The organism is Neobacillus jeddahensis, from assembly GCF_000612625.1.
In the GTDB taxonomy this organism is placed as follows: Bacteria; Bacillota; Bacilli; order Bacillales; family Cytobacillaceae; genus Neobacillus; species Neobacillus jeddahensis.
The window spans coordinates 57672-115342 of the sequence record NZ_CCAS010000008.1 but is presented as its reverse complement, the minus strand read 5'-3'; the positions used below and the strand labels follow the sequence as shown (position 1 = coordinate 115342).

Annotated in this window: 52 protein-coding genes and 1 pseudogene (2 of these 53 cut by a window edge); 43 read left to right on the top strand and 10 right to left on the bottom strand. The window is 45.0% G+C overall.

Features of this window, described 5'->3' with window-relative positions; all coding sequences use genetic code 11:
* The 12 genes and pseudogenes from fdhD to TY15_RS05950 form a co-directional block, all read left to right on the top strand.
* On the top strand, positions 1–105 hold the 3' end of the coding sequence (gene fdhD, locus TY15_RS06005; protein ID WP_040206832.1) for a formate dehydrogenase accessory sulfurtransferase FdhD. Its footprint begins 651 nt before the window's first position; only the last 105 of its 756 coding nucleotides appear in the window; its start codon lies off the left edge, out of view; the stop codon is at positions 103–105.
* A 79-nt stretch (positions 106–184) separates the two neighbouring features.
* The gene (locus TY15_RS25430; RefSeq protein ID WP_040206834.1) at positions 185–757 is read left to right on the top strand and encodes a twin-arginine translocation signal domain-containing protein; all 573 of its coding nucleotides are present in this window, start codon (positions 185–187) and stop codon (positions 755–757) included.
* A 12-nt stretch (positions 758–769) separates the two neighbouring features.
* Positions 770–3169, top strand: a pseudogene (gene fdnG / locus TY15_RS05995) (formate dehydrogenase-N subunit alpha); the annotation flags it as partial.
* Complete coding sequence (locus TY15_RS05990) at positions 3169–3996, top strand: 4Fe-4S dicluster domain-containing protein (RefSeq protein ID WP_040206836.1); 828 nt, start codon at positions 3169–3171, stop codon at positions 3994–3996. The pseudogene fdnG and the gene TY15_RS05990, both read left to right, overlap by 1 nt.
* The gene (locus tag TY15_RS05985; protein ID WP_040206837.1) at positions 3989–4702 is read left to right on the top strand and encodes a formate dehydrogenase subunit gamma; all 714 of its coding nucleotides are present in this window, start codon (positions 3989–3991) and stop codon (positions 4700–4702) included. Before TY15_RS05990 ends, TY15_RS05985 begins: the two co-directional genes overlap by 8 nt.
* A gap of 256 nt (positions 4703–4958) precedes the next feature.
* Positions 4959–5768, top strand: coding sequence for a formate dehydrogenase accessory protein FdhE (locus TY15_RS05980; protein WP_040206838.1), 810 nt, complete (start codon positions 4959–4961; stop codon positions 5766–5768).
* Between the two features lie 13 nt (positions 5769–5781).
* The gene (gene mobA, locus TY15_RS05975) at positions 5782–6387 is read left to right on the top strand and encodes a molybdenum cofactor guanylyltransferase (RefSeq protein ID WP_040206905.1); all 606 of its coding nucleotides are present in this window, start codon (positions 5782–5784) and stop codon (positions 6385–6387) included.
* A 7-nt stretch (positions 6388–6394) separates the two neighbouring features.
* Positions 6395–7627, top strand: a complete 1233-nt coding sequence (locus tag TY15_RS05970; protein ID WP_040206839.1) for a molybdopterin molybdotransferase MoeA — start codon at positions 6395–6397, stop codon at positions 7625–7627.
* Positions 7628–7639: 12 nt separating this feature from the next.
* On the top strand, positions 7640–9577 hold the full coding sequence (locus TY15_RS05965) for a molybdopterin biosynthesis protein (protein WP_040206840.1): 1938 nt from the start codon (positions 7640–7642) through the stop codon (positions 9575–9577).
* Positions 9574–10041, top strand: a complete 468-nt coding sequence (locus TY15_RS05960; protein ID WP_040206841.1) for a molybdenum cofactor biosynthesis protein MoaE — start codon at positions 9574–9576, stop codon at positions 10039–10041. Before TY15_RS05965 ends, TY15_RS05960 begins: the two co-directional genes overlap by 4 nt.
* Entirely contained in the window at positions 10034–10267 is a 234-nt protein-coding gene (moaD, locus tag TY15_RS05955; protein ID WP_040206842.1) for a molybdopterin converting factor subunit 1, read from the top strand. The genes TY15_RS05960 and moaD overlap by 8 nt, the downstream gene beginning before the upstream one ends.
* Positions 10268–10273: 6 nt before the next feature.
* Positions 10274–11293 carry a MoeB/ThiF family adenylyltransferase gene (locus TY15_RS05950; RefSeq protein WP_040206843.1) on the top strand — a complete coding sequence of 340 codons (1020 nt, stop codon included), beginning with the start codon at positions 10274–10276 and terminating at the stop codon, positions 11291–11293.
* A gap of 158 nt (positions 11294–11451) precedes the next feature.
* On the opposite strand, the gene modB is transcribed toward TY15_RS05950, so the two are convergent.
* Entirely contained in the window at positions 11452–12114 is a 663-nt protein-coding gene (gene modB / locus TY15_RS05945) for a molybdate ABC transporter permease subunit (protein WP_040206844.1), read from the bottom strand.
* Between the two features lie 9 nt (positions 12115–12123).
* Positions 12124–12939 carry a molybdate ABC transporter substrate-binding protein gene (gene modA / locus TY15_RS05940; RefSeq protein ID WP_040206846.1) on the bottom strand — a complete coding sequence of 272 codons (816 nt, stop codon included), beginning with the start codon at positions 12937–12939 and terminating at the stop codon, positions 12124–12126.
* A gap of 153 nt (positions 12940–13092) precedes the next feature.
* Here modA and TY15_RS05935 point away from each other — a divergent pair, with 153 nt between their 5' ends.
* The 3 genes from TY15_RS05935 to TY15_RS05925 all read left to right on the top strand — a co-directional run bounded on the left by TY15_RS05935 (position 13093) and on the right by TY15_RS05925 (position 14875).
* Complete coding sequence (locus tag TY15_RS05935) at positions 13093–14028, top strand: substrate-binding domain-containing protein (protein WP_040206847.1); 936 nt, start codon at positions 13093–13095, stop codon at positions 14026–14028.
* A 108-nt stretch (positions 14029–14136) separates the two neighbouring features.
* Positions 14137–14457, top strand: a complete 321-nt coding sequence (locus TY15_RS05930; protein ID WP_040206849.1) for a YwdI family protein — start codon at positions 14137–14139, stop codon at positions 14455–14457.
* 46 nt (positions 14458–14503) lie between these two features.
* Entirely contained in the window at positions 14504–14875 is a 372-nt protein-coding gene (locus tag TY15_RS05925) for a DUF423 domain-containing protein (protein WP_040206851.1), read from the top strand.
* A gap of 971 nt (positions 14876–15846) precedes the next feature.
* Here TY15_RS05925 and gerQ read toward each other — a convergent pair.
* The 3 genes from gerQ to hemQ form a co-directional block, all read right to left on the bottom strand.
* Positions 15847–16323 (bottom strand): spore coat protein GerQ, encoded by a 477-nt coding sequence (gene gerQ, locus TY15_RS05920; protein WP_040206852.1) that lies wholly within the window; start codon positions 16321–16323, stop codon positions 15847–15849.
* A 373-nt stretch (positions 16324–16696) separates the two neighbouring features.
* Positions 16697–18163 (bottom strand): IS1182 family transposase, encoded by a 1467-nt coding sequence (locus tag TY15_RS05915; protein ID WP_040206907.1) that lies wholly within the window; start codon positions 18161–18163, stop codon positions 16697–16699.
* A gap of 369 nt (positions 18164–18532) precedes the next feature.
* Positions 18533–19276: a hydrogen peroxide-dependent heme synthase gene (gene hemQ, locus TY15_RS05910; RefSeq protein WP_040206853.1), complete on the bottom strand. Its 744-nt coding sequence runs from the start codon at positions 19274–19276 to the stop codon at positions 18533–18535.
* A 256-nt stretch (positions 19277–19532) separates the two neighbouring features.
* Here hemQ and pta point away from each other — a divergent pair, with 256 nt between their 5' ends.
* Both pta and lipL read left to right on the top strand, forming a co-directional pair.
* Positions 19533–20504: a phosphate acetyltransferase gene (gene pta, locus TY15_RS05905; protein ID WP_040206855.1), complete on the top strand. Its 972-nt coding sequence runs from the start codon at positions 19533–19535 to the stop codon at positions 20502–20504.
* A 114-nt stretch (positions 20505–20618) separates the two neighbouring features.
* Entirely contained in the window at positions 20619–21452 is an 834-nt protein-coding gene (gene lipL / locus TY15_RS05900; protein WP_040206856.1) for an octanoyl-[GcvH]:protein N-octanoyltransferase, read from the top strand.
* A gap of 129 nt (positions 21453–21581) precedes the next feature.
* On the opposite strand, the gene TY15_RS05895 is transcribed toward lipL, so the two are convergent.
* A complete protein-coding gene (locus TY15_RS05895) occupies positions 21582–22355 on the bottom strand; it encodes an RsfA family transcriptional regulator (RefSeq protein WP_040206857.1) in 774 nt (257 codons plus the stop codon).
* Between the two features lie 322 nt (positions 22356–22677).
* Here TY15_RS05895 and TY15_RS05890 point away from each other — a divergent pair, with 322 nt between their 5' ends.
* From TY15_RS05890 to TY15_RS05880, 3 genes are all read left to right on the top strand, one after another.
* Complete coding sequence (locus tag TY15_RS05890; RefSeq protein WP_040206858.1) at positions 22678–22899, top strand: YuzB family protein; 222 nt, start codon at positions 22678–22680, stop codon at positions 22897–22899.
* A gap of 262 nt (positions 22900–23161) precedes the next feature.
* Positions 23162–24457: an HD domain-containing protein gene (locus TY15_RS05885; RefSeq protein ID WP_040206909.1), complete on the top strand. Its 1296-nt coding sequence runs from the start codon at positions 23162–23164 to the stop codon at positions 24455–24457.
* A 67-nt stretch (positions 24458–24524) separates the two neighbouring features.
* Positions 24525–25028 carry a YwgA family protein gene (locus TY15_RS05880; RefSeq protein ID WP_040206912.1) on the top strand — a complete coding sequence of 168 codons (504 nt, stop codon included), beginning with the start codon at positions 24525–24527 and terminating at the stop codon, positions 25026–25028.
* Positions 25029–25115: 87 nt separating this feature from the next.
* Here the strand turns inward: TY15_RS05880 and TY15_RS05875 are convergent, their stop codons facing one another.
* Positions 25116–25301 carry a 2-hydroxymuconate tautomerase gene (locus TY15_RS05875; protein ID WP_040206859.1) on the bottom strand — a complete coding sequence of 62 codons (186 nt, stop codon included), beginning with the start codon at positions 25299–25301 and terminating at the stop codon, positions 25116–25118.
* 187 nt (positions 25302–25488) lie between these two features.
* Between TY15_RS05875 and TY15_RS05870 the strand changes: the two genes are divergently transcribed.
* On the top strand, positions 25489–26139 hold the full coding sequence (locus TY15_RS05870) for a site-2 protease family protein (RefSeq protein ID WP_040206860.1): 651 nt from the start codon (positions 25489–25491) through the stop codon (positions 26137–26139).
* 18 nt (positions 26140–26157) lie between these two features.
* Positions 26158–26667, top strand: coding sequence for a YwhD family protein (locus tag TY15_RS05865; RefSeq protein WP_040206861.1), 510 nt, complete (start codon positions 26158–26160; stop codon positions 26665–26667).
* Between the two features lie 291 nt (positions 26668–26958).
* On the opposite strand, the gene TY15_RS05860 is transcribed toward TY15_RS05865, so the two are convergent.
* The gene (locus TY15_RS05860) at positions 26959–29028 is read right to left on the bottom strand and encodes a transglycosylase domain-containing protein (protein ID WP_040206863.1); all 2070 of its coding nucleotides are present in this window, start codon (positions 29026–29028) and stop codon (positions 26959–26961) included.
* A 395-nt stretch (positions 29029–29423) separates the two neighbouring features.
* Between TY15_RS05860 and speE the strand changes: the two genes are divergently transcribed.
* The 5 genes from speE (at position 29424) to TY15_RS05835 (ending at position 33913) form a co-directional block, all read left to right on the top strand.
* On the top strand, positions 29424–30251 hold the full coding sequence (gene speE, locus TY15_RS05855; RefSeq protein WP_040206865.1) for a spermidine synthase: 828 nt from the start codon (positions 29424–29426) through the stop codon (positions 30249–30251).
* A gap of 190 nt (positions 30252–30441) precedes the next feature.
* The gene (gene speB, locus TY15_RS05850; RefSeq protein WP_040206868.1) at positions 30442–31314 is read left to right on the top strand and encodes an agmatinase; all 873 of its coding nucleotides are present in this window, start codon (positions 30442–30444) and stop codon (positions 31312–31314) included.
* A 186-nt stretch (positions 31315–31500) separates the two neighbouring features.
* Complete coding sequence (locus TY15_RS05845; RefSeq protein ID WP_244440886.1) at positions 31501–31908, top strand: YwiB family protein; 408 nt, start codon at positions 31501–31503, stop codon at positions 31906–31908.
* On the top strand, positions 31905–33575 hold the full coding sequence (gene argS / locus TY15_RS05840; protein ID WP_040206872.1) for an arginine--tRNA ligase: 1671 nt from the start codon (positions 31905–31907) through the stop codon (positions 33573–33575). Before TY15_RS05845 ends, argS begins: the two co-directional genes overlap by 4 nt.
* 158 nt (positions 33576–33733) lie before the next feature.
* On the top strand, positions 33734–33913 hold the full coding sequence (locus TY15_RS05835) for an H-type small acid-soluble spore protein (RefSeq protein ID WP_040206875.1): 180 nt from the start codon (positions 33734–33736) through the stop codon (positions 33911–33913).
* Positions 33914–34671: 758 nt separating this feature from the next.
* On the opposite strand, the gene cls is transcribed toward TY15_RS05835, so the two are convergent.
* On the bottom strand, positions 34672–35874 hold the full coding sequence (cls, locus tag TY15_RS05830) for a cardiolipin synthase (protein ID WP_040206920.1): 1203 nt from the start codon (positions 35872–35874) through the stop codon (positions 34672–34674).
* 196 nt (positions 35875–36070) lie between these two features.
* Between cls and TY15_RS05825 the strand changes: the two genes are divergently transcribed.
* From TY15_RS05825 to TY15_RS05775, 10 genes are all read left to right on the top strand, one after another.
* Complete coding sequence (locus TY15_RS05825) at positions 36071–38182, top strand: (Fe-S)-binding protein (RefSeq protein ID WP_040206921.1); 2112 nt, start codon at positions 36071–36073, stop codon at positions 38180–38182.
* A 367-nt stretch (positions 38183–38549) separates the two neighbouring features.
* On the top strand, positions 38550–39737 hold the full coding sequence (locus TY15_RS05820; RefSeq protein ID WP_040206923.1) for an acetyl-CoA C-acetyltransferase: 1188 nt from the start codon (positions 38550–38552) through the stop codon (positions 39735–39737).
* Between the two features lie 106 nt (positions 39738–39843).
* The gene (locus tag TY15_RS05815) at positions 39844–40695 is read left to right on the top strand and encodes a 3-hydroxybutyryl-CoA dehydrogenase (protein ID WP_040206925.1); all 852 of its coding nucleotides are present in this window, start codon (positions 39844–39846) and stop codon (positions 40693–40695) included.
* Positions 40696–40823: 128 nt separating this feature from the next.
* On the top strand, positions 40824–41954 hold the full coding sequence (locus TY15_RS05810) for an acyl-CoA dehydrogenase (RefSeq protein ID WP_040206928.1): 1131 nt from the start codon (positions 40824–40826) through the stop codon (positions 41952–41954).
* A 181-nt stretch (positions 41955–42135) separates the two neighbouring features.
* Positions 42136–43275, top strand: a complete 1140-nt coding sequence (locus TY15_RS05805; RefSeq protein ID WP_040206929.1) for an acyl-CoA dehydrogenase — start codon at positions 42136–42138, stop codon at positions 43273–43275.
* Positions 43276–43289: 14 nt separating this feature from the next.
* On the top strand, positions 43290–43937 hold the full coding sequence (locus TY15_RS05800) for a TetR/AcrR family transcriptional regulator (RefSeq protein ID WP_040206930.1): 648 nt from the start codon (positions 43290–43292) through the stop codon (positions 43935–43937).
* Positions 43938–44096: 159 nt separating this feature from the next.
* Positions 44097–47345 (top strand): fused isobutyryl-CoA mutase/GTPase IcmF, encoded by a 3249-nt coding sequence (gene icmF / locus TY15_RS05795; RefSeq protein ID WP_042374174.1) that lies wholly within the window; start codon positions 44097–44099, stop codon positions 47343–47345.
* A 166-nt stretch (positions 47346–47511) separates the two neighbouring features.
* Positions 47512–47709 carry a hypothetical protein gene (locus TY15_RS05790; protein WP_040206932.1) on the top strand — a complete coding sequence of 66 codons (198 nt, stop codon included), beginning with the start codon at positions 47512–47514 and terminating at the stop codon, positions 47707–47709.
* 191 nt (positions 47710–47900) lie between these two features.
* On the top strand, positions 47901–48476 hold the full coding sequence (rpoE, locus tag TY15_RS05785; protein WP_040206934.1) for a DNA-directed RNA polymerase subunit delta: 576 nt from the start codon (positions 47901–47903) through the stop codon (positions 48474–48476).
* A gap of 290 nt (positions 48477–48766) precedes the next feature.
* Complete coding sequence (locus TY15_RS05775) at positions 48767–50362, top strand: CTP synthase (RefSeq protein WP_040206935.1); 1596 nt, start codon at positions 48767–48769, stop codon at positions 50360–50362.
* Positions 50363–50594: 232 nt separating this feature from the next.
* Here TY15_RS05775 and TY15_RS05770 read toward each other — a convergent pair whose 3' ends face one another.
* The gene (locus TY15_RS05770; protein WP_040206940.1) at positions 50595–51125 is read right to left on the bottom strand and encodes a DUF2529 domain-containing protein; all 531 of its coding nucleotides are present in this window, start codon (positions 51123–51125) and stop codon (positions 50595–50597) included.
* A 188-nt stretch (positions 51126–51313) separates the two neighbouring features.
* On the opposite strand from TY15_RS05770, the gene TY15_RS05765 reads away from it, so the two are divergent.
* The 6 genes from TY15_RS05765 to rho form a co-directional block, all read left to right on the top strand.
* Positions 51314–51685, top strand: a complete 372-nt coding sequence (locus TY15_RS05765) for a response regulator (RefSeq protein WP_040206941.1) — start codon at positions 51314–51316, stop codon at positions 51683–51685.
* Between the two features lie 302 nt (positions 51686–51987).
* On the top strand, positions 51988–52842 hold the full coding sequence (locus TY15_RS05760; protein ID WP_040206943.1) for a class II fructose-bisphosphate aldolase: 855 nt from the start codon (positions 51988–51990) through the stop codon (positions 52840–52842).
* Positions 52843–53004: 162 nt separating this feature from the next.
* Positions 53005–53655 (top strand): fructose-6-phosphate aldolase, encoded by a 651-nt coding sequence (gene fsa, locus TY15_RS05755; RefSeq protein ID WP_040206945.1) that lies wholly within the window; start codon positions 53005–53007, stop codon positions 53653–53655.
* A 275-nt stretch (positions 53656–53930) separates the two neighbouring features.
* Positions 53931–55217 (top strand): UDP-N-acetylglucosamine 1-carboxyvinyltransferase, encoded by a 1287-nt coding sequence (locus TY15_RS05750; RefSeq protein WP_040206946.1) that lies wholly within the window; start codon positions 53931–53933, stop codon positions 55215–55217.
* 175 nt (positions 55218–55392) lie between these two features.
* A complete protein-coding gene (gene glpX, locus TY15_RS05745; protein ID WP_040206948.1) occupies positions 55393–56355 on the top strand; it encodes a class II fructose-bisphosphatase in 963 nt (320 codons plus the stop codon).
* A gap of 438 nt (positions 56356–56793) precedes the next feature.
* Positions 56794–57671 carry the 5' portion of a transcription termination factor Rho gene (gene rho / locus TY15_RS05740; RefSeq protein ID WP_040206950.1) on the top strand. The gene runs 385 nt beyond the window's last position, so 878 of the gene's 1263 nt are visible here — the first part of the coding sequence; it begins with the start codon at positions 56794–56796; its stop codon lies beyond the right edge, outside the window.

The following is a 57671-nucleotide window of genomic DNA, read 5'->3' as shown; positions in this document are numbered from 1 at the left end:
TTAAATATTGAGGTTGTTGGCTATTTAAGAGGGAAAATGGCTACCGTCTATACCTCGGCTGGTAGAGTCCAGAATGATCTCACTAATGAGCTAGTTTTAGAGTGAAGCATGGAAGGGGGGAAATAACAACAGGATAGAGAAAAAAGAGAAATGTGGAAATTACAATTGGGAAGGAGAATAAGTGATGGTTGAAATGAACCTTAATCGTCGGCAATTTTTAAAGCTGTCAGGCGCTGCAGCCGCAACTCTTGCGGTAGTAGAACTAGGCTTTAATGAGAAAAAGGCGTATGCCGCATCAAAAGAATTAAAAATTGCTAAAGCTACTGTAACACCAACCATTTGCTGCTTTTGCGGTGTAGGATGTGGAATTCTCGTCCACACCAAAAATAATACCGTGGTTTATACGGAGGGGGATCCGGATAACCCGATAAACGAAGGCAAGCTTTGCAGTAAAGGAACCACAATAAGACAGTTATATACTTCAGAAAAGCGTGTCTTGAAACCACGCTATCGTGCACCAGGCAGTGATAAGTGGGTAGAAAAAGATTGGGATTGGATGCTAGACACCATTGCCAAACGGGCAAAGGAAACGCGTGATAAATCATTTGTTGAAAAAGAAAATGGCATGATTGTTAATAAGACCGAGGCCATTGCCAGCCTTGGCGGAGCAGCTCTTGATAATGAAGAGTGTTACCTGCTTGCAAAAATGATGAGAGGGCTTGGCGTTACGTATTTAGAACACCAGGCACGAATATGACATAGTTCTACGGTTGCCGGTCTGGCACCTTCATTTGGTCGTGGAGCAATGACGAATCATTGGAATGATCTGCAGTATACCGATTGTGCTTTAATCATCGGTGGAAATCCTGCTGAAAACCATCCAATCAGCTTTAGATGGTTAACAAAAGCAAAGGAAAAAGGCGGAAAGATTGTCAGTGTTGACCCGCGTTTCACTAGAACGTCGGCAATGGCTGATCATTATGCTCCGCTTCGCTCTGGAACGGATATTCCGTTTATCGGCGGGATGATTAAATATGCTATTGAGAATAATCTCATTCACAAAGAGTATGTTGCTAAATATACGAATGCTAGCTTTATAGTAAAAGAAAGTTATAAGTTTGAAGATGGTTTATTTACAGGTTATGACGAAGCAAAACGTGCCTATGATAAAACACAATGGGCCTGGGAAACAACAGAAGACGGCAAGCCTGTAAAGGATGAGACTTTAGAGCATCCACGCTCAGTCTTCCAATTAATGAAAAAGCATTACTCACGTTACGATGTGGACACCGTTACTTCTGTAACAGGAACACCAAAAGAGGACTATTTAAAGGTTTGTGAAATGTTCTGTTCAACTGGTAAGGTTGGCAAATCGGGAACGATTATGTATGCAATGGGAGCTACTCAGCATACTGTTGGAACACAAAACGTCCGTTCTTACGCCATGCTGCAGCTTCTTTTAGGTAACATTGGATTACCAGGCGGAGGAATCAATGCCATGCGCGGCGAGTCAAACGTTCAAGGCTCAACAGACTTTGCGCTTCTTTTTGATAATCTTCCAGGCTATTTAGGTATGACCAAGGCGATTCCAGAGCATGCCACATTGAAGGCACATCTGGAAAAAGAAACACCGAAGTCCGGTTATTGGAGCAATAAACCTAAGTTCATTGTCAGCTTACTAAAGGCCTGGTATGGACCAAATGCGACAGCAGATAATGAGTTCGGTTATCAATTTTTACCAAAAGGCAATAAAAACTATTCACACATTAACTTATTCAACGCTATGTATAAGGGCGAGCTTGAAGGAGCGTTCCTATTTGGAACAAATCCAGTTGTCGGCGGCCCGAATGCCGGAAAAGAAAAAGAAGCATTAGGTAACTTGAAATGGATGGTAGCCGTTGACCTTTGGGAAACAGAATCATCAGCATTCTGGCAAAAAGAGGCGGGCAGTGACCCAGCAAAAATTAATACAGAGGTCTTCCTACTTCCAGCTTGTTCTTCCTATGAAAAAGAAGGAAGTGTGTCGAATAGTTCACGTTGGATGCAGTATCGCTGGCAGGCAATCAAGCCGGTAGGCGAGTCTAAAGCCGACTTGGAAATTATGCATGAGCTGATGACGAAGATCAAAGCCTTGTATAAAAACGAGAGCACACCAGCAGCCAAGCAAGTAAATGCTGTTCACTGGAACTATGGCGAAGGTAAAGAAATCGATATCGACCTAGTATGTAAGGAAATCAATGGCTATGATGTCAACACTGGCAAGCAGATTAATGGTTTCGGTAATCTGAAGGATGACGGAAGTACCTGCAGCGGTAACTGGATTTATTGTGGATTCTATCCAGAAGAAGGCAAGAATCTGGCACAACGTCGTGACAGCAAAGATACTGGCATGAGCATGTATCTGAATTGGTCATTTGCTTGGCCGATGAACCGCAGAATCATTTACAACCGGGCAGCTGCAGACCCAAGCGGTAAACCATGGAGTAAAGAAAAAGCCGTCATCTGGTGGGATGCTGCACAAAATAAATGGGCCGGCTACGACGTTCCAGATTTTGTGGCAACGAAGAAACCAACAGATCCTGGTTTCACAGATCCATTTATTATGATTGCAGATGGTGTTGCAGGCTTGTACGCTCCAACCTTGAACGATGGTCCGTTCCCTGAACACTATGAGCCATATGAAAGCCCAATTCCAAATGCTTTCTCTAGTCAGGAAATCAATCCGGCGATTACGCTGTTTGATGGTGATTTCAATAAACGCGGCTTCAAGGTAGATTATCCGATTGTGGCAACTACCTATCGGGTAAGTGAACACTGGCAGTCAGGGACTATGACTCGTAACCAAGAATGGTTGTCTGAACTTGTTCCATATATGTATGTGGAAATGAGTGAAGAATTAGCGAAGGAAAAAGGCATTAACAACAAGGATGAAATTATTGTTAGCTCAGCACGTGGCGAAGTGAAAGCCTATGCGATGGTAACAAAACGCTTCAAGCCACATACCGTGAAAGGCAAGAAGATTCACCAAATTGGTATGCCTTGGCATTTTGGCTACAAGGGTATTGCAACTGGGGATACTGCTAACCGGTTAACACCACACATTGGTGACGCCAATACCATGATTCCTGAGTATAAGGCATTCCTCTGTGACGTAAGGAGGGCTGACTAATGGCTACGGAATATGTGAAATTGGTCGATGTGACCAAATGTGATGGCTGCCGTGCCTGTATGGTTGCCTGTAAAAACTGGAATGACCTTCCGGCTGAACCGGAGGAGTTCTCAGGAACTGTACAGTCCCATAAGAAGACTACAGCTGATACTTGGAATGTTTTGCAATATATTGAGCACGAGAATGGCAAAGGTGATTTGGAATATTTATTCCGCCATTCTTCTTGCTTCCATTGTACAGATGCCGCTTGTGAAAAGGTTTGTCCTGAAAATGCTATCAGCTATTCAAAATTTGGAACGGTTGTCATTGACCATGATAAGTGTGTAGGCTGCGGCTATTGTGTCCAAAACTGTCCATTTGAAGTGATCTCACTTAAGGAATATAAAGATAAAAACGGCAAAGAATACAAATTATCGCAAAAGTGTACGATGTGTACAGATCGACTTGAGGAGGGCTTGCAGCCTGCCTGTGTGACAACGTGCCATACAAATGCTTTAGAGTTTGGAAACAAGGATGAAATGCTCGCAAAAGCAGAGAAACGTCTAAGTGAAATTAAAGGCAAATTCCCTAATGCCAATATTTATAATCCAAAAGGTGTGGGCGGCACACATACCATTTATGTGCTTACAGAGAAACCAAGTGTGTATGGACTTCCTGAAAACCCTAAGGTACCGACATCGGCGGTCGTTTGGAAGGACTATGCCCAACCAATTGGAAAAATGATGATTGGTGCTACAACGATGGCTGTAGTGGGAGCGTTTATTACCAATAATATTATTTCCAAACGAATAAAAGGCAAGGAAGATGGAGGTGAAGGCCATGAGTAATCATCAGCAGCACCCTAAAGCGAATGAAAAGATTCGCCGCTTTCCAAAGGCGTTTGTTTGGGCGCACGCCATCAATGGGATCGCCTTCTTTGCCCTTTACATCACGGCGCTGCCAATGTATACCGAGTTCTTTGACTGGCTTTATCCAGTCCTTGGCGGCCCGGCTGGGGCTCGCCTGCTGCATCGAATATTTGCTGTCATTTTTATCACGCCTACGTTCATCCTGTTGATTTTTAGTCCGAAGTTCTTTTTCAAGTGGATGAAGGAACTAATCACATGGAAAAAGCGCGATCTTGAATTTTTTAGTGAATTTGTCAAAGAATTGTTCGGCTTCAACTTTAAGCATGTTAAACAGACCTTCTTTAACGCCGGGGAAAAAATCAACTCGGTTATCCAGATTCTTTGTGCAATCTTAGTCATTGTATCAGGATTCACGATGTGGTTCCCAGGCTTTTTCCCAAGAGCAATTGTTCAATGGGGATATGTTCTTCATAATGTTGGTTTTGGATTAGGGATTGCCGTTATCGTTGGACACGTCTACCTTTCAGTTGTTCATAAACACTCCAGACCAGGATACTCTGGGGTTGTTACGGGGAAAGTTCCTGCCTGGTGGGCAAAGGGACATTATACAGAGTGGTATGATGAAGAAGTGAAAAAAGGCAACTTCCCTGACTTAGATGATCCAAAGCATAAAAAGGGAGCATAATAACCCCTGCTAGAAGGTAATCATCGAAGTCCCAAGATAGAAATTATTAGCATAAAAACCCAAGGGGACTGTTAGCGGATCCCTGGGCAAGACATTTCTCGAAGGCGAATTTTATACTTCCAGGTTATGAAACAAGGGAAATGGCTGTCGAATCTAAAGACAGCCATTTCCCTTCCATAAGCCTGAATATCTTGGTTTGGGACCTTACGCAACCAAAAATAATGATGAGTTTTTATAAGAAAGAGGTGCACTATCGATGATTAAATCCGTTGTTTCAAAAGAGTATCAGGAATTGCAAAAGCAAATCGTCGCCCTTCAAGAAAAGTGGAAGCTTCAGCTAGACCCGGAATCAATTAGACCGAATCTTGATCAAGCTGCTATGGAAGCAGGCGTGCCAGCTGCGGCATTAACGGCAATTAATTTTGATATTTCCCTATTTTTACAGTGGATAGATGAAGTTAATACCACCCTTATCAACAAAAATCCTGAACTTGAGCCAAAGCTTTCCAATATCCATTCCCTTCTAAACGAGGAAACAGCGATCCGTTGGATTGAAGAGGCGTTCTCCTTAAATCATGTCTTCTTTATACATTTTGCCCAAGAACATGGCATCGAAGAATGGATTCCACAATTCCTAGCTGAAACGGCTCTTCGTCCCTATTTACAATTAATAGCAGAAAAAGTTCAATCTGAAATTCACCGCGCCATACCGGGTGCAGGCTGCCCTGTTTGTGGCGAACCTGTCCGAGTAGCCGTACTCGAGGAGGAAGGGAAAAAAGTAATGCATTGCCCACGCTGTCTTTACCATTGGCATGCGAAGCGTTTAGAATGTGGCCATTGTGGAAATGAGAACCATGAAACGATTCAATTTATTTCAATTGAAGGCGATGCTACCTCACAAATTCAAGTTTGCGATGAATGCAGCGGCTATATTAAAATTATTGATACAAGACAATATATTACAAAGCCATCGGCTGCTCTTTTAGACCTAAAGTCGATCCATCTTGATTTTGTGGCTCAAGAGCATGGTTATAACGCAGTCGGAGAAAAGAAAGAAACAAATTAAGAAGGTGGATGGTGTGAAAGCGGCAGCAATTATTTTAGCAGGCGGAAAGTCAAGCCGAATGGGTACAAACAAGGCGTTGCTAAAGTTAAACGAGAAAACCAATATTGAAAGAATGGTTGATACACTCAAAGCGCTTTTTGATGATATAATCATCGTGACAAACGATTCTGAACAATACGAATTTTTGGGTGTAAAAATAGTCGCGGACCACTATCCGGGGATGGGACCGCTCGCGGGAGTCCATGCAGGATTGCAGGCATCAGCGTTTGATGTGAACTTTTTTGTAGCCTGCGACATGCCGTTTATTTCCGGTGAATTGGCCGAGACACTCGTCAGCCATATTGATGATTATGACGCCGTTATTCCCGTCATCAACGGAAAACAACAGCCATTATATTCGATTTTTCATAAACGAGTGACCGGAGTGGTGGCTGACTGCATTGAAGCTGGACAACTCCGCATGAAACATCTGCTCGATCAAGTACAGGTATTCTATGTAACTGAAAAAGAATTACCGATGTATAGCGCGACCGAGATCGACCGAATCTTTTTTAATATGAATCACCCAAATGAATACGAGGATGCTAAAAAGTGGGCCGAGATAGATAAGGGGGAATGAGGGAACGATGCAATTTTTCAAAGTGAAAACAGTTGAAGAAACATTTGCCTTAATCGACGAAAATATAGCGGCCATTACAGATACGGAGGTAAGGAAGCTAGGTGATGCGCTCCACTGTATTTTAGCCGAGTCGGTGGTGGCTATGGAAAACGTGCCCAGCTTCGCTCGTTCAACGGTGGATGGATATGCCGTTCGAGCCAAGGATACGTATGGTTCCTCTGAATCCATGCCTGGTTTCGTAAACGTTGTCGGTGAGGTAAAAATGGGTGAGGTGCCTACGGCGGTCGTAAACCTGGGCACAGCCGTTTACGTGCCGACAGGAGGCATGATGCCGGCTGGCAGTGATAGCGTTATGATGATTGAACACTGTGAGGATGTGGACAATCTCTTAAATACATATAAACAAATTGCCCCTGGAGAAAATGTGATCAGCGTGGGCGAGGATATTAAAGACGGAGAAACGCTTCTGAGCAAGGGGACGAAGCTTAGACCGCAAGAATTAGGTGCGCTTGCCTCATTAGGGATGGCTGAAGTCACCGTGTACCGAAAATTGACGATTGGTTACCTCTCTTCAGGTGATGAAATTGTTCCCTACCAAACGAAATCATTGCAAGAAGGACAAATCCGCGACATCAACTATTTAACCATCGCCGGGCTGGCGAACGAATGGAATGTCGACGTAATCTATGGCGGGATCGTCAAGGATGACTTTCAAGAATTTCAGACGAGGGCCAGAGAACTTTATGAAAAAACGGATTGCTTAATCCTTTCTGGTGGCAGTTCGGTTGGCGCAAAGGACTATACGACCGATGTCATTCAATCATTAGGCGACCCGGGCGTATTCGTCCACGGCATTTCTATCAAACCAGGAAAACCGACCATTCTCGCTATCGCCGACGGGAAACCGGTGATCGGCTTACCGGGACATCCTGCCAGTGCGATGATCATCTTCCGACTGTTCGGGGAGAGGATGTTACGAAAGCTATCCGGTGAGAAAATCGAGCGCAAACCGGACCGGATTTTTGCAAAAATAACGAAGAATATTCCCTCGGCGATGGGCCGAGCTGATTATATCCGCGTTCGTCTGTTTGAAAAAGAGGGCGAATGGTGGGCCGAGCCGATTATTGGCAAATCTGGCTTGATTACGACATTGGTTAAAAGCGATGGCATTGTTGAGATTAGTTCAGAAAAAGAAGGAATCTCTCAGGGCAGCGATGTCCCTGTGATTCTATCAAGGTAAGGGGTCTATAGCATGGAACAGAACCAATATAAACGGAAAATTTACCTAGAAGATAAGCCCCGGTCAGTGGCACGCGAGCAAATTCTCACCGCTTGTCAGCTGACTTCTGAAATAGTTGAAATCCCCACTGTTGACGCTCTAGGACGTGTGACGGCCGCGCCAATCTTTGCCCATGTGTCGATGCCGCACTATCATGCTTCCGCGATGGACGGAGTAGCCGTGGTGGCTGAAAGCACGTACACAGCGCATGAACAACATCCACTCCAACTTAAACTCGGTGAACAATTTGCCGTTGTCGATACCGGCAACGCTATTCCCGGACCATATAATGCGGTGATCATGATCGAGAATGTCCATATCATTGATGATGACACCATCGAAATCATTGAACCCGCCACCCCTTGGCAGCATATTCGCCCGATTGGCGAGGATATCGTTCAGGAGGAAATGCTGTTTCCCCAAGGCCATACATTGAGACCCGCCGATCTGGGCGTGCTCTTGGCCGCCCAACAGCTCACTATTCCGGTTGTCAAAAAACCGCTTGTCACGATTATTCCAACAGGGAATGAACTGGTTGAAGCCGATAAAATGCTTTCACCTGGACAAATTATTGAATTTAACGGCACCGTCTTTGCTGGTTTTATAAGAGAGTGGGGCGGGGAGCCGAGACTGCACCCCATCGTCAAGGATGAACCCGAGAAAATCAAGCAGGTCCTCCTAGAGGCAGCGGAAACCTCTGATATGATCGTGATTAATGCTGGTTCATCCGCCGGCAGGAGGGACTATACGGTCCATATTATCGCTGAAATTGGCGAAGTGTTCACCCATGGGGTCGCCGCACGGCCAGGAAAACCAGTCATTTTAGGGAAAATAAACGGCAAAATCATCGTCGGCGTACCAGGCTATCCCGTGTCAGCCTATTTAGCGTTAGAATGGTTTGTGCAGCCGCTTGTCTGCAAGTATTTAGGCGTTCCCGTTCCAAAGCGGCCAACACTTACCGTCAAGCTCGGTCGCCGTATCGTCTCCTCAATGGGAGCAGAGGATTTCGTCCGAATGAATATTGGCTACGTGAATGGCCAATTCGTCGCGAATCCGCTGACCCGTGCAGCCGGCGTCACGATGTCCTATGTCAGAGCAGATGGCCTCTTAATCGTACCGCCTAGCATCATTGGCTATGAACAAGGCGATCAAGCCGAAGTTGAACTCCTGCGACCGCTCGAAGAAATTAAACAGGCTATTGTGTTTAGCGGCAGTCACGATTTAACGATAGACCTGCTGTCATCCCAGCTCAAACATGCCCATACAGAGCGGAAAATTGTCTCGTCACATGTCGGTAGTATGGCTGGAATCATGGCGATTCGAAAAGGCGAGGCCCATGTAGCGGGTATTCATTTGCTTGACCCAAGCACAAAGCAATATAATAGTTCATATGTGAACAAACTTTTAGCAGACCAAGACGTTGTTCTTTATCCTTTTTTAAAAAGGAAGCAAGGCTGGATCCTGCCACAGGGCAATCCCCTCGGAATCGAATCCGTCACAGATGTTGTCAGCAAGGGCGCTAATTTTGTCAACCGGCAAAAAGGAGCGGGCACACGCATCCTGTTTGATTTATTGCTGGAAGAAGCAGGTTTGACAGCGGAAGAGGTTACCGGCTATGAGCGAGAAATGTTCTCCCATTTAGCCGTGGCAGCCGAGGTGAAGGGTGATGCTCGCGGTGCCGGACTGGGCATATATCCGGCCGCCAAGGCAATGGGCTTATCCTTTATTCCTGTCGCCGATGAAGAGTATGATTTAGTAATGACACGCAGCTTTTATGAAAGTGAAAGCGGCCGCCAGTTGTTTGAAATTATTCAGTCTGCTGCCTTTAAGGCGCAGGTAGAACGAATCGGCGGCTATGAAGTGGTGGACAAGGCAGTGCCGAAGTGTTTGACAGAAGAGGTGAAAGAATGAAATTATATGAAATTTCCAAGGAGCCGATTGATATTCAAGCGGTGATTGATAAAGTGGTCCAACGTGATGCTGGAGCAATCACGACCTTCATTGGGACGGTCCGCGAATTAACAAAGGGCAAGAAAACGTTATTTTTAATCTATGATGCCTATGAAGCGATGGCGGTCAAAAAACTGGAACAGATTGGCGATGAGATTGAAGAGCGCTGGTCAGGGGCAAGTGTGGCGATTACTCACCGGGTCGGCCGTTTAGATATTACGGATATTGCCGTGGTGATTGCAGTATCGACGCCGCACCGCGCCGATGCCTATGACGCGAATCGTTATGCGATTGAGCGGATCAAGGAAATTGTCCCGATTTGGAAGAAAGAGCATTGGGAGGACGGCGAAGAATGGATGGGCAATCAGCTGGAGACGGTCGCCTATCCGACAGGTAAGCCGGAGGCAGGTGATTTAGATGAATAAGGTGCTGTTTTTTGCGCATTTACGTGATGCTGTCGGCGCTGAGTCATTGTCGGTTGCGGCTGCTGGAAAAACGGTAGCTGAATTGAAGGCAGAGCTTTCTGCCCAGTATGACTTGCCCCGGATGGAGACGGTGATGACGGCGATCAATGAGGAGTTTGCTTCAAATGATGAGGTCATTTCCGATGGCGATGAGATCGCCTTTATTCCACCAGTAAGTGGGGGCTGATGCTAAATGACTGAACGCTATTCACGGCAAGTCCTGTTTCCGGGAATCGGCCAAGAGGGGCAAGCGAAGATACGTCAGAAGCACGTCCTCATCATTGGTGCTGGTGCCCTTGGCTCAGGCGGTGCCGAAATCCTCACCCGCGCCGGTGTGGGCAAACTAACGATTGTTGACCGCGATTACGTCGAAGCGAGCAATCTGCAGCGCCAGCAGCTATACACAGAAGAGGATGTTGCTGACAAGCTTCCGAAGGCTGCTGCGGCTGAAAAACGCCTCAGGGCGATCAATTCTGATGTGGAAATCCGTGCTATCATTGGTGACGCAACCCCGGTGTTATTAGAAGAGCTTTCGAACGGTGTCGACCTGATGCTGGATGCAACCGATAACTTTGAAACGCGCATGGCCATGAACGATATCTCGCAAAAATACAATATTCCTTGGATTTATGGGGCCTGCGTGGGCAGCTACGGGATGAGTTTTTCGATTATTCCTGGGAAAACGCCGTGCCTTAATTGCTTGCTGCGCACCATTCCCCTCCAAGGAATGACCTGTGACACAGGTGGGATTATTTCCCCTACCGTGCAAATGGTCATCGCCCATCAAACCGCTGAAGCTTTAAAAATATTGGTGGAGGATTGGGAGGCTGTGCGTACCTCGTTTGTGAGCTTTGATTTATGGCGCAACCAATATACCAGTTTAAAAATGGCGAAGGCCAAGTTCGCGGGCTGCCTCTCGTGCGGCGAGGAGCGAACCTATCCATATCTCGATCATGAAAACATGACGAAGACGACAGTGCTGTGCGGCCGCGATACAGTTCAGATCCGACCGTCGACAAAGGGTGAAGTGTCATTGGAACAACTGGCGACACAGCTAAGCTCCCTTGGATACACGGTGAAAGGCAATCCTTACCTAGTGTCAGTGGAGATTGGTGCCGAGCGGATGGTTATTTTTCAAGATGGCCGTGCGCTCATCCATGGAACCAAGGATTTGACGCATGCCAAGTCCCTCTATCAACGAATCTTAGGTTGAGTGCAGAATGAAAAGCGCAAGGCGCCCGCCTATCGGCTTGTGACCTCGAGCCGATGGCTTCTTGAGCTGGACCATTCTCAAAGTCAAAATTTATGATTCTTATCTTTCTAAAAAGAAGCCCGTCCAGTGATTGGACGGGCTTCTTTGTCATGCGCGGCTTATCGCTTCGATTTGGACAATTGAATGATCACAAGCAGCAAAAATGAGATGGCAATCATGCTTAGCACCCATAACCAGGCCAACTTCATATTCCCAGAATCAATGGCCACATAAATGGCGGTAGGCGTTGTTTGTGTCTTACCAGGAATATTCCCTGCGAACATAAGCGTGGCCCCGAATTCCCCTAAAGCCCGTGTAAAGCTTAAGATTCCCCCTGAAATAATCGATTTCAGCGCAAGCGGCACGGAAACGAATAGAAACAGCTGGAGGGCATTGGCACCATCGACGCGTGCGGCATCCTCAACCGCGCTATCGACCTCTTCAAAGCCGGTCTTGGCCGACTGATACATGAGGGGAAAGGCAACAATCACCGCTGCTAGAACCGCTGCCCACCAGGTAAAAATAATGGGTTGATGAAAGAGCCATTCGATCATTTGACCGATGGGGCTCCTTCTGCCGAATATGACCAGTAATAAAAAACCGACGACCGTTGGAGGCAACACTAAAGGAAGTAGAAATACCGTTTCAATAATCGCCTTCCCTGTGAAGGTTGCCTTCGCCATAAGCTTCCCGAACAGCAATCCAAGGATCAAGACAATAAATCCTGAAACAATGGCGATCTCTAGCGATAGTTTTACAGGGTCCCAAAAGTGTTCTGTCATAATTGGTTTCTACAGTCCTTTAAATCCGTATTTTTCGAAAATAGCCATTGCCTTTTTCGTTTGGAGATAGTCATAGAATAGCATGGCTTCTTTCTGATGACTACTAGCTTTAATAATACCGACTGGGTAGACGATTGGTGTATGGCTCTTGTCATCCGCTGTCGCTGCGATTTTTACTTTATCAGAAGTTAAGGCATCTGTTTTATAAACGATACCTGCATTGACATTTCCTGTTTCTACATATGTCAGCACTTGACGAACGTCCTTCGCATAGACGATTTTTCCTTCGACCTTGTCCCAAATGGCTAGATTATTCAGTACTTCTTTCCCATACATGCCTGCTGGAACAGATTCAGGGGTACCGAGCGAAATTTTATCAGCGTTTTCGAGATCAGAAAATGCCTTTATGTCTTTAGTAGATTCTGTCGGAATGACTAAAACGAGATCATTGCCAACAAGATCAATACCATTTTTCTTTTCAATCAGGCCGTCATTCACTAACTGATCAAATTTATCCTCAGCCGCTGAGAAGAAAAGATCAGCAGGTGCGCCTTGTGAAATTTGTTGCTGCAATGCACCGGAAGCACCAAAGTTATAATTGATTTTAATATTTTCATGTTTTTTATTAAAATCTGCTGTGATCTCTGTCATGGCATCCTGCAAGCTGGCTGCGGCCGAGATCGTTAATTCTACGTTTTCTGCTGGAGCAGCTTGTTCTTGTTTTTTCTCTGCCTGCTGTTTCGGTTGTTCATTATTGGAACATCCACTCATGACTAATAAAAAAAGCATTATTACTGATAAAAATAAGGAAAAACTTTTTTTCAACCTTCTCACTCCTAGTGTTAGTTATAACTAATTACAACTAATTATAACTAGTTATAATTAGTTTGGGTATGAAAAATATCACAAAGTTCGACTGTTTTTTAAAACTATGCTTTTTAAAAAGTAATGAGATACAATAGAGAAGGAGGGGTAGACATGCAAAAGGATATATCCTATACGATTGAAGAAATTGCTCAGCTGTTAAAAGTTTCGAAACTTACGATATATGAATTGATAAAAAAAGGGGAACTTCCTGTATTTCGGGTTGGCAGACAGATGCGGATGGACGCTAAGGATCTCGACCTCTATATGAATAAACATAAATCTACACAAATGGCCACTGTTCCACTATCCACTCTAGGACCCCAAAGAATCGATATGAAGGATTCTCAATCTATTGTCATTAGCGGCCAAGATATTGTCCTCGATATTCTAGGGAAACATATTGAAAAGGTTTCTTCCTATAAGACACTTAGATCTTATTCGGGCAGTTTAAACAGTCTTATTTCTTTATATAATGGAGACTGTGACATTGTCAGCCTCCATATGTTCGATGGAGAAACGGGAGAATATAATCTTCCTTATGTAAAAAGAATTTTAACAGGTAATGCCTATGTCCTCATCAATCTTATCGCCCGCAAGGCTGGCTTACTTGTTCGAAAGGGGAACCCGCTCCAGATTAAGACGTGGACGGATCTCAAACGAGGGGATGTTCAGCTGATGAATCGGGAAAAGGGCTCGGGGGCTAGAATCCTCCTTGATGAGCAGCTTCATCTCAATCAGATTTCGGCAAACATGATTCACGGATATGACGGGGAAGAGACAAGTCATCTTAGTGTCGCCTCGGCTGTATCGACCGGGAAAGCAGATGTCGGAATTGGGATTGAGAAGGCAGCCAAAATGGTCGGAATTGATTTTGTGCCGTTAATGACGGAACGATACGATTTGGTGATGGTAAAAACGCCAGAAAATGAGGCGTTGATACAGCATGTCAAGGACATCTTGTCATCTGACTTGTTTCAAACTGAAATTAGCTCATTGGGTGATTATGATGTTTCGCAAACGGGTATGATTATGTACGAAACGAATTAACTGCTATGACAAATTTTTACATGTTTCACGTGGAACATGAAAAGCTTGTCGAAATAGCGCAGCGCTAAGTTCGGTGAGATTAGGATAGATGTGGAGGAGAATGTCGGCGTGAGTATAACGGTACAAACTTTATTAGCAAAAATGGAAGAGGAATTAAGACAGGCCAAGAGTAGCACGAAGCAAGAAGGCTTGCGGGAAAAAGTGTACTCTATTAAAATATTATGCGAACTCATTTTAGAGGAAAAGCAGACCGGCAGGGAAACGCAAGTGACGGCAACGGTACCGCTTCAGCCGTTGCAGACACAGCCTGTTTATGCACCACAACCGGTCATGAATCAACAGGTTTTTCCACAGGCGGCTTCGTTACAGCAGCCTAAGAAGATTGATATGGAAGATGAAGCGAATGGGGATTCATTATTTGATTTTTAAACGAAGCCCTTAGCGAAAGTATGTTAGAACAAGGGGAGAGTATGAGATGAAAGCATTTATTATTGTTGGGGCCATTAATGCCTTTTTAGCAGTGGCACTCGGTGCGTTTGGGGCGCACGGATTAAAGGATCGACTCGATGCACATTATTTAGAAATTTGGAAAACTGGCGTGACCTATCAAATGTTTCATGCAACGGGGATTTTAATCATTGGGCTTCTTCTTGGTAAGGTGGCGGCAAGTTCGTTGTTCACGTGGTCCGGCTGGTTAATGTTTATTGGGATTATTTTGTTTAGTGGCAGCTTATATGTGTTAAGTTTAACAAAGGTCGGCGTGTTAGGGGCGATCACACCGCTTGGCGGAGTATGCTTTTTAGCAGCCTGGGTCCTCATGATCGTCGGCGCAGTGAAAAACTTTTAATAAGAAAAGCAAAAGGCGCCTGTCTGTAGTTGGACAATTATCATTGTCAAAATCTAAACTTTAGTATCTTATAAAAAGGCATTGGGATGCGTCCCAATGCCTTTTTATAAGAATGTCAAGAATGAGATGTATCTTCTCGGTAATCATTTTTTGAACTTAATAAATCAAAAATTTTGTACATATTATAGCTGTTTTAGTGTGTCAGTGGAAGTTGATCTCCGCTCCAGATGCTCGCTTTCCGCGGGCGTTCCGGTGAGCTTCCTCGGCGCTTTGCGCCTGTGGGATCTCACCTGTACCGTACTCCCGCAGGAGTCGAGCACCTTCCGCTCCAATCAACTTAATCTAGTTTGGCTAGGGTGACATTATTTTTTTGCAAGCTACAGCTAGAAGATATTGCTCACCTACATTTATTATTCCAATTAATCGACATTAACGAAGCCCTTGCAGCACTATCTAGTGAGTCTGCGAAGCTTCACTTACTCTTTGGTGTATCTCTATATAAAAACAGCAATTTTCCAAAATAGATAAGCGAGCCACTCTTACCCTTTTTTGTTACTAAATAAATGAATTCCAAGTTATTTAGACAGACGAACCCCTCACACTCTCTATCCTATATAAATAAGGAATGATATCTGTTTAAATTTTGGCTGCCTAATAGGACTCGATTGATTGGAGCGGAAGGCACGTAGACTCCTGCGGGAAGAAGGGGCTAGGGAGACCCCACAGGCGCTTGCGCCGAGGAGGCTCCCCGTTCCGCCCGCGGAAAGCGAAGTGCCTGGAGCGGAAATCACCGACCAAATTCAATGCAGCCTAAATTTAGGAAGCCATTTCAGTTACTTTTGTATGTAAACGAACATTTTAACGAACAGAAAGGCTATAAATTTATAATATCCTAAACGAAAATAACGCTGTCGGAAGTTTCTCAACAGTGGAAAAAGGCATTGGGGTGCGTCCCAATGCCTTTTTTTACATTATCTCGGCGGGTAGGTGCCGAGTTGTGGGGCACTGCCGTATGGATATTCGTACTCGACTTCTTCTGCAAAGGTGATATAGTCGACGGCGACCATAGGAATGAGGAAACGTGTGCCAACTTGCGGATCACTCAAGATGACATGATCCCGTCCAGCTGCTTCAATTATCCCTTTAAATTCTTTAGCATTCCATTGATTATTTCCTTCAAAGGTAGCAAACACACTGACTAATTTCCCTTTGTTTAAGCGGAGAATATTTTCGATGTATGACTGTTCAATGGGCAGCATGCCAGGCACACCGGTCCCTCCTGCAGCTGGTGGTTGTGGTGTGGCGCCTGCACCAGCCGGTGGGAATTGCGGAAATCCTTGCTGTGGCTGCATAAACCCTTGCCCACCGCCAGCAATTGGCTGGGCCCCCTGCTGGCCAGCTGCCCCTGTATAGGGCTGAAAACCTTGAGGATTGTAATATTGGTTCATATTTTTCCCTCCTAAAAATAAATAAACTAAACGTACCCCGTAAGTGTGGTGCTAAACGAATCGCCCAACATTCTATACATACTCCAGTGAACCCCAATTGGTTACAGTCGGAAGGTGTGGTCTCACCTCTTTTTCTCTGGGACATTCGGAGCTTTAATTGAGACTCGCTGTTTAAATACTATGAAAAATCAGGGGGAAATATGACTTGGATAATAGAAGAAAACGGTAAAAAAAAGCCCTCAAGCAAATGGAGGCCACTGAAAATCTGCCGATTTTATTAATTTTCTTGAGAAAATAAACGAAAAAAGCCAGTTCAATTCCATATTTTTGGAATTGGACCGGCTTTTCTTGTTATTTTTTGTCCTCTTTTGCTCTATTGTTGCTCTGTCAGTTTTAGAATTCTTTTTAAATTGACCGTAAAAATGGCCATGGCACCTTGCATCTCCATGCCCAATAGACCCGAGGATTTGGCTACATCATACCCGTGTCTGTGTTTTAACTCGCTATTTTTCGCCTCAATTTTATACCGTTCCTTAGATTTCTCCTTAAAGTAATCACTTTCTTGAAACTTTTCCTGCTCTGAGTGTTCAGTTGACTTTATCGAAACGGAATACGTCTTGCTTTTCGCTCCTTCTTTATAACAGCCATCGCTAAACGGGCAGCGCTTGCATTTTTCGATATCAAAATAATAGGTATCCACCTGGTTCTTGCCGTTCCTGCCAGTGTTTTTCTTTCCTTGTCGAGCCTTCCTGATTGCGAGGTGTCCTGCTTTACAAACATACATCCCAGCGTCTTTATTGAATTCGAATTCATCTTCCTTACTACGGGTGCCTTGGGTAATATTAGGGTTCAGTTTTGCGACCAAGTTGACTTGCTTTGTATTACTGTAGATAATATTCTCTTTTTCTGAATATGCCGCATCTCCGATCACATTTTCAACCTGTATACCAGCTTCTTCACTTTTTTCAATAAGAGTGTGAAGTTGCTTTCCATCACTTTTCTCGCCTGTAGTGATCACAGCTGCCGTGATGATTCGTTCCTCACTCATCGCCAAATGAGTCTTGTATCCAAAGAAAGAAGTATCGGCCGTCTTGTGTCCCACCTTCGCATCATGGTCTTTTGAACATTGAAGATGTTCCAGGTCATCTGCGACCGTCTCTTTCAATAGGTTCAGCTGTTCTTTCACGGCCGGGTATTGGATGAGTGTCTCTTCTCTTTCGATCACTTCAATTAGCTTCTGCGAATACGCAATCTCATCCTCCAAAACATCCGTCTTTGTCTTGGAAGGGAATTTGGATTTCATGGATTCATCGATTTGGTAGATTGCCTTCCTCAACTTCTTGGAACGCTCCATTAGGACTTCCTTTGGTTTCATCTGATTATAACGAGCTTTTGTATGAGTGGCATCTACAATAATGGACTTACTTTTGATAATCTCTTTTTCTAAAGCAATCTCCACCGTTTTATTAATAAGTAAATCCAGGAGCTTAACATCCTTTAACCTCAATTTACGGAATTTGGTGAGGGAACTCGGGTCTATAACTTCCTCTTCTGGAGTCATGTCTAAGAAATATTTGAAGGACATGTCGTATTTGGACCGATCCACAATATCCACGTCCGAAAGGTCATGGATGGTTTTTAATAATAGGTATTTGAACATACGAATGGGGTCAATTGCGTTCCGGCCATTATCAAGACAATAGTTATCCTTAAGCTCTTCATAAACAAAGGTAAAGTTGACCAGATCATTAATCCGTCGCAACATATTATCCTTTGGCACGATGAGATCATAGAGACTCATATATGGACTTAGTTTAATAGATTGTTGCATTGACATCATTGGAACCACCCGCTTCAAATAGATTACCTCCATTATAAAACATAGAACGTCCAAATCCCTTAAAAATTTAGGGATTTGGACATTCTATGGTGTGTTAAAGTGTTTTGTTAAAAGTACTAGGTTGATTGGAATGGAAGGTGCGTAGACTCCTGCGGGATCAGCGGGACAGGTGAGACCCCGCAGGCGCTTTAGCGCTGAGGAGGCTCACCGCACGCCCCGCGGAAAGCGAAGCAACCTGGAGTGGAAATCAACCGGCCAATTTAACAAAGCTATCCTTGCAAAGACTTTTTCAGTGGCCTCAGCAAATGCCTGAGAACTTTTTATAATTGAAATGGAGTATGCTCTAGCTCTAGGAGTCATGCGCGTTTCTTATACGTATAAGAAGCGAGAAACCTGCTCCTCTTCAAGAAGATTTCCAACAAAGAAAGCACCGAACTCGCCGTAACGGGCACTTACTTCATCAAAACGCATTTCATAGACAAGCTTTTTAAATTGGAGAACATCTTCAGCAAACAGGGTGACGCCCCATTCGTAATCGTCAAAGCCGACAGAACCAGTGATAATTTGCTTCACCTTACCAGCATATGTACGCCCAATCATCCCGTGGCTGCGCATCAAGCTGCGGCGCTCTTCCATCGGCAGCATGTACCAGTTATCAGTGCCTTGACGGCGCTTGTCCATTGGATAAAAGCAGACATGCTTGGCCTTTGGCAATGTTGGGTAGAGTCGTGCAAGGATTTGCGGATTTTGGTATGGGTCCTCACCCGCAGGTAGATAATTGCTAAGCTCCACTACAGACACATAAGAATGGGCTGGAAGCAAGAACTCTGCAAATTTCGTTTTATTGAATTCGTTTTCAATTTCATTTAATTCTTCCATGGTTGGACGCAGGATCATCATCATAAAATCTGCCTTTTGACCAACAATTGTATATAAAGCATGACTGCCTTCTTTACGTTCCTGTGTTTCATTCCATTTTTCAACCAATCTTAAAAACTCTTGAGTTGCGGCTTCGCGCTCATCACTTGAAAGCATTTTCCAGGTTGTCCAATCAATCGTGCGGAAATCATGCAGGCAATACCAGCCATCCAGCGTTTGTGCTGCTTCGCTCATTATAATCACTCCTATATAATCATTCTTCTTATTAACATTCTAACTATACCATAGTTTGACCAAGTGTCGCGTATCTAACACACGAATTAGCAGCAAGCGGATATTTTTTGGAAAAAGGGCAATAGTAATGTCAGGAGTGCAATTTTTTGAAAAGATAAACATTTTGGTGTAAACGCTGTCTGTGGTGTGCATGGCTTGAAATTTCACCTTGGTAAAGTATGCTAGAAGAGGTAGCTTTTTTAAGGAGGATATTGATGTGAGTGATTTATTTGAAGGGTTAAAGCAAAAAATTTCCGGACGTGATTTACGAATCGTTTTTCCAGAAGGATTAGATGAGCGGATCATTAGAGCCGCTAGTCGATTAGCTGAGGAAAAATTAATGACGCCGATTTTGATTGGAAATATCGAAGCCGTTCAAGCGAAGGCAAAAGAGGTTGGCGTTTCAGTAGAGTCTGCTGAAATTTATGACCCTGCTACTTATGCGGGAATGGACGAATTGGTTGTATCCTTTGTGGAACGCCGGAAGGGAAAAGCGACAGAAGAGGATGCCCGCAAAATTTTGCTAGACGAAAACTATTTCGGAACGATGCTTGTGTACTTGAATAAAGCACATGGTCTTGTTAGTGGTGCGGCTCATTCGACTGCTGATACGGTGCGCCCAGCTTTGCAAATTATTAAAACAAAAGCGGGTGTGAAGAAGACATCTGGCGTGTTTATCATGGTACGCGAGGATGAAAAGTATGTGTTCGCGGATTGCGCGATTAATATTGCTCCAGATAGCATGGATTTAGCGGAAATCGCGATCGAAAGTGCGAAAACAGCAGAAATGTTTGATATCGAGCCACGGATTGCGATGTTAAGCTTTTCTACAAAGGGTTCAGCAAAATCACCTGAAACTGAGCGCGTTGCTGAAGCGGTGGCAGAAGCGAAACGTCGTGACGCATCGCTTGTTTTAGATGGAGAATTCCAATTTGATGCGGCGTTTGTTCCATCTGTTGCGAAAAGCAAAGCACCAGGTTCTGTATTGCAAGGGGATGCGAATGTATTTATTTTCCCTAGTCTTGAGGCAGGCAATATCGGCTATAAAATTGCCCAGCGTCTAGGCGGCTTTGAAGCTGTTGGACCCATTTTACAAGGCTTAAATGCCCCTGTGAATGATCTTTCCCGTGGCTGTAACGAGGAAGATGTGTACAAGCTGGCCTTGATTACGGCAGCGCAAGGATTATAAGAGTTTGGAGAGCTGGTCCAGTGGACTGGCTCTTTTTTACGAGGGGTGGATCCTTGGTATGGAGGGTTTATTTTTGTTAAAATGGGTCTATTAATCTGATAAGGAGTCACCTATATGGAAGGTTTATTATATCAGCCAGAATGGCGGATCATTGATCAGTCTGCTGTTGGTATTCATTTTCAAGCATTACAATCATTTGGAACCGATGACACGTTGTGCGCTTCAGTTGGTGCAGGCCAAGCACCGGCAACAGCGCGGTCGTGGGTCCATCATAATACCGTTGTTCTCGGAATTCAAGATACGAGACTGCCATTTTTACAGGAGGGAATCGACTTTTTACAAGCCCAGGGCTTTCAGGCGATTGTCAGGAATTCCGGTGGACTAGCCGTTATTCTTGATGAGGGTGTCCTCAATATTTCGCTCATTTTTCCAGAGGTGGAAAAAGGAATTGAGATTAACCGCGGCTATGACGTGATGTGGCAGTTAATTCAACGGATGTTTGCTGATTTTCCTCATATGATTGAGGCCCGGGAGATTGTTGGCTCTTATTGCCCGGGAAGCTATGATCTGAGTATCAATGGGAAAAAGTTCGCTGGGATTTCGCAGCGCCGCTTGAGAAAAGGGGTTGCCGTGCAAATTTACCTCTGCGTCAATGGGAGCGGTGCAGGAAGGGCTGAACTGGTGAAGCAATTTTACCAATTGGCAAAGCAAGCGGAGCCGACTAAATTTGTCTATCCAGAGATTGTCCCCGAGGTAATGGCCTCGTTGTCGGAATTGCTCGGAACAGAGTTGACGATCGCCGATGTGATGCTCAGGCTGTTACGGCAGTTAAAGGAACAGAGTCAGTATTTGTATGCCGGCCAACTGAACGAGTATGAGCTTGGCTTATTCCCTGGTTATTATCAACGGGTCCTCGATCGCAATGAGAAGCTGGCGGAGATGAAATAGAGCGGGGCTTCTGAACGCAACTTGTGCCGCATAAAAAAACCGTAGACCCATGTACTGGATTTACGGTTCTTCTATAGTAAGATGCTGCGCTTTGCCTCTTCTCCCATTAAGCTTTCTCTAGATCAACCTTTATTCTGCGACCTTTTCTAGGTTGCCGTTGCGATCCATTTTGAATTTAGTGGCCGGTCTTTCTTCTTCTTCAAATAACACAAGCTTGCGAGCGCGGTTCATAATTTTCATTAAGGTCTCGTAATCTTCTTGAATCGTTTCGGTATTCTGCTCGAGTCCCTCGATCTTTGCCGTCAATTCTTCGTTTTGCTTTTTTACCTCTGCCATTTCTCTTTTTAATCTTTCATTCTCACTTTTTAATGCTTCATTTTGCAGATTGGCATGATGAAAGTTTTGTAAGTAAGAAATAACGGAATCAAGCGTGATTCCACCAGTTCCAGTAGGTACGCTTGGTCTGTAAGTTGGTGCGGCTGGGTTGCTGCTTGGTACAGTTGGTGTGACATATGTTTCTGCCGCCATTTCTACTGTCATGTCTGGCATGTCGACGGTCATTTCCTCCGCTGTGTCGACGGTCAGTGCTGGTGCCATGATGCCAAGATCCTCCGAAGCGGTTACAGGAGGGTTATAAAGCAGCTTTTTCTTGCCTCCTTGGTCCTTCCCTAATACGCGTTGGCGCTGTTTCCGTTGTTTTTTTGCTAATTGTAGTGCTTTTTCATAGGTGTGGCGGACGACGGCGTTCCATCTGAACCCACAAGCGGCTGAAGTGCGGTTTAGCTTGTCTCCAACTTCTTCAAAGGCGTTCAGCTGGGTACTGCCCTCTCTCACGTGGCGGAGAACCGTTTCAGCCAAAAGCAAATCATTCTCATCTGTCCATGCGTCTTGACGAACTTTCATATTTTCAACTCCCTATCATAATTTACAATTTTGCCAGTCCATTTTCTGACGTTATTTTAAAAGTTCTAGTCTTAGGATGGACAAGTTTTTCAGGCTTTATACCAAAATGAATGCAAGGATAGTAGATTTTTTAACTATAAGATTCAGTTGATTGACAAGAGTTGCTAAAGATTCCAACTTGCATTGCGAAAAAAGAAACTGTAAAATACCTATGGAGTTAGACGGATAATAGCAAAACTATCCCTTTAAAAAGATGAACTTGTAGAACTATAGGAAATGAATGACTATATAAATAGATTGACCGATGAAAGGGTTGTATGGAATGTCCAATGAATTTCGTGTTTGTGATGATTGTCAGGCCGTGAATTTAAAGACATTGATCCCTCGTTTGAAAGAAATCGATCCGGATGCCGAAATCAAAATTGGCTGCCAATCTTATTGTGGCCCTGGCCGGAAAAAGACCTTCGCCTTCGTTAATAACCGCCCTGTTGCAGCATTAACGGAAGAGGAATTGATGGAGAAAGTGAATAAAAAGGTTAAATAAAACATTACTGAATTCAATAGATCCGCAATCAAAAAGAAAAATCACCTTTGATCAACAGCACAGGTGATTTTATTTTTTTCGAAATAGGGTGTGTGATTTCCGGGGAAGTACAAATGGTGCCTGACACCATTAATAGTGTTGTCACCAATGTCGAAAAATCCCGCGGAATTTTGTTGGTTTTTGGTATATAATAGGAGTAATGAAGACAGGCCTAATGGTGGCTACAGAAGAGCTAGGAATGCAAAGAGGAAGAGGGAAATCGATGCAATATGCGGCTGAGAAATTGACAGAAGAAAAAGTGTTTAAAGACCCCGTTCATCGCTATGTCCATGTACGTGACCTTGTTATTTGGGATTTGATTGGAACAAAAGAGTTTCAGCGGCTGCGCCGAATCAAACAGCTTGGCACAACCTTTTTGACTTTCCATGGAGCAGAACATAGCCGCTTTAATCATTCACTTGGCGTATATGAAATCGTCCGTCGTATCATCGATGATGTCTTTGCGGGAAGACCAGAATGGAATGACGACGAACGCCTTCTCACCCTTTGTGCGGCCCTTCTCCACGACCTGGGGCACGGACCGTTTTCCCATTCCTTTGAAAAAGTGTTTGATCTTGACCACGAAGAGTTAACCCGAGCGATTATCCTCGGGGATACCGAAGTGAACAAGGTGCTTTTACGGGTAAGCGCCGATTTCCCGACCGAAGTGGCCGAAGTGATTGCTAAAACATCAGCGAAGAAGCTAGTGGTGAGTTTGATTTCCAGTCAAATTGATGCTGACCGGATGGATTATTTACAGCGCGATGCCTATTTTACAGGCGTCAGCTATGGTCAATTTGATATGGAGCGAATTTTACGGGTCATGCGGCCAAGGGAAGATCAGGTCGTAATCAAAAAGAGCGGTATGCATGCAGTCGAGGACTATATCATGAGCCGCTACCAAATGTATTGGCAGGTATACTTCCACCCTGTTTCACGCAGTGCTGAGGTTATTTTGACAAAGATTCTCCACCGCGCGAAACAATTATTTGAAGAAAACTATGCATTTAAATATGAACCGATTCATTTTACGTCCATTTTTCATGAAAAAATGACATTAGAAGACTATTTAAAATTAGATGAATCCGTTATTTTATATTATTTTCAAATTTGGCAGGAGGAGGCCGATCCCATTTTATGTGATCTTTGCCGCCGCTTTGTCAATCGCAATCTCTTTAAGTATGCGGAATTTGATCCAGCGAAGGAATACAAGAAGCTGGCTAAATTAACGGCGCTTTTTGAACAGGCTGGAATTGACCCGGACTATTATTTAGTCGTCGATTCATCGTCGGATTTGCCGTATGATTTTTATCGCCCTGGCGAGGAAGAGGAGCGCTTACCGATTCATTTATTAATGAAAAACGGGGAGCTGCGCGAGCTATCTCGAGAATCAGAGATTGTCGATGCTATATCTGGGAAAAGGAGAACGGATCACAAACTCTATTATCCGGCCGATTTCCTTGACGACGACACGACAGATAAAGAGATTAAGCAGCAAATTCGTGCCCTGTTAGAATAATAACAATTAGAAATGGTGCCTGACACCCAATTAGAGTTCTGTTAGATGGAGTAGGAGATGACGAATGTTGTTAAAAGATCACGCTAAGCTGATGCAGGCCATTATGGTTTCTGGTGAAATTACCGGGAGAAAAAAGCTGCAAAAGATGATATATATTGCGAAAAAAGTATCCTTTCCCTTTCAAGAACGGTTCCAGTTTCATTTTTACGGACCTTATTCGGAGGAATTGACGACAAGAGTAGAAGAGCTTTGTAATATGGGCTTTTTGAATGAAGTGAAAGAGAAAAAGGGTGGCTATTTTCAATATCGCTACACGCTGACAGAGGCGGGCGAAGAGTTTTTAAGTATGAACGAGGTGGAGATGCCTTGTTTGCAGGATTGCTTTGTGGATATGAATGAGCAAAATGCTAGATTCCTCGAGCTTGTGTCAACGGTCTTATATTTTGATAATCTTTCAAAAGAAGAAGTCACGGACAAGGTATTTACATTAAAAAGCAGCCAACGCTATACGGTAGCCGAAATTGAGGAAGCGTATCAGTATATTGATACGTTAAAAACGAAAATACAATAGTTGTTGAATGAACCGCATGGGTAGAAGCAATGAACCAGGCGGTTTTTTGCTTTAACGTAGTGGGGGACAGGCCCCCACTACGTTTGATTATTTGTCGCTGGCGCGCACGCCGCCCACTGCGTAGTGGTTTTTGCTCATTTCTTCGATGAAGACAGTGATGTTTTCAGATGGGGCACCGGTTGTTTCGCTGACAGCGCTTGTCACTTTTTCGACTAACGCCCGCTTTTGCTCCTCAGTACGTCCCTCTAGCATTTTAACGGTTACATATGGCATGATATTTCCTCCTTTTTTAATAACTACTTGTAGTTTTCCATAAACACAGCAAAAGTGCAATCATCGTTGCCATTTGATTTTCTTTTTTCAAGCGGTATCAGGTATACTTAAAGGAACGATGCAGTGAAAGAAAACGGAGGCAGGCCATATCAAAGGGGGCATCCGTTCATAAAGGAGGAGAAACCATTTGGACAGATTTCTAGCCTATCCACTAAGAGAGATACCATATGTGGCCATTACATTGATATTTGCCTTTACATTACATGAATTTGCCCATGCCTTTGTTGCTTATAAATTTGGAGACAATACGGCGAAAAAACAAGGACGGCTGACGTTAAATCCGATCCAGCATCTCGATCCGTTCGGAACGATCCTGATATTAATTGCTGGCTTTGGCTGGGCCCGTCCGGTACCAGTTAACCGCTTTAATTTTAAAAGGCCGCGCTTAGCGGGGGTGCTCGTTTCTGTTGCGGGACCATTAAGCAATTTGCTCTTAGCTGCGATTGGCTTCTGTGTCGCCTATGGGTCACAACGGTTGGGCTTAACGCTGTCAGATAACTTTTTATTGTTCCTACAGATCTTTATTCAACTAAACATCGTCCTATTTATTTTTAATCTGATCCCGCTTCCGCCGCTTGATGGATATCGGATTGTCGAGGATTTAGCCCCTAACAGGCTACGGGCAAAAATGACGCAATATGAACAGTACGGCGTCTTAATTTTCTTGGTTTTGGCGATAACACCATTGAGTAACTATACGATCCAACCGATTTTTAATGTCATTATTCCGTGGACATGGTATGAACTTGGTTATTTCATTAATGGACTATTTTTTTAAAGGAGGCCTAACTTATTAATGGAAGAGAATAAGAAAAAACTTGGGTTTAATATTATCAAAAGTGACCCAACCGATGGACATAAAGGATTTGGAAAAGGGGCCTTGAGCCTTGATAATGTGTCGCCGGTCATCATTGATGTCGACGCTGGTGAGGCGATGATTGATGTCGGTGCCATGCATGCCCGCAGTGCTGTTGAAAAGGGAATTAAATTTTTGAAAAATGAAGAAGAGGTGCCGAACGGGAAACCGTATTGGCTCGTTTGGGTAACGATTGACCGCAAAGAGGAAGGTCCGTATTATGCAGGCGTAACGGCTTGTTATATGACGGTCGACCGCGAAATTCGCCGCGGTTACAAGTCGCTGCCAGAGCACGTCAACCGCATGGATAAGTCAATGAAGCGTCACATTATCATTGAAGATATGGATGACAACTCGAAAAGAGTATTAGCAAAGTTCCTCCAGAACCACAACGAGGTGTTATGGAATAATTCCACAGAGGAATTGAAAAAGGGATTATTGCAAGGCTAGTCTGGTTGCAGAGAAATAACTTGTAGTTTTTTTTATTAATAGGTAGTATTATATTCAGTGTGAAAACACTGTAAAACTAGGACAAGAAAAGCTCCGGAGCCATTCCGGAGCTTTTCTACTTTTAAAAGATAAGTATAAATTTTGACTTTAAGAATGGTCCAGCTCAAGAAGCCATCGGCTCGAGGTCACAAGCGGGTCCGGCGAGAAGGTTAAAGAACAACCTTCCCGTCGGCTCGTCTTGTGCTGGTCGCCGATAGACGGGCGCCTTGCGCTTTTCTAAAAAGAGTAGCCTTAATGACTCCATGGTGTAATTTTCTTATACCACGGAACTTTTTTCGGTGCTTTCTTTTTCGCTGCGTGGGACTCTGTGTGTTTTAAATGTTCTGTGCAATATTCGGTCGGTTCTGTCCCAGCCACAAAATAGGTAAGGCGTTTTACCGGGCAATCCTTCGTGGCGAGCTTGCCATTTTCCGGATTCACGTAAACCCCGACCACGCCCTCTTTTGGCTGTTTAAACGCCTTGACGGGTTTCCCATCTAACGCTTCCTCCATAAAGTTGGCCCAAATATTTTTTGCATACGTTTTTTCCGCAACCAGTTCGATTGGTTTCCCCATATCGTACCCAGCCCAGACAGCGGTCACGAGCTGTGGCGAGTAGCCAATCATCCAGCTATCGGTTTCGGTAGAGCCTGATTTTCCAGCATATGGTCGGGTAAGGTCATTGATAATCGTACTACCTGTTACCTTGGAGTAGCCATTTAATTTCGGATCGAATACGCCAGTCATCATTTGCGTCATCACATATGCCTTCGCTGGGTCTAATACCTTCTTGGTCACATCTTCTTTTTCATAAATCACATGGCCATTGTAGTCTTCGACGCGCGTAATCAAGGTCGGATCGACGCGATTTCCACCGTTAGCAAGCAAGCTATAGGCATTCGCCATTTCAATCACGCGGACCCCGGAAGTCCCTAATGCCAAGGACGGCACCTCTGCCATTTTCGTTGAAATACCAAATTTCTTAGCCGTCTCAATTAACGCCTCTTCTCCTAAAAATAAATGCGTTTTAACGGCAAAGATATTATCGGAGACAGCTAGCGCCTGAGCAAGAGTGATTTCGTCGTCGGCATACTTGTTATTAAAGTTATGCGGGGTATAATCGGCCCCGCCATCATCAAAATGAAAGGTCGTAAACTCGCTACGCATCGTGGACGAGGGCGTAAAGCCTTGCTCAAGTGCCGCATAATATAAAAGCGGCTTGATTGTCGAGCCAGGCTGTCTAATCGCTTGCACAGCCCTGTTGAATGGGCTTTTGTCATAGTCCCGGCCACCGACCATCGCCTTTACCGCGCCGGTTTTTGGGTCCATTGCGACGAGCCCGATTTGAATTTCCGAGGAGCTGGCCACGTTGTTACTGACTTGCTGCTCGGCCGCTTCCTGCTGTTTGACATTAAGTGTCGTAAAGACCTTTAACCCGCCGAGGGCAATCGTGCGGTCATCTAAATGTAATTGATTTTTCAGGGCATTTTTGACGGCATCCTGGAAGTATGGGGCGACCTTGACCCTTTGGGTTGTGTGTTCGCCCACTAATGTAAGTGTTTGGACGGCCGCAGATTGTGCGCTCTTTTCATTGATGTAACCGTTCTTAACCATGGATTGTAAGATAATCGCTTGGCGCTTTTTCGCTTTCTCCATCGAGGTGAGCGGTGAGTAAAGGCTTGGTCCCTTCGGTATGCCCGCAAGCATGCTCGCTTCCGCTAAGGTTAGCTCAGATGCCTTTTTCCCATAATAGTATTGGCTCGCGGCTTCAACACCGTAGGCACCGTTCCCATAGTAAATGGTATTTAAATAGCCTTCGAGAATGTCTTGCTTCGAATAATTCATTTCGAGACGAATCGTGTAAAATGCCTCCATCAGCTTCCGTTTCCAAGTCTTGTCGTGTTCAAGGAACAAGTTCCGTGCGTATTGCTGGGTGATTGTGCTCGCCCCTTGCACCTTGGCGAATGCTTGAATATCGGCCAAGACGGCACCGGCAATTCGCTTATAATCGAACCCATGGTGCTCATAAAAATTTTTATCTTCAATCGAGACGGTCGCGTTCACAAGGTCAGGAGAAATATCCTTGATTCCAACCCAATAGCGCTTCTGACCGCTATTGCTCTCGCCAATCAATGCTCCGTCGTCGGCAAAAAATAGCGTCGATTGCGGCACAGCCAGCGGCGGTGCTCCTAATATTTTTGCATAGCCCATAATGCCTGCAAAGAGAATGAGCATACAAATCATGCCTATCAAACTGATGATCAACAATGCCCGCAAATATTTAACCGTCTTTCGAAACCCTTGATCAGTCATGATTTCCATTATGTTCACCCCATTCGAAAAGCGGAAGCGCCTTGGTCAGCCCCGACAAGCGCTGGAGGGCCTGGCAGTGAAGTCGTTCTTTGACTTCATTGACAGGGCCGAAGCGACCTCGAGGGGCTAGGCGCTGCAGCTAGCCACCGCTTTTTCCAGTTTGTAAAAAAATAGATAGTAATAGTATTGAAAAAATAGAGTCATTTTAAACATGAATGGTAAAATTCTTTAAATTTTGCTAGACTTTTTCTCATGATTGTAATTCAATAGTTTGGGTAGTATAAAAACATAAAGCGGGAGCTTCTTTTTAACGAGTCATTCAAAGTAAGACGCAAAGGCTCGATACCAGTCGAGTACGATTTGATAAATGCATAAAAATACCTTGAAATGGAAGGAAGACGAAGATGTCGATTTGGTTTACTGAAAAACAAACCGAAAATTTTGGGATTACGATGAAAGTCAATAAAACTTTACATACCGAGCAAACCGAATTTCAGAAGCTGGATATGATTGAAACAGAAGAGTGGGGCAACATGCTGCTATTGGACGACATGGTGATGACATCTGTCCGTGATGAATTTGTTTATCATGAAATGGTCGCGCATGTTCCATTGTTTACACATCCAAACCCCGAGAATGTTCTTGTTGTCGGTGGTGGCGATGGCGGCGTTATTCGCGAAGTGTTAAAGCATCCAAGTGTGAAAAAAGCGACGCTTGTGGACATTGATGGAAAAGTAATTGAGTATTCAAAGAAGTTTCTTCCGGAGATTGCTGGGAAGCTTGAGGATCCGCGTGTCGATGTTCGTGTCGATGATGGCTTTATGCATATTGCCAACAGTGACAATGAGTACGATGTGATTATGGTTGATTCGACTGAGCCTGTTGGACCAGCTGTTAACCTCTTTACGAAAGGTTTCTATGCGGGCATTTCAAAGGCGCTGAAAGAGGACGGTATTTTTGTGGCGCAATCCGATAATCCCTGGTTTAAGGCGGACTTAATTCGCAATGTTCAACGCGATGTCAAGGAGATTTTCCCGATTACACGCCTGTATGTGGCGAATATTCCAACCTATCCAAGTGGCTTATGGGCATTTACGATTGGTTCAAAGAAGTACGATCCATTAGAAGTAAGCGACGATCGTTTCCACGAGATCGAGACAAAGTACTATACAAAAGAGCTCCACAAGGCAGCGTTTGTCTTGCCAAAATTTGTTGGCGATTTAGTGAAGTAATGTGATGGGGGTCAGTCCCCTGTTGAAGCAGTGCGGTAAACCGATAGGGGTCAGTCCCCCGTTGAAGCAGTGCGGTAAACCGATGGGGGTCAGTCCCCCGTTGAAGCAGTGCGGTAAACCGATGGGGGCCTGACCCCCGCTCAAGCAGTGCGGTGATGACCCCCTAATTATGAAAGTGAGGAAAGCTTAGATGCGTTTTGATGAGGCCTATTCGGGGAATGTGTTTATTAAGAGCCACCCGAATTTTGAAGAGAGTCAAGTAGTTTTATATGGAATGCCGATGGATTGGACGGTAAGCTATCGTCCCGGTTCACGTTTCGGTCCTGCCCGCATTCGCGAGGTATCGATTGGTCTGGAGGAATATAGTGCCTATCTTGATCGCGAATTAGATGAAGTAAAATATTTCGATGCTGGGGATATCCCATTGCCATTTGGCAACCCTCAGCGCAGCATCGATATGATCGAAGAATATATTGATCAGATTCTGGCAGCCGGCAAGTTTCCACTTGGCATGGGCGGCGAGCATCTCGTCTCATGGCCAGTCATGAAGGCTGTCTATAAAAAATACCCAGATTTAGCGATTATCCACTTCGATGCCCACACCGACTTACGTGAGGAATATGAAGGCGAACCGTTATCGCATTCAACGCCAATCCGCAAAATAGCGGAACATATCGGGCCGAAAAACGTTTATTCATTCGGGATCCGTTCCGGTATGAAGGAAGAATTCCAATGGGCCAAAGAAAATGGCATGCATATTTCCAAGTTTGAAGTGCTTGAACCACTAAAAGAAATTCTGCCAACATTGGCAGGGCGTCCAGTCTATGTCACCATTGATATTGATGTGTTAGATCCAGCGCATGCACCTGGAACAGGAACAGTCGATTGTGGCGGGATTACGTCCAAAGAACTGCTTGCTTCCATCCATGCGATTGCCCGTTCCGAAGTGAACGTAGTCGGCGGGGACCTAGTCGAGGTCGCGCCAATCTACGATCCATCCGAACAAACGGCCAACACTGCAAGCAAACTAATCCGTGAAATGCTACTTGGCTGGGTAAAGTAACTCATTCACCATTTGTTAGCTGTGCCTGTCCCGATTTTTGGGGCGGGCCTCTTTGATTTGTGGGGTTACTATGTTTATAATAGTAGAAGTGCCGCGGTAGGTGGCAAGAATGATTCAAAACGAGAACGATTCTAAAGAGCTTGCATAAGTTCGTGTTAATAAATGAATAAGGATGTGCTGATTCGATTGGCAAACCATGAAATACCTGTGAAAATAAAGGTGAAAACGACGATCAATGCCGATGAGACTTTTGAATTAATGGTGTCTGGCCGATACTCTCAAAAGGCGGGGGCATCATTCTTACAGTATGAAGAAGTGCTGGAAGAGGGCACAGTAAGAACGATCGTGAAGGTAGCGGCGGAAGAGGCACTTATTTTACGCGGCGGTGCGGTCAAGATGCGGCTGCCATTCCGTTTACATAAAAGGATGCGAGGCAGCTACGAGATGCCGTTCGGCACGTTTGAAACGATGACAATGGCAAAGCGGATTGAGCATACTAAAGGTCTGATTGATATTTTATACGATTTCAACATGCAGGGTTCGCCCGGCGGTACATACCATTTGGAGATTACCTTTCAGGAGGATGAACAATGAATATAGTGGAACAAGTGCAAACAAAGATCAAGGAAGAAATTCGTGCGGCCGTACTGAAGGCAGGGCTGGCAACAGAGGAGCAGATCCCTGCTGTAATCTTAGAGATCCCGAAGGAAAAGGCACACGGTGATTATTCAACAAATATGGCGATGCAGCTAGCGCGCGTCGCGAAAAAAGCACCACGGATGATCGCGGAGGCATTAGTTGAGCATTTCGATCGTTCCAAGGCATCGATTGAAAAAATTGAGCTCGCAGGACCAGGCTTTATCAATTTTTATATGGAAAATGCCTACCTAACTGACTTGATTCCAACCATCCTTACCGCAGGTGACAAGTACGGTGAAACAACGGTTGGCGGCGGCGAAAAAATTCAGGTTGAGTTTGTCTCAGCCAATCCAACGGGGGACCTTCACCTTGGACATGCTCGCGGTGCGGCCGTTGGCGATTCCCTTTCAAATATTTTAGCGAAAGCGGGCTATGATGTTTCACGTGAATACTATATTAATGATGCTGGTAACCAGATTAATAACTTGGCGTTGTCGGTTGAGGCCCGTTATTTCCAAGCACTTGGTTTGGAGAAGGAGATGCCTGAGGATGGCTACCATGGTGCCGACATTATCGGCATTGGCAAGACATTAGCGGAGGAATTCGGCGACAAGTATGTCCATGTGTCAGATGCGGAACGGTTTGATTTTTTCCGTGAATACGGTTTGAAGGTCGAAATGGCCAAGCTGAAGCAGGACCTCGAGGATTTCCGTGTGGGCTTTGATGTCTGGTACTCAGAAACCTCACTTTATAAAAATGGAAAAATTGATCAAGCCCTTGCTGCCTTAAGGGAAAGCGGCTATGTCTATGACCAAGATGGGGCAACGTGGCTCCGTTCGACTGATTTTGGCGATGATAAGGATCGCGTCTTAATCAAGCAGGATGGCTCGTATACGTATTTGACGCCGGATATTGCTTACCATAAGGATAAGCTTGAGCGCGGCTTTGAAAAGTTGATCAATATTTGGGGTGCCGATCACCACGGCTATATCCCAAGGATGAAGGCGGCGATACAAGCCCTTGGCTATGACCGTGAAGCCCTTGAGGTTGAAATCATCCAGTTGGTTCACCTCTATAAAAATGGTGAGAAGATGAAGATGAGTAAGCGTACCGGTAAAGCGGTGACGATGCGTGATTTGGTCGATGAGGTCGGCCTCGATGCGACGCGTTATTTCTTTGCGATGCGCAGCTCGGATACACATATGGATTTTGATTTGGATTTAGCTGTATCAGAATCGAATGAAAACCCAGTGTACTATGCACAGTACGCCCATGCCCGGATTTCGAGCATTTTGCGTTCAGGCGAAGAGCAAGGCATCTCTTTTGCGGGTGATGCCAACTATGCATTGGTATCGTCTGAAAAGGAAATTGATTTATTGAAAAAGCTGGGTGAGTTCCCATCCGCTGTCGGTGAGGCGGCCGTGAAGCGTGTGCCACACCGGATTACGAACTATGTCTTTGAGCTAGCGTCGACGTTCCATAGTTTTTATAATGCCGAAAAAGTGCTTGATAGCGAGCACGTCGATCGCACGAAGGCGCGTCTAGCGTTAGTAAGATCCGTGCAGATTACCTTAAAAAATGCGCTGGCATTGATTGGCGTTTCCGCACCAGAAAAAATGTAAATGGTCAGAGCTCCCTTGCGAAAAGGGGGGCTTTTTTATATGGGGTGAGCTCGATTAAATATAAAATCCAAAGGGGGCTTTTTTCCATAAAAACGAATAACCACCAAGAAAATGGAAATATTAAAAAGAGAATTTTGAGTGGGGAGTGAACCGAACAAATGAACATTGGAAGAGCAAGGGAAATAGCTGAATCCGCTGAAATGATCAACGTGACCTATGACGGAACGCCTGTAATCATCCAGCATGTCGATGAGGCCAGCAAAATGGCGCGCATCTATTCTAAAACCGATCCCGACCATGAGCGCGATGTCCCAGTATTAAACCTAATCGAAGAATAAAAAGGAGTCTCCGAGTATCATTCGGGGACTCCTTTTCTTAAAATGAGAAATATCCAGCTCAAGAAGCCATCGGCTCGAGGTCACAAGCGGGTCCGTCGAGAAGGTTAAAGACGAGAAGCATGAAGTCGCGGTACCTGGCCTCGCTCTTATCGGTTTTGAGATCCGGTTAAGCACTCGATCTGATAAATAGACGGAGAAATTCCGCCTATTTAGGAATTATCATCAAAAATAGCCTAAATAGACGGAAAAATTTCGCCTATTGACTCGAAAAACGTGAAAATGGGGGGATTTTTTTTGCATAAGCGGAAAAACTCCGCTTATTTACCCCCGAAACGGGCCCCATTCTGTACTTAAGCGGAAAAACTCCGCTTATTACTTTCGTTGGTTACTCAATGGATTTGGCTTATCATTTCACATTGGCTTTTTCACAACTCCTGCCATGTTTTCATGGGAAAAATGTGGTGGAGAAATGTACCCGGAGTATGATAAAGGAGTTCATGGAATAGCGTACAAATTATCGGATATTCACATGACAAAAGACTAAGTTAAAGCTCAAGATTGATTTTTAACACTCTGTTGATTGGAGCGGAAGGTGCTTGACTCCTGGGGGATTAGCGTTACAGGCGAGACCCCGCAGGAGCTTGCGACGAGGAGGCTCGGCGAACGCCCCCCGGAAAGCAAGCACCTGGAGCGGAAATCAACAGACTTTTTTGACAGAGCCAAACCAAAAAGGACAGGGCGGTTTTGCACGGTTTTTCTTATAAAAAAATCGAAATGGCTCCGGCAAGCCTTTCCTTCGCCGCCCTCAATAAGTTCGGCTTCGTTAACGCCGCCATCGTCAGCAGCTCCGAGTCAAGGAGATCCCTGTTAATGACCGCCCGGACCCGTTCAATAAAATCGGGATCATAAATATAGCAATTGATCTCTTTGTTTAAAAACAAACTTCGCATATCAAAATTAGCGGTACCGATATCGCAAAGCTTGTCATCAACTAAAATAGTTTTTGCATGATAAAAACCATTTTTATATTGATAAACCCGAGCACCTGCCTGAATAAGTGTACGCAAATAGCGGTATGATGCCTCTTGAACAAGAAAATGGTCCGCGGTGAAGGGAACAATAATCGTGATAGCTACACCACGCCGCCGTGCCTCAAGTAGTTCCGCAAAAATCGGGGCGCTAGGAATAAAATAGGGGGTGCCAATCAAAATGGCTCGCTCCGCCATCTGAATCAAGCGAATAAAATTTTCCTCAAGCTGCCCTGCCTCCGTTGGGGTAAACTGATGGCGTACTCCACCCTTAGGCAGCTTGGGGAAATAGGCTGGTCGATTATGAAGATTTTCCCCGCCATACTCGTGCCAATCGAGCAGAAACTCACTTTGCAAAAAATTAATGCTCTCGCCGGTAATTTTCAATTGGTAATCGCGCCACGGACTGAGTTTTGGCTCACCATCAATATATTCCTTACCAATGTTGAAGCCGCCCAGAAAACCAATCTTTCCGTCAATAATGGTTAGCTTGCGATGATTTCGGACCTGTGAAGAGTAAAAGAGATACGGGAGCTTAATTCGATTGCTAAAAGCAAAGTGGATTCCAGCCTCCCGCAGCTCCTTGACAATACAGGGTTTAATCTCCATACTGCCGAGCCGGTCAAGTAATAGCCGCACCTCGACGCCTTCTTGTGCCTTTTCTTTTAAAATAGTGAAAAATTCCCGTCCTAAGTCATCGTCACGGACAATATAATATAGGACATGAACGTGAACTGTAGCTTGACGAAGCTCTTGAAAATAATGCTTGAAAAAGTCTTTCCCATGCGTAAAAATTTCAAAATGGCCGTGGAGGATACCCGTTTCCACTTTGCTGCCGAGTACAAGATGCTTCTTTCTGCCTAAATGAAAATCTACGCCAAGCCAAATAATGATCAGAAGTAGTAGTCCGCACAAATATAGTAAAAATTTCATGGACGATCTTTCCCCCATTCGGTTTTGTTAGTGTTGCCGAGCGGAGTTATTTCTATAAGTCGAACGAATCTTACAAAAAATTGATTGACTGAATGCTCATTCATAATATAATAGAGTTAAGTGTAAGTTCAGAAAATTATATATTTTCTACAACTTGAAAAAATAGTAGGGGAATACTGGAAAGGGGCGTATTTGCATGAATGGTCTTCTATGGGTGAATTTAATTGCATTCTTAATTGTAACCGCTTACGCTATTAGCTTGTTTGTTTATGTGGTTAAAACGCGAATCCAATTCATCAAGCTTGGGAAAAAGGTCGAGTTTGACAACAATGTCAAAGAGCGGCTCCAAAAAATTTGGGTCAATGTATTTGGGCAAAAAAGGCTGCTAAAGGATAAGAAAAGTGGAGCCATCCACGTCATGTTCTTTTATGGCTTTATTCTCGTTCAATTTGGAGCGATTGATTTTATTTGGAAAGGGCTTGCGCCAGGCTCTCATCTGCCGCTGGGGCCGATCTATGCCGGGTTTACCTTTTTTCAAGAAATCGTTACCTTAATGATTCTGGTCGCGGTCATCTGGGCATTTCATCGCCGTTATGTTGAAAAATTAGTCCGCTTAAAGCGTAATTTTAAATCAGGACTTGTTTTGATCTTTATCGGTGGATTAATGGTGTCGGTCTTGCTTGGAAATGGCATGGGCATCATTTGGCATGGCGAGGATCCATCCTGGACAGAACCGGTCGCTTCCGTCTTGTCACTTATTTTCTCATGGATGGGTGAAACCGCCGCTATTGCTGTTTTTTATGTGGCCTGGTGGTTGCATTTACTTTTCCTTTTAAGCTTCCTAGTCTATGTGCCGCAGTCCAAACATGCTCACTTAATTGCCGGGCCGGCCAACGTTTATTTTAATCGCTTGGAAAAGCCGGGTAAGTTGAAAAAGGTCGACTTTGAGGATGAATCACAAGAGTCGTTCGGGGTTGGAAAAATAGAAGATTTTACCCAGCACCAAATGATCGATTTTTATGCCTGTGTGGAATGTGGCCGCTGTACCAATATGTGCCCAGCGACGGGAACAGGAAAAATGCTGTCGCCGATGGATTTAATTGTGAAAATGCGCGACCACCTCACCAATTATGGGGCGTCGGTCACGTCGAAGCAGCCATGGGTGCCAACATTTGCCTTTGCTAATACAAAAGGGAATCAAATTGCCCTTGCAGCAAGCGGACAAGGGGCCGAGGAAACGGCTGCCGCCTTTGCCTACAGCCCAAGCTTAATTGGTGACGTGATCACGGAAGAGGAAATTTGGGCTTGTACAACATGCCGAAACTGTGAAGACCAATGTCCAGTTATGAACGAGCACGTTGATAAAATCATTGATTTACGCCGCTATTTAGTGTTAACCGAGGGGAAACTGGATGCTGATGCCCAGCGTGCCATGACCAATATCGAACGCCAAGGCAATCCATGGGGCTTGAACCGCAAAGAGCGGGAGAATTGGCGTGAAGTACGTGAGGATGTCGAAATTAAGACAGTGAAGGAAATGAACAAGGCTGGCGAAGAATTTGAATATCTATTCTGGGTCGGCTCAATGGGCTCTTACGATAATCGCAGCCAAAAAATTGCCTTATCGTTTGCAAAATTAATGAATGAAGCGCACGTGAAGTTTGCCATCCTTGGAAATAAGGAAAAGAACTCTGGCGACACGGCCAGGCGCTTAGGAAACGAGTTCTTGTTTCAAGACTTAGCCGCAAAAAATATTGAGGAATTCGAAAAGGCAGAGATTAAGAAGATCGTCACGATTGATCCGCATGCCTACAATATTTTTAAAAACGAATACCCAGATTTTGGTCTAGAGGCAGAGGTTTTCCACCATACGGAAATCCTGTATGAATTGGTTCGCGATGGCCGCCTCGTTCCGAAGCATGCCGTCAACGAAACGATTACCTTCCATGATTCTTGTTACTTAGGGCGTTACAATGACGTTTACGACCCGCCACGGGAAATTTTAAAATCGATTCCTGGCGTGAAGCTCGTGGAAATGGAACGGAATCGCGAGAAAGGTATGTGCTGTGGTGCTGGCGGCGGGCTGATGTGGATGGAGGAAGAAACAGGTCACCGGATCAACGTCAGCCGGACCGAGCAAGCTTTGGCTGTGAATCCATCGGTGATCAGTTCCGGCTGTCCGTATTGCTTAACGATGCTGTCGGATGGAACGAAGGCTAAAGAGGTGGAAGAGCAAGTAGCCACTTACGATGTCGCCGAATTGCTAGAAAAAGCGGTTTGTGGGGAAGGGAAGGCTGTCGCATCGTAAAAAGCAGTGAATCTGTGCCGGTGGAACATGCGAATGGTGGGAATCCTATTGGGGAAGGGACGTACCAATTGTGGCAAGCCGGCGTCAGAGTCGTTTCATAGTAGGGGTTGAATAATTTTACGAATCAAAATTTTAAGAATTTTGTGTAAAACATTTCAACTTCTGCTATTTTTTATGTAAAATAGAATAGTAGGATAAAACGCTTACATTTTTCTTTTTAGATGGTAACGAAGGTATTTCGGTTTTGAACAAATGCAGTTGACTTGGCTCAGGATGAAGGGCAAGGCGCTTGTCTGCAGCATTTTTTCGAGCGAGCGTTCAGTCACTGCAGGTGAAAGGAATATGACGAAAAGGGAGAGTGTTTTGCATGGGGAGAACGGTCATTTTAAGCGGGGTACGAACACCATTTGGAAAATTAGGTGGGGCATTAAGCAGCTTCACGGCATCACAGCTAGGGGGCATTGTGGTCAAGGAAGCTTTGGAACGCGCGGGTGTAAGGCCTGAACAGGTTGAGGAAGTCATCCTAGGAACGGTTTTACAAGGTGGACAGGGACAAATCCCTTCACGCCAGGCGGCCCAATATGCTGGCCTGCCATGGGAAGTGAAAACGGAAACGATTAATAAGGTTTGTGCTTCGGGGATGCGCAGTGTGACCTTGGCAGATCAAATCATCCGTGCAGGTGATGAAGCGGTCATTGTCGCTGGCGGAATGGAATCAATGAGCAACGCTCCATACATTTTACCTAAAGCACGCTGGGGCTTCAGGATGGGCGATTCTACGGCGAAGGATTTAATGATTCATGACGGCCTAAGCTGCAGCTTTACTGGGGTGCATATGGGCACGTATGGAAATTCAACAGCGGCTGAACTGGAGATTAGTCGCGCTTCCCAGGATGAGTGGGCGCTTCGCAGTCATGTCCGTGCGGTTGCGGCGATCGAAAGTGGGAAATTTGCTGAGGAAATCGTTTCCGTTGAGGTGCCGCAGCGCAAGGGTCCAGCGCTCTTGGTTGCCGAGGATGAGGCACCGCGAAAAGATACGTCCCTAGAGCGATTGGCGAAACTAGCGCCAGTTTTTGGCTCAACCGGAACGATCACGGCTGGGAATGCCCCAGGGGTTAATGACGGTGCAGCCGCGCTGGTGCTAACGAGTGAAGAACTTGCTGCCCAGGAAGGTTTGCAGGTGGAGGCAGTGATTCTTAGCCATGCAGCGATTGCAGTGGAAGCAAAGGATTTCCCGCAAACTCCAGGCCTTGTCATCAATAAGTTATTACAAAAGACGGGTCGGAGTTTAGAGGAGATTGATCTGTTTGAAATAAATGAAGCCTTCGCGGCGGTCGCCTTAGCCAGTGAAAAAATTGTCGGTCTTGACCCGAAAAAGGTAAATGTTAATGGCGGTGCGGTTGCTTTAGGCCATCCGATTGGTGCAAGCGGAGCCCGCATCATCGTTACGTTAATGCATGAATTGAAGCGCCGCGGCGGTGGCATTGGAATTGCTGCGATTTGCAGCGGCGGCGGCCAAGGCGATGCCGTCATGATTGAAGTCCCGAAGGCGTAGGGGAAAGGGTTACTGTCGGACAGAGATCTTACATTGGAAAACTCTTTTATATAATTTTTCAACAAGAGGTCGGAGTCACATCCGGCCTCAAAATGGAGGGGAAAACATGAAGGTTTCAAAGGTAATGGTGATCGGCGCAGGACAAATGGGCTCAGGCATTGCCCAGGTCTGTGCACAAGCGGGCTACCAGGTTGTCTTAAACGATTTAAAACCCGAATTCGTGGAACGCGGACTAGGTGTCATCCAAAAAAAACTTGCCCGCAACGTGGCGAAAGAGCGCATCACCGAGCAACAAAGGCAGGAGGCGCTGGCGAGATTAACGCCGTCAACCAACCTCAATGATGCTAGCGGCGTGGATCTTGTCATCGAAGCAGCCGTTGAAAATATGGAAATCAAAACAAATCTATTTGCTAAATTGGATCAAATTGCCCCGGCGCATGCGATTCTCGCCAGCAATACATCCTCACTGCCCATCACGGAAATTGCGGCCGCCACCAACCGTCCGGAAAAGGTGATTGGCATGCACTTCATGAATCCGGTTCCCGTGATGAAGCTCGTTGAAATCATTCGCGGCCTTGCAACCACCGATGAAGTGTATCAAGCGATCGAGGACATGACGAAAACGTTGAGTAAGGTGCCCGTTGAGGTCAATGACTTCCCAGGCTTTGTTTCCAACCGCGTGCTTATGCCGATGATCAATGAAGCCATTTTCACGTTATACGAAGGGGTGGCGACGAAGGAAGCCATTGACGAAGTCATGAAGCTCGGCATGAACCATCCGATGGGGCCGTTAACCTTAGCGGACTTTATTGGCCTCGACACTTGTCTATATATTATGGAAACCTTGCACGAAGGCTTCGGTGATGACAAATATCGCCCATGTCCGCTCCTCCGCAAATATGTAAAAGCCGGCTGGCTCGGCAAGAAAACCGGACGTGGCTTTTATAGCTACGAATAACAAGAAAAGCGGAAGATTAGATAACAAATACCAGGTGGATCACGACCTCATTACATAGTAGAGATTCTGTGGTCTCCCCTGGAAATGTACGATAACAATACATCCATCCTCAAAAGGGGAGACAAACAATGAATCTTATTTTTACAGAAGAACAAGAAATGATGCGAAAAATGGTTCGGGACTTTGCCGAAAGTGAAATTACGCCATGGATTGAAAAGATGGAAAAAGGGGAATTCCCCCGTGAAATCCTTCGCAAAATGGGCGAACTGGGCCTGATGGGCATTCCTGTTCCCGAAAAATATGGCGGAGCTGAAATGGATTTTACCTCCTATATCTTGGCGATTCATGAACTTTCTAAAGTAAGCGCAACCATCGGCGTTATTCTCAGCGTCCATACCTCGGTCTGTACAAATCCAATCCTCTACTTTGGAACGGCGGAACAGAAGCAGCGCTTTGTGCCGAAACTGGCCTCGGGCGAGTATTTGGGAGCGTTTTGTTTAACTGAGCCGAGCTCCGGATCGGATGCAGCCAGCTTGAAAACCCGAGCTGTGAAAAAGGGTGATCAGTATGTCCTGAACGGCTCGAAGGTGTTTATTACAAATGGGGGAGAGGCGGATGTCTATATCGTCTTTGCGACAACCAATCCGAAATTAGGTACAAAAGGGATTGCCGCCTTTATTGTTGAAAAAAACACCCCTGGTTTTATCGTTGGTAAGGATGAGAAGAAAATGGGTTTGCATGGCTCTAGAACAGTGCAGCTGACGTTTGAAGATATGCATGTGCCCGTCACTAATATGCTCGGCAATGAAAGTGAAGGCTTTAAAATTGCCATGGCCAATCTCGATGTCGGCCGGATCGGCATCGCCACGCAGGCACTTGGGATTGCCGAGGCCGCACTGTCGGCGGCAACGGCCTATGCCCAGCAGCGCCAGCAATTCGGCCAGCCAATTGCCTTACAGCAAGGGATTGCCTTTAAGCTTGCAGATATGGCGACAAGTGTTGAGGCGGCGAAGCTCTTAGTCTACCGGGCGGCGGATTTGCGGAGTCGGGGTGAGAAGTGTAGTCAGGAGGCATCGATGGCTAAGCTGTTTGCGACGAAGACAGCCGTGGAGGTGGCAACGGAAGCAATCCAAGTGTTTGGCGGCTACGGCTATACCGAAGATTATCCCGTCGAACGGTTTTTCCGCGATGCCAAGGTAACGGAGATTTATGAAGGTACGAGCGAGATTCAACGGATCGTGATTAGTAAGTATTTATGAGTTATTTTTGGTAAAAAAATCCAATAATTGTAGAATTCTCACGGAAATTTGTAGAATAACATCTGATTTTTGTAGAATTCCCTTCCGAATTTGTAGAATCACTCCATAAATTTGTAGAATTCACATCGATTAGCTAAAAAGTTAATAAAAATAGCTCTTAAAAAAGAGGAGGACGACCGAAATGAACTTTAAATTATCGGAAGAACATGAAATGATTCGTAAAATGGTGCGTGATTTTGCTCGTAACGAGGTGGCGCCCACTGCAGCTGAACGCGATGAGGAAGAACGCTTTGACCGTGAGATTTTTGACAAAATGGCGGAGCTCGGCTTAACAGGAATTCCTTGGCCAGAACAATACGGCGGCATTGGCAGCGACTATCTTGCATATTGCATCGCCGTGGAAGAACTGTCCCGCGTTGACGCATCGATAGGCGTCCTTCTTTCCGCCCACACCTCTCTTGCTGGCTGGCCAATCTATAAATTTGGCAGCGAAGAGCAAAAGCAAACGTATCTACGACCAATGGCAGAAGGCAGCAAAATGGGGGCCTATGGCTTAACAGAACCTGGCAGCGGCTCGGACGCTGGCGGGATGAGAACAACAGCCCGCTTAGAAGGCGACCACTATGTTTTAAATGGCTCAAAAATTTTCATCACCAATGGTGGCGAGGCCGATATTTATGTCGTCTTTGCCTTAACAGATCCATCGAGTAAGCAAAAAGGAACGACTGCTTTCATCGTTGAGAGTGATTTCCCAGGCTTCTCGGTTGGAAAAAAGGAAAAGAAACTCGGCATCCGCTCTTCACCGACAACGGAAATTATTTTTGAAGAATGCAAGGTGCCGGTTGCCAATAGACTGGGAGAAGAGGGCGACGGTTTTAAAATTGCGATGATGACCCTTGATGGCGGCCGTAATGGCATCGCTGCCCAAGCCGTGGGAATTGCCCAAGGCGCGTTGGATGCCGCAGTGGATTATGCACGGGAACGCCATCAGTTCGGCAAACCGATTGCAGCGAACCAAGGGATCTCGTTCAAGTTAGCAGATATGGCCACAGGTATTGAGGCATCAAGACTATTAACCTATCAAGCGGCCTGGTTAGAGTCAAACGGCTTGCCGTATGGAAAAGAGTCGGCGATGTCCAAATTATTCGCGGGTGATACAGCGATGAAGGTGACAACGGAGGCGGTTCAGGTGTTTGGCGGCTACGGCTATACGAAGGATTATCCAGTCGAACGGTTCATGCGCGATGCTAAAATTACACAAATTTATGAAGGAACACAGGAAATCCAACGCCTTGTCATTTCGAGAATGTTAACGAAATGAGGCGGATATAGGGGATGAAAAAGCGCGAAGTTCAGGCCTCCGTCAAGGATGAGCGCCTTGTCCAAAAAAGGCGTGATCAAATGATCAAAGGGGCCGTTACACTTTTTAAAGAAAAGGGGTTTCACCGGACAACGACGAGAGAGATTGCCAAGGCCGCCGGTTTTAGTATCGGCACGCTGTATGAATACATTCGCACGAAGGAGGATGTCCTTTACCTCGTCTGTGATAGCATTTATGACCATGTCAGCGAGCGTCTTCAGCAGGATCTTGCCTTGAAAAAGGGGACATTGGAAAGCTTGAAGCTTGGCATCGCTAATTTTTTTCAAGTCATGGATGAAATGCAGGCGGAAGTGCTCGTCATGTATCAGGAAGTGAAGTCGCTGTCGAAGGATGCCCTCCCGTATGTTCTGAAAAAGGAAATGGCGATGGTGGGGATGTTTGAGAATCTGTTGTCACGCTGTGTGGAAAACGGAGAGTTGCATCTTTCGGAAAAACAGGTCGAAATTATTGCCCATAATATTTTTGTCCAAGGGCAAATGTGGGGGTTTCGGCGCTGGGCGTTGCGGAAGCTATTTACGTTGGAAGAATATATTGAGTTGCAGACGGAGCTTTTGTTAACAGGGATTGTTGGCGACGGTGCGGCGGCGAAAAAAGGTATCTGAGAAATAACGATAGGGCAGGTCGGATGGTTTTGCTGTCTCGGTAAAGGCAAAAATTCCGATCAGGCTATCAAGTGGCGAGTGGGAGACAAGGTTCATTTTTATAAAAGTAGGTTTTTCCAAACAGGGAGAATGCAGGTCATTTTTAAAAGGGGGAGCACGATGGGGACTTATCAGCCAAGGCATCATATCCGCTTTGTGACGGCGTCGAGTTTGTTTGACGGGCATGATGCTTCGATTAATATTATGAGACGGATTCTCCAGGCAAGTGGCGCGGAAGTGATTCATCTTGGTCATAACCGCTCGGTTGAGGAGGTTGTTAATGCTGCGATTCAAGAGGATGTCCAGGGCATCGCCATTTCGTCATATCAAGGTGGGCATGTTGAATACTTTAAATATATGTATGACCTATTAAAGGAAAAGGGTGCACCACATATCCGGATTTATGGCGGTGGCGGCGGGGTGATTATCCCACGGGAAATGGATGAGCTGCATGCCTATGGGATTGCGCAGATTTTCTCGCCGGAGGATGGCCGCATGCTCGGGCTTCAGGGCATGATCGATCGGATGATTCAGGAATGTGATTTTTCCACAGTGGAAATGAACGTAACGGAGCAAATCGAAAAACTGCCATCAGGCGATGTAAATAGTATTGCTAAGCTGATTACCCTAGCAGAGTTGCATGTGGATAAACAAAACGAGGCCGCGGCGGCAGCTGAGCAAGTATTGGAACAGGTGAAGTCGCTCGAAAAGGAGATTCCCGTTGTCGGGATTACCGGGACGGGCGGGGCGGGAAAAAGCTCGTTAACGGATGAATTAATCCGCCGCTTCATCAATGAATTTCCGGAGAAGCGGGTCGCGATTCTCTCGGTCGATCCGACAAAACAAAAAACGGGCGGTGCCTTGCTTGGTGACAGGATCCGCATGAATGCCATTTTTTCGGCAAATGTGTATATGCGCAGCCTTGCAACACGACATTCGAAAAGTGAACTTTCGCTTGCGATTAAGGATGCGGTCGCGGTGACAAAGGCGGCTGGTTTTGACCTGGTGATTGTTGAAACGAGCGGGATTGGCCAAGGTGATGCGGAAATTACGGAAATTTGTGATGTGTCCTTGTACGTCATGACGAGTGAATTTGGCGCCCCTTCCCAGCTGGAAAAAATTGATATGCTTGATTTTGCCGATTTAATTGTCATCAATAAATTTGAGCGTAAGGGCTCAGAGGATGCGAAGCGCCAGGTGCAAAAGCAGTACCAGCGCAACTATATGCTGTTTGAAAAAGAGTTAGCTGAAATGCCAGTGTACGGGACGATTGCAAGCCAATTTCATGATCCAGGCACGAATGCTTTGTTCGCAGCGTTAGTGGAAAAAGTGAATCAGAAGATGGCGACGGATTGGGTGACGTCGTTTAGTAAAGAGGCAATTGTTGAAAAACAAAATGTCATCATTCCGACGGACCGCCGTTATTATTTACGGGAAATCTCGGAAACGGTGCGCGGCTATCATCGCAAGGCGGAGGAGCAAGCGAATATTGCCCGGAAATTATTTCAGCTTGAAGGAGCTATTACCGCGGTGCAGGATCAACCAGCGGTGGTGGCGGCTTTGGAGGTTGTCAGGCAGGAGACGGAAGCACAGCTGACGGCGGAATCGCGGAAAATTCTGGCGGGTTGGGCAGATACGAGGGCCGCTTATGCCGGTGACCAATTGGTGACGCGCATTCGTGATAAAGAGATTATCACGGTACTAAAATCAACAAGCTTATCCGGGCTGGATATCCCGAAGGTAGCCTTGCCACGCTATAAGGATTATGGGGAAATCATCCGTTGGGTGTACCAGGAGAATGTGCCGGGGGCGTTCCCGTATACGGCTGGGGTATTTCCGTTTAAGCGCGAAGGGGAGGACCCGAAACGGCAATTTGCCGGGGAGGGAACGCCAGAGCGGACGAATCGCCGCTTCCACTATTTATCGAAGGATGATGCGGCGAAGCGTTTAAGTACGGCGTTTGACTCGGTGACGCTTTATGGCGAAGATCCCGATTATCGTCCGGATATATATGGGAAGGTCGGCGAAAGTGGCGTCAGCGTTTGTACGTTAGATGATATGAAAAAGCTGTATGACGGTTTTGATTTATGTCATCCGTCGACGTCGGTGTCGATGACAATCAATGGACCGGCACCGATTATTTTGGCGATGTTTATGAATACGGCGATTGACCAGCAGGTTTTACGGAAAGAGGCGGAGCTTGGCCGTGTGTTAACGGTCGAGGAGTTTGCTGCGGTACGTGCCTATACATTACGAACAGTCCGTGGGACGGTTCAGGCCGATATTTTAAAAGAAGACCAAGGTCAGAATACGTGTATTTTTTCAACGGAATTTGCCTTGCGAATGATGGGCGATATTCAGCAATATTTCATTGATCATCAAGTGCGCAACTATTATTCGGTTTCGATCAGCGGTTACCATATTGCCGAAGCTGGGGCCAATCCGATATCGCAGCTGGCGTTTACGCTGTCAAATGGCTTTACGTATGTCGAGTATTATTTGAGTCGTGGCATGAAGATTGATGATTTTGCGCCAAACTTGTCATTCTTTTTCTCGAATGGCTTGGATCCAGAGTATACGGTGATTGGCCGGGTGGCGCGGAGGATTTGGGCAACGGTCATGCGCGATAAGTATGGAGCCAATGAGCGCAGTCAAAAGTTAAAATACCATGTGCAGACCTCGGGCCGCTCACTCCATGCCCAGGAAATTGACTTTAATGATATCCGGACGACATTGCAGGCGTTAATGGCTTTGCATGATAATTGTAATTCGCTGCATACGAATGCCTATGATGAAGCGATCACGACGCCGACGGAGGAATCGGTGCGCCGGGCGATGGCGATTCAGATGATTATTACGAAGGAGCACGGGTTAACGAAAAATGAGAATCCGTTGCAGGGTTCGTTTATTGTGGAAGAGTTAACCGAGTTGGTCGAGGAGGCCGTGCTCCAGGAGTTTGAACGCTTGAATGACCGCGGCGGGGTGCTTGGTTCGATGGAAACGCAGTACCAACGCGGCAAGATTCAAGATGAATCGATGTATTATGAGATGAAGAAGCATACGGGCGAGCTGCCGATTATCGGCGTGAATACGTATTTGAATCCGAATCCACCTTCAGTGGAGGATGTTAATAATATGGAGCTGGCGCGGGCGACAAAGGAGGAGAAGGAGCTGCAAATACACAATTTGCGGGCCTTCCAGAAGGCGCATGCGGACGAAGCAGCCGCGGCCTTAACGCGCTTGAAGGAAGCTGCCGTCAATCATGGCAACGTGTTCGCCGAATTAATGGAAACCGTCAAAGTCGCCAGCCTCGGCCAAATCACCAGAGCCCTCTACGAAGTCGGTGGACAATACCGAAGAAATATGTAAGTAGAAACGGTGTCAGGCACCATGTGAAATTTTCACATGGTGCCTGACACTACTGTTTTGAATGCACGGATAAAAAATATTTTCCTTAAAGATGTAAAATAATCTCATATCTTATATAATATACTAGCATTCAAACTTCTTAGGGATTACGGGCAGGTGGATACGGATGAAGGGTAGTCATATAATGATTGTGTTAGTGATTGTTGCCTGGCCATTTTACTATCTCTACCAACGTCAACTAGGTGCGATATCCTTCCTTTTGCTGGCGATCTTTTTTTTGATTATCTCAATTAAAGAGATAAAAAAGCTTAAGGAACAGAAGAAACAAACTAGTGAGCTGTCATCAAAGGAAAAAATAGAATGAAACTATAACTAGAACTAGCATAAACCCCAAGAATTTGTTTATAATGAAGAATATGCAAATTTGGAGAAATGCGGAATGACGATGAACGCTAACAAGCTAGACCATTCCCCAACATGCCATACATATTAGCATCTTAAGGATTTTCCCTTAATCACTTTATAAGAGTGTTAAATAGAAAGGAAGTGCCAAAATTGAGTTTAGCACAATACTCAAAAGAGGAATTAAAAGAATTATCCCTCATCGAAATGGCTTTTGAATATTTAAAAACTAGCAAGCAGCCCATCTCATTTAATGAATTAGTCAGTGAGATTAAAGCAGCAGCTAAAATTTCCGACGAAGAAATCAGAACCCGCTTGGCACAATTTTATACAGACATGAATATCGATGGCCGCTTCCTATCATTAGGAGAAAACCGTTGGGGCCTTCGCGTTTGGTACCCAGTTGATACTGCTGAGGAAGAAGTGGTAACGGTTGTGAAGCCGAAGAAGAAAAAGGCAAAGAAAGTGGTCGACGAAGAAGAACTCGAAGATTTCGATGCAATCGGAGAAGAAGAAGATTATGACGATCTCGACGATTTTGAGGACGAAGACGATTTACTTGATGATGAAGAGGAACTTGATCTAGATGAAGTCGATGATTTTGACGACGATGATGATGATGATGATGATGAAGTCCTTGAAGACGATGAAGAATTTAAATTAGATGAAGACGAAGATCTTGACGACGAGGAAGAAGACGAAGTGTTTGAAGAAGAGGAAGAAGAATAATCGATCGAACGGGAGGATGTTACCGCACTCTGCCTCCTATTTTGACAGATGAATCAGCTTGACTTTTTATTCAGGCTTCTGTATTATCTTTTTTGGGCTCCTTTTAAAAGGACGAATGATGATTACTTATATGCGCTCCCTTGCAATAGCGAGAAGGAGCGCTTTTTATTTTTAAAAACCTCCCGTCTGACGGGGGTTTTTCGTTTTTGGAGCAATAGGGAAAATTTTTTTTGAAAAAATCCTTAAATAACCTGAATAATGCACAAACTGTAATGGAGGGGGAATCATTTATGACAAAGTATATTTTTGTAACGGGTGGTGTGGTGTCATCACTTGGAAAAGGGATCACAGCTGCCTCACTAGGGCGTTTATTGAAAAATCGGGGCTTAAATGTAACAATCCAAAAATTTGATCCGTATATTAACGTTGACCCAGGAACGATGAGTCCTTACCAACATGGTGAAGTATTCGTAACCGATGATGGCGCTGAAACGGATCTAGACCTTGGCCACTATGAGCGTTTTATTGATATCAATTTAAACAAGTATTCTAACGTAACAACAGGAAAAATTTATTCAACTGTATTACGTAAAGAGCGTCGTGGTGATTATTTAGGGGCAACCGTACAGGTTATTCCGCACATTACCAATGAAATTAAAGAGCGCTGCTTCCGTGCTGGCAAAGAAACCAATGCCGATGTTGTGATTACGGAAATTGGGGGAACGGTTGGAGACATCGAGTCATTACCATTCCTAGAGGCAATTCGTCAAATTAAGAGTGATATCGGCAGTGAAAATGTGATGTACATTCATTGTACGCTTATTCCATATATTAAAGCGGCCGGTGAAATGAAAACAAAGCCGACGCAGCACAGTGTAAAAGAGCTGCGCAGCCTAGGGATTCAGCCAAATATCATCGTAGTTCGGACGGAAATGCCAGTTTCCCAGGACATGAAGGATAAAATTGCCTTATTCTGTGATATTGATGCCAAAGCGGTGATTGAATGTCAGGATGCGGATACCTTGTATTCGATTCCACTTGCTCTTCAAGCGCAAAATATGGATCAAATCGTTTGTGACCATTTGAAATTGCAAACGAAGACAGCGGAAATGACAGAATGGACGGCCTTGGTTGATCGAGTGTTAAACCTTTCAGGCAAAACACGCATTGGTCTTGTCGGAAAATATGTCGAGCTGCAGGATGCTTACATTTCTGTTGTTGAGGCGATGAAGCATGCTGGTTACGCGTTTGATACTGACGTTGAAATTAAGTGGATTAATTCAGAAGATGTGACACGCGAAAATGTGGCCGAGCTTCTTGATGATGTCGATGGCGTGCTTGTTCCTGGTGGATTTGGCGACCGCGGTATTGAAGGGAAAATTGAAGCGACGCGCTATGCCCGTGAGCAGAAGAAGCCGTTCCTTGGCATTTGTTTAGGGATGCAGCTGGCAACGATTGAATTTGCCCGCAATGTGCTAGGGCTAGATGATGCGCATTCGGCCGAGTTCGTACCTGAAACGACTCATCCAATTATTGATTTACTGCCAGAGCAGAAGGATGTCGAGGATTTGGGCGGTACCTTACGTTTAGGCCTATATCCTTGCCGTCTTGTTGAAGGAACGAAGGCATTCTCAGCCTATGAGGATGAGGTTGTGTACGAGCGCCATCGTCATCGTTATGAATTTAACAATTATTATCGTCAAGATATGGAAGCGGCGGGGTTCATCTTCTCAGGGACAAGTCCTGATGGCCGCTTAGTGGAAATTATTGAGCTAGCGGATCACCCGTGGTTCGTGGCTTCTCAGTTCCATCCGGAATTTGTCTCAAGACCAACGCGCCCACAGCCGTTGTTCCGTGATTTTATCCGGGCTTCTCTTCAAAAATAAGCTGTGTTGAAACCAGTTCTCCGCCGTTGGTGGGGAACTGGTTTTTTTAGTGCGTGTTTTTGGGTGTAAATGGAAAATTATCCGTTCGTTTGCGGAAATGATCCAATGCCTGTGGAAAATGATCCAATGCCTTCGGAAAATGCTCCAATGCCTGCGAAAAATGATCCAATGCCCTCGGAAAATGACCCAATCCAAAATCCACGCAAAAAAACAAGGCCATACCGGCCCTGTTTTATTCCGCAAACTCTACCAAAATTTCATCAATCGTAAACTTCAAGCCATAATAGACGAATAAGGCCACCAGCGCAGTAGGATAGCCAAAGCGGTTACCGACATCGTCCGGCAGCAATCCTTTTGTCAATCGCAAATCAAGATGGACATCCGCTAAATCCGCCAAATCCAAATCAACCCCGTCCAACACAGTCGAAACTGCGACAAACGGAATCATTTTTTCATGGAGCAACCGCGCCAGCTCTAGCGCTTCTGTATCCCTATTGCTTCGGGTGAAAATTAGGACTCGATCCGCATCAGTCAGCTCCTCAACAGCTGACATCGTCAAAACCCTCGCCGCCGCCAATGGTTCAACTCCTTCTAACGCTTCAAACTCGACCGCCTTCATTTCCTTCGTCCCGAACAGATAGATCGACCCGTCCCCAACTGGAGCTTGAGCCAGCAAGCGAGCTCCGTCCTCAAATGAAAATTCCTCTTTTTCCGCAAGCCGTTTAAATACACCTGTTAACTGGGTAGTAAACATCTTTAACATACTAACCCTCCTTTATCACCGTACCTATTATAAACTTTTTCAGGATAATGAAAAAATAAATGAGAAATTCCACAAAATAACACATCAGACCGAAAAAACAGGCAGGAAATCTCCCCAATCAGGTCGAAGAATTACTAGTGATAGGTATTAGTAGGTAATGCTAGAAAAACAAGGAAGAGGTGGAGTTAATGAAAGAGAAGATTTTAATTGTAGACGATCAATTTGGTATTCGAATTTTACTAAATGAGGTATTTCAAAAAGAAGGATACCAAACATTTCAGGCAGCAAATGGCATTCAAGCATTAGAGATTGTTACAAAGCATGACCCAGACCTTGTTTTGCTCGATATGAAAATACCGGGAATGGACGGGATTGAAATCCTGAAACGTATGAAAGTCATCGACCCAGATATACGTGTCATCATCATGACTGCCTATGGCGAATTGGATATGATTCAAGAAGCCAAAGACCTAGGCGCCATCACTCATTTTGCGAAACCCTTCGATATTGATGATATCCGGGCTGCGGTTCGGAAACATATTCCACAGCAAACAAAATAATCAAATAATGACAATGCATTTCTGGTGGTACCTTACGAAAGAATCACCAGAACCGTCATTATTTTTTATAAAAGCCAGTTAGAAAAACGCTGGATTAAGTTGGGTGCGCTTTCATTATGACAGTTTGAAAAACTGTGCTCGAATAATGGCATTTCCTCCGTTGTTTTGTTATGATACATATGAACTTTTAACAGGCTGAATATCATTTCTGATTTATACATAAACGACAAATGAGAGGGAAATCCTTTTATGGAAGACCCTGTTACAGAAATGATAGTAAGCTAATTTAAGGAGGAAGAATTATGCCTTTAGTATCAATGAAAGACATGCTTATTAAAGCGAAAGCAGAAGGCTACGCTGTTGGGCAATTTAACATTAATAATCTTGAGTTCACTCAAGCTATTCTTCAAGCGGCAGAAGCAGAAAAATCACCAGTTATCCTAGGTGTTTCTGAAGGCGCTGGCCGTTATATTGGCGGTTTCAAAACGGTTGTTAAAATGGTAGAAGGTTTATTGGAAGATTATAAAATTACTGTTCCAGTGGCTATTCACCTTGACCACGGTTCAAGCTTTGATAAATGTAAAGAAGCGATTGACGCTGGTTTCACTTCAGTTATGATCGATGCTTCTCACCACCCATTTGACGAAAACGTAGCAACTACTTCTAAAGTAGTAGAATATGCTCATTCAAAAGGTGTGTCTGTTGAGGCGGAATTAGGAACTGTTGGCGGACAAGAGGACGATGTAATTGGTGGAATCATGTACGCTGATGCCCAGGAGTGTGTGGAACTTGTAAAACGCACTGGTATTGACTGCCTTGCTCCTGCATTAGGTTCTGTTCACGGTCCTTACAAAGGCGAACCAAACCTTGGTTTCAAAGAAATGGAAGAAATCGGAAATCTTACAGGTATGCCGTTAGTTCTTCATGGTGGAACTGGAATTCCTACAAAGGATATTCAAAAATCAATTTCACTTGGAACTGCTAAAATCAACGTAAACACTGAAAACCAAATCGCTTCTGCTAAAGCTGTTCGTGAAACACTTGCAGCATTACCTGAAGAGTACGATCCACGAAAATATTTAGGACCAGCTCGTGACGCGATTAAAGAAACTGTCATCGGTAAAATCCGTGAATTTGGTTCTTCAAACAGAGCGTAATCTACTTCTAAAGCGTGGATTGCCATTTCTACGAAAGGCAATCGACACGATTAGACAACATGATGACGTAAATTATGATAAGATGAAAACCGTCCTTACTAAGGGCGGTTTCAGTCTGTAATTAGAGTCTGAAAATTTAGTCGAAAAAATGGAGGGAAAACGATGAAATTTTTTATTGATACTGCAAACTTGGATGAAATCCGCGAAGTACATGAACTAGGCTTACTAGCAGGGGTTACCACCAACCCATCGCTTGTTGCAAGAGAAAAAGATGTATCATTTCATGAACGTATCAAGGAAATTGCCGAGCTTGTTCCTGGTTCTGTTAGTGCTGAAGTCATCGCTCTTGATGCAGAGGGCATGATTAGAGAAGGAAAAGAATTAGCAGCGATCGCACCAAATATCACCGTAAAAGTTCCCATGACTCCAGACGGCTTAAAAGCATGCCATGCTTTTTCAAAAGAAGGCATCAAAACAAACGTTACCTTAATCTTTAATGCAAACCAAGCATTGCTTGCAGCTAGAGCAGGCGCTACATATGTTTCTCCATTCCTTGGCAGATTAGATGATATCGGTCAAAATGGCTTAGATCTAATCTCACAAATTTCCGACATCTTTGCGGTTCATGGCATCGAATCAGAAATTATCGCTGCCTCCATCCGTAATCCAATCCATGTCACAGAAGCTGCTTTAAGAGGCGCCGACATTGCGACCATTCCTTACAAAGTATTAATCGGCTTGTTCCATCATCCATTAACGGATAAAGGAATCGAAGGGTTCCTAAAAGACTGGAATACCCGTACAAACGCATAAAGAGTCCAACAGTTTTTTCCATTTTCGTAAATTTTTTTTGATATCCATACATGAAAATAAAATTTTCGTGTAAACTAAAGAATAGACAAGCTGTCGGAATTTGACTTTTTGTGTTGGAAAAATATACCTAGAGCCTCGTTTGATGCTAGGGCCTTTTGACTAAAAGCGGAAGCGCGTGAGGATAGACAGTTATTACTGAACGCGCTTTCGCTAAAATGAAAGCCCTAAGTTTATCAATCAGCATGACCTACATAGGGCTTAGAAGGGAGTCGAAAATGGAAAAACTTAAAATTGCCGGCGGGTATCCTTTAAAGGGAACGGTTCGCATTAGCGGAGCTAAAAATAGTGCCGTTGCCTTAATCCCCGCCACCATTTTAGCCGAATCACCCGTGACAATTGAGGGCTTACCGGATATTTCAGATGTCGAAATCTTGAAGGGCCTGCTTGAGGAAATCGGCGGGAATGTTCACATTTCGGACGATGAAATGACGGTCGACCCATCGACCATGATTTCTATGCCTTTGCCAAACGGCAAGGTGAAAAAATTGCGTGCTTCCTATTATTTAATGGGGGCTATGCTCGGACGCTTCAAAAAGGCAGTCATTGGTCTTCCAGGCGGCTGCCATCTAGGTCCAAGACCGATTGACCAACATATTAAAGGTTTTGAGGCACTCGGTGCACAAATCACGAACGAGCAAGGTGCCATTTATTTACGTGCCGACGAACTGCGCGGTGCTCGTATATACCTTGATGTTGTCAGTGTTGGCGCGACCATCAATATTATGCTGGCTGCGGTGCGTGCGAAGGGACGGACGGTCATTGAAAACGCAGCAAAGGAGCCAGAAATCATTGACGTTGCCACCCTTTTAACGAATATGGGGGCGAAAATTAAAGGCGCCGGAACCGATGTCATTCGCATCGATGGCGTTGATACGTTACACGGCTGCCGTCACACGATCATCCCTGACCGGATTGAAGCAGGGACATATATGATTTTAGGTGCCGCTGTAGGTGAAGGGGTTTTAATTGACAATGTCATTCCCCATCATTTAGAATCGCTGACTGCCAAGCTCCGTGAGATGGGCGTTCACGTTGAGTCTGGTGATGATCAAGTGTTTGTTGACGGTTCTACTAAATTGAAAGCGGTTGATATTAAAACACTCGTTTATCCTGGCTTCCCGACGGACCTGCAGCAGCCCTTTACTACGCTGCTAACAAAGGCAACCGGTTCAAGTGTGGTTACTGATACCATTTATGGTGCCCGTTTTAAACATATTGATGAATTAAGAAGAATGAACGCCAATATTAAGGTGGAAGGGCGTTCGGCGATTATAAACGGTCCGATCCATCTTCAAGGGGCAAAAGTGAAGGCTAGCGACCTGCGAGCAGGGGCTGCCCTAGTGATTGCCGGCCTGATTGCAGAAGGAATTACAGAAGTCACCGGTCTTGAGCATATTGACCGCGGCTACAGTAATCTCGTTGAAAAATTAAACGGCCTCGGTGCGACCGTTTGGCGGGAAGCACTGACACAAGAGGAACTAGAACAACTGAAAAACACCTAATGATAGTGAATCTAAAAACGAGCAATTGATAGGGGTTCTGTCAGCACATCTTTGAAAAAAACATCGGAAAAACACCTAAAAGGAACATCTGAAAATACTAGACAGACTCACTCATGCGATATTGACAACTCTACATAGATAGATAGGCAAAAGAGAAAATGGGAGATGGAAACAGATGGAAAGAAGTTTATCGATGGAACTTGTTCGTGTCACAGAAGGAGCTGCCCTTGCTTCAGCCCGCTGGATGGGGCGCGGAAGGAAAGACGAAGCCGATGGTGCGGCAACTTCTGCTATGCGTGATGTGTTTGACACGGTTCCAATGAAGGGAACCGTTGTGATTGGCGAAGGAGAAATGGACGAGGCACCTATGCTATATATCGGGGAAAAGCTTGGTACAGGCTATGGACCACGAGTCGATGTCGCCGTTGATCCGCTCGAAGGCACGAATATTTTGGCATCAGGCGGTTGGAATGCTTTAGCAGTTTTGGCCGTCGCTGATCATGGCAATCTGCTGCATGCACCGGATATGTATATGGAGAAAATCGCTGTTGGTCCGGAAGCCGTCGGTTGTGTCGATATTGACGCCTCTGTTTTGGACAACCTAAAAGCAGTCGCAAAAGCGAAAAACAAGGATATCGAGGATGTTGTGGCCACCGTGTTAAACCGCCCGCGCCATGAACATATCATTGCCCAGCTTCGTGATGCTGGTGCCCGGATCAAACTCATCAATGACGGTGATGTGGCCGGTGCGATTAATACCGCTTTCGATAACACTGGGGTTGATATTCTATTTGGATCAGGCGGTGCGCCGGAGGGAGTCCTCTCAGCCGTTGCGCTGAAATGTCTTGGCGGGGAAATCATTGGGAAATTATTGCCGCAAAATGATGCCGAGCTTGAGCGCTGTGTTAAAATGGGCTTAGATGTAAATCGGATCTTACGAATGGAAGACCTTGTGAAAGGCGATGACGCTATCTTTGCCGCAACCGGAGTCACTGACGGAGAACTGCTCCGCGGCGTCCAATTCAAAGGCGCATACGGCTCCACCCATTCCATCGTTATGCGCGCCAAATCAGGCACCGTCCGCTTCATCGAAGGCCGGCACAGCTTGAAAAAGAAACCCAACCTCGTCATTAAATAAAAAGAAAAGCGGAAGCGCCTTTCGCAGGGGCTTATGACCCCGAGCCCCTAGGCGCAGCTGGACAATTCTCAAATTCGAATATATGGTGCCTGACACCAGTTACTGATTTAGCAAAAAATAAATTGCCTGGGAGACTAGATTGGTTGAGGGTCTAGTCTCTTAACTTGCAAAACTCCGCTTACAATAGAGGAAGATTTGAATTAACTCCTGTGAGAGAAAAATTTCCAGTTGCTAATATAATAAAAATTAGTTGATTAATTTTTTGTACAGAGGGTAAAATAGTAATTGTTTTTATTATATATAATTTCTGCAATTCTATTCTTTTCTTTTCTACTTCAATTTCAATTCCTCTAATCTCTTAATTTTTATCTTACTGATAGATCCCGCTGTCTAAAAATAAGCGGATTTGATGGAAAAATCTTAAAGTGTGGTGTACAAATGGACTTAACTATTTCTAGTTTAGAAAATATGAAGCTGAAGGAGCTTTATGAGCTTGCACGCGAATTTAAAGTCACCTATTACAGCAAATTAACAAAAAAAGAATTAATTTTTGCCATTTTAAAATCTCGTGCGGAACAGCAGGGTTATTTTTTCATGGAAGGCGTCCTCGAAATCATCCAATCGGAAGGCTTCGGATTTCTTCGACCAATTAACTACTCGCCAAGCTCAGAAGACATTTATATCTCGGCATCGCAAATCCGCCGCTTTGACCTGCGTAATGGGGATAAAGTATCTGGTAAGGTTCGCCCGCCAAAAGAAAATGAACGGTATTATGGACTCTTACACGTTGAAGCAGTAAATGGTGAGGATCCAGAATCAGCGAAGGAACGTGTCTACTTCCCAGCGTTAACACCGCTCTATCCGAATAGACAAATGAAACTGGAAACCACCCAAAAGCATCTTTCCACCAGAATCATGGATGTTGTTGCACCAGTCGGGTTTGGCCAACGTGGCTTAATTGTTGCCCCGCCTAAGGCCGGGAAAACGATGCTGTTAAAAGAAATTGCCAACAGTATTACGACAAACCATCCTGATGTTGAGTTAATTATGCTTTTAATCGATGAACGTCCGGAAGAGGTAACCGATATCGAGCGGTCTGTAGCTGGGGATGTTGTCAGCTCAACCTTTGATGAGGTGCCGGAAAATCATATTAAAGTGGCCGAGCTTGTGCTTGACCGCGCGATGCGTCTTGTCGAACACAAGCGTGATGTCGTCATTTTGATGGATAGTATTACACGTCTAGCACGTGCGTATAACTTAGTTATTCCGCCAAGCGGACGAACATTATCCGGTGGTATTGATCCAGCAGCGTTCCA

Bases quoted from the DNA above. Each gene is read 5' to 3' on its own strand.
- TY15_RS25430 (WP_040206834.1), top strand. From the start codon at position 185: ATGGTTGAAATGAACCTTAATCGTCGGCAATTTTTAAAGCTGTCAGGC.
- TY15_RS05990 (WP_040206836.1), top strand. From the start codon at position 3,169: ATGGCTACGGAATATGTGAAATTGGTCGATGTGACCAAATGTGATGGC.
- TY15_RS05985 (WP_040206837.1), top strand. From the start codon at position 3,989: ATGAGTAATCATCAGCAGCACCCTAAAGCGAATGAAAAGATTCGCCGC.
- TY15_RS05980 (WP_040206838.1), top strand. From the start codon at position 4,959: ATGATTAAATCCGTTGTTTCAAAAGAGTATCAGGAATTGCAAAAGCAA.
- TY15_RS05970 (WP_040206839.1), top strand. From the start codon at position 6,395: ATGCAATTTTTCAAAGTGAAAACAGTTGAAGAAACATTTGCCTTAATC.
- TY15_RS05965 (WP_040206840.1), top strand. From the start codon at position 7,640: ATGGAACAGAACCAATATAAACGGAAAATTTACCTAGAAGATAAGCCC.
- TY15_RS05960 (WP_040206841.1), top strand. From the start codon at position 9,574: ATGAAATTATATGAAATTTCCAAGGAGCCGATTGATATTCAAGCGGTG.
- moaD (WP_040206842.1), top strand. From the start codon at position 10,034: ATGAATAAGGTGCTGTTTTTTGCGCATTTACGTGATGCTGTCGGCGCT.
- TY15_RS05950 (WP_040206843.1), top strand. From the start codon at position 10,274: ATGACTGAACGCTATTCACGGCAAGTCCTGTTTCCGGGAATCGGCCAA.
- modB (WP_040206844.1), bottom strand. From the start codon at position 12,114: ATGACAGAACACTTTTGGGACCCTGTAAAACTATCGCTAGAGATCGCC.
- TY15_RS05935 (WP_040206847.1), top strand. From the start codon at position 13,093: ATGCAAAAGGATATATCCTATACGATTGAAGAAATTGCTCAGCTGTTA.
- TY15_RS05925 (WP_040206851.1), top strand. From the start codon at position 14,504: ATGAAAGCATTTATTATTGTTGGGGCCATTAATGCCTTTTTAGCAGTG.
- gerQ (WP_040206852.1), bottom strand. From the start codon at position 16,323: ATGAACCAATATTACAATCCTCAAGGTTTTCAGCCCTATACAGGGGCA.
- TY15_RS05915 (WP_040206907.1), bottom strand. From the start codon at position 18,163: ATGATGTCAATGCAACAATCTATTAAACTAAGTCCATATATGAGTCTC.
- hemQ (WP_040206853.1), bottom strand. From the start codon at position 19,276: ATGAGCGAAGCAGCACAAACGCTGGATGGCTGGTATTGCCTGCATGAT.
- lipL (WP_040206856.1), top strand. From the start codon at position 20,619: ATGGAAGGTTTATTATATCAGCCAGAATGGCGGATCATTGATCAGTCT.
- TY15_RS05895 (WP_040206857.1), bottom strand. From the start codon at position 22,355: ATGAAAGTTCGTCAAGACGCATGGACAGATGAGAATGATTTGCTTTTG.
- TY15_RS05890 (WP_040206858.1), top strand. From the start codon at position 22,678: ATGTCCAATGAATTTCGTGTTTGTGATGATTGTCAGGCCGTGAATTTA.
- TY15_RS05885 (WP_040206909.1), top strand. From the start codon at position 23,162: ATGCAATATGCGGCTGAGAAATTGACAGAAGAAAAAGTGTTTAAAGAC.
- TY15_RS05875 (WP_040206859.1), bottom strand. From the start codon at position 25,301: ATGCCATATGTAACCGTTAAAATGCTAGAGGGACGTACTGAGGAGCAA.
- TY15_RS05865 (WP_040206861.1), top strand. From the start codon at position 26,158: ATGGAAGAGAATAAGAAAAAACTTGGGTTTAATATTATCAAAAGTGAC.
- TY15_RS05860 (WP_040206863.1), bottom strand. From the start codon at position 29,028: ATGGAAATCATGACTGATCAAGGGTTTCGAAAGACGGTTAAATATTTG.
- speE (WP_040206865.1), top strand. From the start codon at position 29,424: ATGTCGATTTGGTTTACTGAAAAACAAACCGAAAATTTTGGGATTACG.
- speB (WP_040206868.1), top strand. From the start codon at position 30,442: ATGCGTTTTGATGAGGCCTATTCGGGGAATGTGTTTATTAAGAGCCAC.
- argS (WP_040206872.1), top strand. From the start codon at position 31,905: ATGAATATAGTGGAACAAGTGCAAACAAAGATCAAGGAAGAAATTCGT.
- TY15_RS05835 (WP_040206875.1), top strand. From the start codon at position 33,734: ATGAACATTGGAAGAGCAAGGGAAATAGCTGAATCCGCTGAAATGATC.
- cls (WP_040206920.1), bottom strand. From the start codon at position 35,874: ATGAAATTTTTACTATATTTGTGCGGACTACTACTTCTGATCATTATT.
- TY15_RS05825 (WP_040206921.1), top strand. From the start codon at position 36,071: ATGAATGGTCTTCTATGGGTGAATTTAATTGCATTCTTAATTGTAACC.
- TY15_RS05820 (WP_040206923.1), top strand. From the start codon at position 38,550: ATGGGGAGAACGGTCATTTTAAGCGGGGTACGAACACCATTTGGAAAA.
- TY15_RS05815 (WP_040206925.1), top strand. From the start codon at position 39,844: ATGAAGGTTTCAAAGGTAATGGTGATCGGCGCAGGACAAATGGGCTCA.
- TY15_RS05810 (WP_040206928.1), top strand. From the start codon at position 40,824: ATGAATCTTATTTTTACAGAAGAACAAGAAATGATGCGAAAAATGGTT.
- TY15_RS05805 (WP_040206929.1), top strand. From the start codon at position 42,136: ATGAACTTTAAATTATCGGAAGAACATGAAATGATTCGTAAAATGGTG.
- TY15_RS05800 (WP_040206930.1), top strand. From the start codon at position 43,290: ATGAAAAAGCGCGAAGTTCAGGCCTCCGTCAAGGATGAGCGCCTTGTC.
- icmF (WP_042374174.1), top strand. From the start codon at position 44,097: ATGGGGACTTATCAGCCAAGGCATCATATCCGCTTTGTGACGGCGTCG.
- TY15_RS05790 (WP_040206932.1), top strand. From the start codon at position 47,512: ATGAAGGGTAGTCATATAATGATTGTGTTAGTGATTGTTGCCTGGCCA.
- TY15_RS05775 (WP_040206935.1), top strand. From the start codon at position 48,767: ATGACAAAGTATATTTTTGTAACGGGTGGTGTGGTGTCATCACTTGGA.
- TY15_RS05770 (WP_040206940.1), bottom strand. From the start codon at position 51,125: ATGTTAAAGATGTTTACTACCCAGTTAACAGGTGTATTTAAACGGCTT.
- TY15_RS05765 (WP_040206941.1), top strand. From the start codon at position 51,314: ATGAAAGAGAAGATTTTAATTGTAGACGATCAATTTGGTATTCGAATT.
- TY15_RS05760 (WP_040206943.1), top strand. From the start codon at position 51,988: ATGCCTTTAGTATCAATGAAAGACATGCTTATTAAAGCGAAAGCAGAA.
- fsa (WP_040206945.1), top strand. From the start codon at position 53,005: ATGAAATTTTTTATTGATACTGCAAACTTGGATGAAATCCGCGAAGTA.
- TY15_RS05750 (WP_040206946.1), top strand. From the start codon at position 53,931: ATGGAAAAACTTAAAATTGCCGGCGGGTATCCTTTAAAGGGAACGGTT.
- glpX (WP_040206948.1), top strand. From the start codon at position 55,393: ATGGAAAGAAGTTTATCGATGGAACTTGTTCGTGTCACAGAAGGAGCT.